This is a genomic window from Nocardia sp. 149-1B (assembly GCF_057747975.1).
This window is the reverse complement of sequence record NZ_CM173233.1, coordinates 1634885-1691182: the sequence shown is the minus strand read 5'-3', so window position 1 is coordinate 1691182 and position 56298 is coordinate 1634885. Positions and strand designations below refer to the sequence as shown.

The following is a 56298-nucleotide window of genomic DNA, read 5'->3' as shown; positions in this document are numbered from 1 at the left end:
CACCCGGCTCTCCGACCTGCGCCGCCAGCACGGCGCCGTCGAGCCGTACGACGTCCGCCTGTGGTGCCTGGGCAACGAGATGGACGGTCCGTGGCAGGTCGGCCACAAGAGCGCCGCCGAGTACGGCGCCCTCGCCGCCCGGACGGCACGCGCCATGAAGCTCACCGACCCGCGGATCGAGCTGGTCGCCTGCGGCAGCTCGCACAGCGCGATGCCGACGTTCGCGAGCTGGGAGGCGACCGTGCTCGAGCAGTGCTACGACGCGGTCGACTACGTGTCCCTGCACAGCTACTACGACCCGGTCGGCAAGTCCGTCCCCGAGTTCCTCGCCGGCGCGGTCGACCTCGACCGCTCCATCGAGGAGATCGTCGCCACCGCCGACCACGTGGGCGCCCGGCTCCGGTCGCGCAAGCGCCTGCGGGTCTCGGTCGACGAGTGGAACGTCTGGTACGTCTCGAACTGGGACTCGAACGACACCTCGGTGTCCGACCAGCCGCGCCGGCTCATCGAGGACACCTACGACGAGGTCGACGCGACGATGGTCGCGAGCCTGCTGGTGACCCTGCTGCGCCACGCGGACCGCGTCGGCGTGGGCTGCCTGGCCCAGCTCGTGAACGTGATCGCGCCGATCCGCACCGAGCCCGGCGGCGAGGCCTGGCGGCAGACGATCTTCGCGCCGTTCGCCCAGATCGCCGCGGCCGCCCGCGGCACGGTGCTCCGGGTGGAGCCGCGCGTGGCGACGTACGAGAGCGAGGTCGGGGACGTGCCGCTGGTCGACGCCACGGCGACGTACGACGAGGAGACCGGAGACCTGGCGCTGATGCTGGTCAACCGGTCCGTCGACCGGCCGGCGCGGGTGAGCGTGGACCTGCGGGCCTTCGGCGACACCTTCGGCGGCGAGCTCGAGGTCGAGCTCGACCCGGTGTCGTGGCGGGTGGTCAGGCCGCAGCGGGCTCCGCGGCCCGGTTCGTGACCTCCTGGGCGGCGTGCGGTAGCGCGCGGCCCAGCTGCACGGCCAGCAGGGAACCGACCAGCGACAGCGCGCTCAGCGCGACCCACAAGGGGGCGGTGCCGCGGTCGAGCAGCCACGCGAAGGCCACCGGGGCCACGGCGCCCGAGATCGTCCAGGCCAGCTGCATCAGCGAGAGGTAGCGCCCGCGCAGCTGCTCGGGGGCGGCCTCGGCGCCGAGCGCACCGAGCACCGGACCGCCCAGCAGCTCGCCGCCGGTGTAGACGACCGAGCCGACCAGCACGACCACGGTCCCGAGCGCGACCGACAGCTCGGAGGCGCCCAGCATCACCACGAACGACGCCGCGAACACCAGGTTCATCAGCACCAGGACCCGCCAGCGCCGGTGTCCGGTCATGCCACCCACCACGAGCCCCTGGCCGAAGCCGACCATCACCGTGTTGATCGTGAACACCGCGCCGGTGACCCAGCCGGGGAGCCCGAGCACGGTCACGGCGTAGATCGGCATCGCGAAGTTCAGCACCATCATCGCGCTGGAGTAGGTGAACTGCACCAGCCACAGCAGCCGGTAGGGCCGGTCGCGCAGCACGGTCCCCCACGCGCCCTCCGGCGGCCGGTGCCCGCTCGGCGCCGTGGGTGGCACGGCGAGCAGCAGCGTGAACGCGACGACGTACGACAGCGCGTTGACCAGCACCACCGAGAGGTACGCCGCGTGCGTGCCGATCGTGATCGCGACGCCCGAGAGCAGGCCGCCGACGGCGAACCCGACGTTGCGGAGTGCTCCGAGGAACCCGAACCACTTCTCGCGCTCCCCGGGCGCGGAGATCGCCGCCACGATGTTGCCGTAGGAGCCCCAGAACGCCGTGCGACCGACGGCCACGACGATCGTCCACAGCGTCAGGCCCACGAACGAGTCGGTGACCAGGTAGGCGAGGAAGCCCAGGCCCTGGGCGAGGTTGCCGGCGAGCAGCACCCGCTTGGCGCCGTACTTGTCGACGACCCCGCCGAGCAGCGGGCCGACCGGGATCGCGGCGGCCGAGGCGACGGAGATGGCCGCACCGATCTGCACCAGCGTCAGGTCGGTCGTGACCAGGAAGTAGAGCATCGAGACCGGCATGAACACCCCACTGCCCACCGCGTCGATGGCGATCGCGGTGACGAACCTGCGGTGGTGGCCCAGGGAGGGGAAACCGAGGGCGGTGGTGATGCGGTCGAGCATCCCCCCATCCTCCTGCGTCGGGTGCGGTGCGGAGCAACCGGATATCGCTAGTGGTTGCCGCCGTTGGTTCATCAGGGGTAGCCGTCGTCCAGGTGCGTGCATCGCAAGGCGCCGGAGCGATGCGCATACCGGGTTGTCTGTCGAGCGACGGCAACGCCGCGAGGTGCGTGCCTGGGCGGCGGGGAGTCCCGACGAACCAACGGTGGTGACCATTAGGGTCGGCGCATGACGTTCTCGATCGTGGCCCGCTCCGCCGACGGTGAGTCGTGGGGCGTGGCCGTGGCCTCGAAGTTCCTGGCCGTCGGGTCGGCCGTGCCCGCCGCGGTGGCCGGCGTCGGCGCGATCGCCACGCAGGCCGACGCCAACGTGGCCTACAAGGGCCAGGCGCTTGCGCACCTCGACGACGGCGCCACGGCAGAGGTCGCGCTCCAGCGGCTGCTCGAGGACGACGAGGGCCGCGACCACCGCCAGGTCGGCATCGTCGACGTCGACGGCAACGCCGCCAGCCACACCGGCTCCGCGTGCCTCGACTGGGCCGGCAGCCTGACCGGTCCGGGCTACGCCATCCAGGGCAACATCCTCACCGGCAGCGAGGTCGTGGAGGCGATCGAGGCAGCGTGGCTGGCCTCCCCCGAGGACGCACCGCTCGCCCACCGGTTGCTGGAGGCCCTGACCGCCGGCGACGAGGCCGGCGGCGACTCACGGGGCCGACAGGCAGCCGCGCTGCTGGTGGTCCGCGACGAGGCCGGGTACGGCGGCAACGACGACATCGCCGTCGACCTGCGGGTCGACGACCACCCGGCGCCCATCACCGAGCTGACCCGGCTGCTCGAGCTCAACGACCTCTACCTCACCGCGTCGACCGAGGACGAGAAGGTGCCTGTCACCCCCGAGCTCGCCGACGAGCTCGACCGGCTGGCCCGCGACGCCGGGGCCCGGGACTTCCCGGCCTGGGTCGGCACCGAGAACTACGAGATGCGGGTCGCGGCGGACGGGTCGTGGGTGGACGAGAAGGTGCTCGCGATCATCCGGGGCGCCCGGACCGACGAGCCGTGAGCGTCCTCGCGATCGACGCCGGCACGACCGGCGTGACGGCGGTCGTCGTCGAGCGGGACGGGTCGATCGCTGCGAAGGGCTACGAGGAGTTCGCCCAGCACTTTCCCCAGCCGGGGTGGGTGGAGCACTCCCCGGAGGAGATCTGGCAGGCGACGCTGCAGGCGGTCCGCGACGTGCTCGACGGCTACGACGCCTCCCGCCTCGAGGCGGTCGGGATCACCAACCAGCGCGAGACCATCCTGCTCTGGGACCGCGAGACCCTGGGGTCGCCCCGGCGGGCGATCGTCTGGCAGGACCGGCGTACGGCGGACCTCTGCACGCGCCTGCGCGACGCGGGCCACGAGGACCGCATCAGCGAGCTGACCGGGTTGCGGCTGGACCCCTACTTCTCCGGCACCAAGCTGATGTGGCTGCGAGAGAACGAGCCGCACACCTGGGCGCTGGTGGAGTCGGGTCGCTACGCGATCGGCACCGTCGACTCCTACCTGATCGCTCGGATGACCCGCGGCACCTGGCACGCGACCGACGTCTCCAACGCGTGCCGGACCCTCCTCCTCGACCTCGAGACCGGCGACTGGTCCGACGAGCTGTGCTCGCTGTTCGGGGTGCCACGCGACGCGCTGCCCGAGCTGGTGCCGAACTGGGGCGAGATCGCCACGACCGACCCCAAGACGTTCCTGGACCTCTCGCTGCCGATCTCGGGCCTGGCCGGTGACCAGCAGTCCGCGCTGTTCGGTCAGACCTGCTTCGACGAGGGCGACTCCAAGTGCACCTACGGCACCGGGTCGTTCATCCTCACCAACACCGGGCCGACCATCCAACGCTGCGACGCCGGCCTGCTCGCGACCGCTGCCTGGCGCTCCCCGGACGGTGTGCTGACCTACGCCTCCGAGGGCGCGATCTTCGTGACCGGCGCGGCCGTCCAGTGGCTGCGTGACGGGCTCCAGATCGTCGGCTCGGCCGCCGAGACCGAGCCGATCGCCCGCACGGTGCCCGACACCGGCGGGGTGGTGTTCGTGCCGGCGCTGACGGGACTCGGCGCCCCGCACTGGGACCCCCACGCCCGCGGCCTGATCGTCGGCCTCACCCGCGGCACCACCCGTGCCCATCTGGTGCGCGCCACGCTGGAGGCCATCGCGTTCGAGGTGCGCGACGTCCTCGACACGATGACGGCGGTCGGAGCAGGTCTCTCCTCGCTGCGCGTGGACGGCGGCGCCTCGGCCAACAACCTGCTCTGCCAGATCCAGGCCGACCAGCTCGGGGTGCCGGTCGAGCGGCCGCGGACCGTCGAGACCACCGCGTTGGGCGCCGCGTTCCTCGCCGGCCTGGGCGCCGGTGTGTGGGACTCCACCGACGACCTGCGCGAGACCTGGGCGCTGGACCGTCGGTTCGAGCCCGCCCTCGACCGGGCCGCCGCCGACGCCGCCCACACGCGCTGGACCGACGCGGTCGAACGGTCGAAGGGCTGGGCCGAGTAGGCCACTCCCCGGCAGATCGCGGTCCTCGGCCAGGTGCAGAATGGAAACCGGTCCGGCCCTCGGAACATCGGTGCCGGGTGAGAGGACGGTGAGCCCGCGGTGACGTCCACCTCCACGCCGCCGTCCCCACCGTTCTGGGCCTCCCCGCCCGAGGACCTCCTCGACCAGCTGCGCGGCGAGAGCGGTACGGCGCGAACCTGATCTCTCCCCGCGGCCGGCACGGACCGGTCTGGGAGCTGGCAGGGCAGTTCACCCAGCCGATCGTGCTGATCCTCGTTGCCGCCACCCTGCTCTCGCTGATCCTCGGTGACCGCGTCGACGCCTCGATCATCCTGGTCGCCAAGCACGCGTTCTACCGGCGGCGCCGGCCACCCTCCCAGCCGCCCTCCCAGCCGGCCTTCCGCCCGCTCGCGCCCGGGGCGACGACGCATCGGCGCCTGCACCACCTCGCGGTCGAGCACGGCCACCGCCCCCGAGTTCCCGCGGCCTGGCGGGCGAAGGCTGGACCGACTCGACGTAGCGTGGTCGCATGCGCACTCGGACCGCAGCCCTCGTCACCGCCCTCCTCACCACCCTCGCCGGGACACTGGCCGGAACAGCGGCGCCGCCCGCGGCGTCCGCCGCCGGCTCGGCCGGTCGCGACGTCACCGTCCACCGGTGGAACGACCCACGGATCGACTGGCGGGAGGAGTTGCCGGTCTCGGGGGCGACCCTGAGGAAGATGGAGCTCCACCGCGTCACGCTGCGGATCGTGCGCGACGGGCCGCGCCCCGCGGTCCGGGTGGACTACCGCATCGGGGGCTTCGTGGGGCGCACGTTGCACGACCTCCGGCAGCTCTTCATGGTCCAGCTCTGGGCGAACGACCACGACGGCGGCTACCCCCTGGACCGTTACCTCGACTTCTCGACCACCACGGACCGGGGCCGGTCCCGCGTCGAGTTCGAGGACGAGAACCGAGACATCGTGCGGGCACCGTGCGCCGACGCGCAGCAGGACCGGATCGGTGCCGACCACTTCCGGATGTCGGTCCCGTTGCGGTGCCTGACCCGCCAGGGGTTCACCTACGGGTCCTTCCGCGCCTCGACGAGCCTGATCGGCCAGCCCGAGGACGTCGACCGCGGTGGGGAGCCCGGACGGACGTACGCCTACGACCTCGCCGACGACGGTCGTCCCGGCTCCCGCGACGGCCGCACGGACGAGATCTCCTGGGCCCCCTCGGAGAGCTGACCCCGTCTAGCGCTCGAGCTTCTCCAGGGCCGCCTGGGCGGCGTCCCGGGTCTGGGTGGCCTCACGCACCGCGGCCTCCGCCTCGTCGCGGGTCTCCTCGGCCTCGGCGATCTCCTCGTCGACGTCCTCGGCCGCCGACTCGAGCTCGGCGATCCGGCCGCGCAGCTCGTCGAGCTCGGCCTGGAGCTGGAGGCTGCGGGCCTCGAGCTCGTCGTACGCCGCCGTCGCCTCCTCGTGAGCCTCGCTCGCCTTGTCGAGCTCGGACTGGGCGGCCGCCAGCGCCGCCTCGGCGGCCGCGATCGCCTTGCGGTCCGCCTCGGGGTCGGGGACGACGTGCAGCTCGGGTCGCGGGGGCGGCGCGGCCTCGCGGGGCGCCGCGGCGAACCCCAGCGCCTCGGGCACGGCGACGGCACCCGACACGTCGGCGGGATCGAGGCCGGTGGTCGTCAGCGGTGCCACCAGCAGACCGCTGCGCACTGCCAGCGCGCACTGCTCGTCGACCATCGCCGCGGTCAGGGTCGCCTCGACCTGGTCGGCCACCGCCTCGGTGACCTTGGTGCCTGCCTCGCGGGCGACCCTCCGGGCCTGGGTCGTCACCGCGGCGGTGAGCTGACGCCGCTGCCGGGTGAGCGCGCGCAGCTCGTCGGCGGACATGTTGGCCTGTGCGGCGCGCAGGGCCTCACCGACCGTGAGCACCTGCTCGACCTGCTCGGCCTCGCGCCGGACCAGGAGGTTGACGACCCACGCCGCCGTCGACGGCTTGCGCAGTGCCTTGACCTGCTTGGCGAGGTCGGTGCCCTTGAGCTCCTTGGCCCGGGCGTCCCGGGCGGGGGTGAACTCCGGCAGCGTCAGCCCGTAGAGCTCGTCGGCGATCGCCAGGAGCTCGCTCACAGGCGCACCCACCGGCCGCGCCGGTTGCCCAGCGGCTCGTCGTCCTCGCCGACGTGGATCTCCTCGACCAGGCAGGTCAGCAACGACGACCAGCCCGCGTCGGCGCTCGACTCGAGCCGGACGCCCGCCCACGTGGTCGCGTCGACCAGCCTCGGGCCCCACGCGGTGGACTCGAACTCCCCCGTGCGGAACGGCCCACCCGGCGCCGGCGCGGTGCCCGCGAACGCCTCCCCGAGGTCGCGGTGGCGCCACGAGAGCAGCTGCACCACGGCGCGGTCGCTGGAGCCGGTCAGTACGTCGTGGAGGTCGCTGTCAGGGTCGACCAGCATCACCACGCGGGCGGGTTCGCCGCCCGCGACCAGGAACGACGACACGGTCAGCCCGGCGCGGTGGGAGTCGTCACCGGCGGTGACGAGCGCGACCGCCCCGCCGATGCGGCCGCGGAACCGGCGTACCGGGTCGGGCTCCGGATCCAGGAACGGGTGGCCCGAGTGGATCGTCACGACGCGAGCTTGGGCTCGTCCGGCTCCCCGTCGTCCTTGGCGGCCTTCTCGGCGTCCTTCTCGGCCTTCCTGGCCTCCTCCTTGGCGCGGGAGGCGTACGTGTCGACGTACTCCTGGCCGGAGAGACGCATGATCTCGTACATGATCTCGTCGGTGATCGACCGCAGGATGTAGCGGTCGCTCTCCATGCCGTCGTAGCGGGAGAAGTCGAGCGGCGCGCCGAAGCGCACGACCGGGCGGGTGAACCGGCCGAACTTCTTGCCCGGCGGCGCGATCTCGTCGGTGCCGACCACCGCGACCGGGATCACCGGCACCTTCGCCTCGAGCGCGAGCCGGGCCACGCCGACCTTGCCGCGGTAGAGGCGGCCGTCGTGGGAGCGGGTGCCCTCGGGGTAGATGCCGAACAGCTCGCCCTCGGCGAGCACGCGCTTGGCCGAGATGATCGCACCCTCGGCGGCCCCGCCGCCGGAGCGGTCGATCGGGACCTGCCCGGAGCCTGCGAAGAACGTCTTCTGCAGCCAGCCCTTGACGCCCTTGCCGGTGAAGTACTCCGCCTTGGCCACGAACGTCACGCGACGCGGCAGCGTGAGCGGCATGAACAGCCAGTCTGCGTAGGAGAGGTGGTTGCTGGCCAGGATGGCCGGTCCCTCGTCGGGGACGTTCTCGGCGCCCTCCACGCGCGGCCGGAAGAACAGGCGCAGCCAGGGACCGAGGGCGATCCACTTCAGGAACCAGTAGAACACCGACGACCTCCCACCCAACCCGAGACTTCCGACGGGCGAAGCCTAGACCGTCGGCTGGGACTTGCCCCATACCCCCGCCTCTCGGGGCCCCGGGTGGTGCACAATCCGCCCATGACGATCCACCCGCTCGCCTCGCCGTACTCCCGCCCGGCACAGCCCGAGCTCACCGGCGGTCGCCGGCTCGGCGTGCTGCTCAGCCACGGTTTCACCGGGCAGCCGGCCTCGATCACCCCGTGGGGCGAGGCACTGGCGGCGCAGGGGTACGCCGTCGAGGTGCCGCGCCTGCCCGGGCACGGCACCACCTGGCAGGAGCTCAACACCCTCACCTGGGCGGACTGGTACGCCGAGATCACCCGCGTGTTCGAGAAGCTGGCTGCCGAGAACGACGCGGTGGTCGTCGGTGGGCTCTCGATGGGCGGCGCCCTGGTGCTCCGGCTCGCTGCTGACCACCCCGACCGGATCGCCGGCGTCGTCGTGGTCAACCCGGCCGTCGCCACGAGGCGCCTGGACGTGAAGCTGCTGCCGGTGCTCAAGCACGTGGTGCCGTCGTTCCCCGGCATCGCCAACGACATCAAGAAGCCGGGCATGCAGGAGCACGGCTACGACCGGACCCCGCTCAAGGCGATCCACTCGATGATGCGGGAGTGGCCGGGCCTGGTCGCCGACCTGCCGCGGATCACCGCTCCCCTGCTGTACTTCCGCTCCACCGAGGACCACGTCGTCGACGAGGCGACCGAGCCGCTGATCCTGGCCGGGGTGTCCTCCCGCGACGTCACCGTCACCCGGCTCAAGGACAGCTTCCACGTCGCCACCCTCGACAACGACGCCCCGCAGATCTTCGCGGACACGGCCGCGTTCGTCGCCCGCGTCACCGCACCGGCCAGCTGACTAGACCTCTCCGCAGCAATACCGAACGGGCGACGGCCGCCCTGGGTTACCGTCGCCGGGCCCGCTTCGGACCGTCTCGGAGATCGCCATGCCCGCTGCGACCGATCCCCGCGGAGCTCACCGGGCGGACCATCACCAGCTTCGACGTCGGCACCTACCAGGACCTCGTGATCGTCGCGGTGCCGGACCTGGTCGCCGGCGGCGCGCCCACCATCACCGGCAGCCCGGTCGTCGGCACGACCCTCACCGCGAACGCGCCGTCGTACACGCCGATCGCCGACGCGCTCGCCTACCAGTGGTACGCCGACGGCGCCCCGATCGCCGACACCTCCGACCCGACGGCGGCGGTCACCTCCGCGCACGCACCGACGATCCAGCTCACCGCCGACCAGGCCCGGATCTGCCGCGGGCAGGCCGTGACCCTCACGTGGACCACTGACCTCGTCGACAACGTGACCGCCGGGGCCGACTGGCCCTCCGACGGCACCACGTCCGCGCAGGTGAGCGTGACCGTGGTCCGCGAGGCCGCCGCACTCGACGTACGCGTGCGTCCTCAGGCCCGACGCGGGCAGCTCGTCACCATCGCGGGTTCCGGGCTCGACGCGGGTGAGCCGTGGACGATCCGGTTCGCCGGCGCCGAGGTCGCGAGCGGCGTCGCCGACAGCCTCGGCCGGGCGCGGACGCAGTTCGCCATTCCCGCCGCCGCGCGCTTGGGAAAGACATGGATTCGGGTGATCGGCTCCACCGACGACCGGTCTGGGCACGCTCTCGTCCAGGTGCTGCGCGCCCGGGGCGGGACCCAGTAGGCGGAGGCGCCTAGGCTCGTCCTGTGCAGCCGGACCGCCCAGACCAGCCGGACCGCTCGGACGGCGATGACGATGACCGCGTCTGGCGGGCGATCGTCGAGAACTACGGCGAGCGTCCCCAGCTCGACGAGCCCCCGGCGCCCGAGCCGCCGCCGGTGGCTCCCCCGGTCTCGGGGGCTCCGTTCGGCGGCCGCTTCGGCGACCTGCGCCCGCTGGGGCCCAGCGAGGACGAGAACGAGCCGTTCCTCGCCGAGGAGGAGGGCTTCGAGCCTCCCGAGCCGCCACCGATCCCGCGCGCGACACCGGACAGGCTGGTCGCCTGGATCGGGATCTTCGGCTCGCCGATCGTGCTGCTGGTCTCGTTGATCTTCTCGATCTCACTCCCGACCTGGCTGGGCTACCTCCTGGTTGCCGGCTTCGTCGGGGGTTTCCTCTACCTGGTGTTCCAGATGCCCCGCGGCCCCCGCGACCCCTGGGACGACGGCGCCCAGGTCTAGCCGTGCCGGTGGTGGAGGAGGGAGCCCTGGCAACCGTCTCGAAACCACCCCGCGGGGCACGGTGGTTGAGGTGCGAGGGCCGCTAGGCCCGCGGAGTCACGGTGGTTGAGGTGCGAGGGCCGCTAGGCCCGAGCCTCGAAACCACCCGCGGGGCACGGTGGTTGAGGTGCGAGGGCCGCTAGGCCCGAGCCTCGAAACCACCGCAGCGTCGGCAGGGCGCCGGATGCACGTCAGCCTGCGGGTGCGCCCGGGTCGTCGTTGCTGAAAGGCGAGGGACGTGGTCACCGTCCGCTGTGGTCACCCGAGGGTGGTCACCGCGGTCTCTCGGCACCAGGTCCGTGGCGGGTTGCTGTGCTGTGGTCGTCGTCGCAGACCCGGGATTCCTCCTGCCGACCCTGACCCCGACGGGTGCTCGCAGATTTTACCTTCGGATTTGCCAGAACCCTGTGGATACCCGGGTTCTGGGCCCTCGACTGTCGGCGGCCAGTGCTGGGATAGATCCATGGCAGCCCTCCCGCTCGAGCACCCGGACCTCGATGGTCCCGGCACGGTGCTGGCTGCCCTGGAGACGACACACGCGGTGCTCACCGACGCCGAGATCGACCAGTTCCGGCTCGCAGTCGACTGGGCCACCGCAAACCCCGCCGAGGATCTGGACGACGCGGCCACCGTGGAGGGCACGCAGGGTGAGCTCGCGATCGCCGGGCCCGGTGCTCCGCTGGTCGCGGAGTTCTGTGTCGCGGACTTCGCCCTCGCCCTCGGCATGACCACCGACGCCGGCCGCTCCTATCTGGGCGATGCGGTCGAGGTCCGCCACCGGCTCCCGCGTCTCTGGGCCCGGGTGATGGCCGGGCAGGTGGCGGTGTGGCGGGCCCGGCGGATCGCCACCAGCACGATGTCCCTCCCCGCCGAGGCAGCCGACCACGTCGACAAGCACCTCGCCCCGCTCGCGCACCGGCTGACCTGGGCACAGCTCGACCGGACCGTGGAAGCAGCGCGGGCGTTGTTCGACCCGATCGAGGCCGAGCACCAACGCCTGCTGGCCGCGGAGGGCCGGTTCTTCGACATCGACACCCACCGTGCCTCCTTGGAGGGCACCGCGACCGTGCGCGGCGAGCTCGACCTCGCCGACGCCCTCGACCTCGACCACGCGATCACCACCGGCGCCCAGCAGCTCGCCGACCTCGGCTGCACCGAGTCCCTGAACGTGCGCCGCGCCCTGGCCGCCGGAGCGCTGGCCCGCGGCGACCTCATGCTCGCACCCGACACCACGGCCGTGAGCGTCCAGCCGGCCAGGAAGCAGCGGGAGCTGGTCGTCTACGTGCACCTCTCCGAGTCCGCGCTCGCCGGGGTGGAGAACACCCGCACCCACGTCCTCGTCTCACAGGTCGAGGGCTGGTGCGCCACCGCCACCGGACCCGTCACCATCCGACCGGTCCTCGACCTCAACGAGCACATCGAGGTCCCCGGCTACACCCCATCCAAGACCCTGCGCGAGCAGATCATCGCCACCTACCCCACCTGCGTGTTCCCCGGCTGCAGCCGCCCCTCCCGGGGCTGCGACCTCGACCACGTCATCCCCCACGCCGACGGCGGGCCGACGTGCAGCTGCAACCTGGTGCCCGAGTGCCGGTTCCACCACCGCTTGAAGACCCACGGCGGCTGGACCCTCCACAGGGTCGGCCACCGACTCCTCGTGTGGACCAGCCCCCACGGCCGGACCTACACCCGACATACCTGACCCACCCGACCCCGCCGGCCACGGCCGACGGGGCCACTCCCATGCCCCCGCCCCGACGGGGGGTGGTTTCGAGGCTCATCAGCGCTCCTCACACCTCAACCACCGTGTTCCGGCACCGCGACGGCGGTTGAGGTGCGAGCGAAGCGAGCCTCGAAACCCCGTCACCCCGCCGGACGCCCCGACGCGGTGGAATCGGCAGGAGGAATCCCGGGTCTGCAACGACGACCACAGCACGTCGACCACAGACGACCTCGTGCTGACCGCCCTCGGTGCCCATGCTCGGGTGACCACAGCGAACGGCGACCACGTCTCCTCGTCCTTCAACCACCGCAACCGGAGCTGGCCTGCCGACGTACCTCGGTCGGTGGGGGTGCTGAGTTCGTTATGGTCCTCGGGTGAGCGCTCAGGAGTCCGTCGAGATCACCGGCCACCTGATGGACCACGGCATCCTCGCCCGCGTCCTCGACGACATCCGGGAGTACGGCGGCGACTACACGATCGACCGCTTCGACGTGGGCAGGAAGACCGACGACCCGTCCCACGCGGTCATCACGGTGATCACCGAGGACGACGACGCCCTCGAGCGCCTGCTGATGCGGCTGCAGACCCGCGGGGTCAACCAGGTCGACCTCGGCGAGGCCGGGGTCACCGAGGCCGATCGCGACGGGGTGTTCCCCGATCACTTCTACTCGACCACGAACCTCGAGACCCGGGTGCGGGTCGAGGGCGCGTGGCTGCAGGTCGCCAATCCGGAGATGGACTGTGGGCTCGTCCTCGAGCGCGACGACGACGGACGGCCGGTGCGGGTCTACACGCTGCCGATGTCCGACGTACGCCGCGGGATGCTCGTGATCACCGGCGCCTCGGGCATCCAGGTCACGGTGCCGGCTCCGGACCGCACCGCCGGTGCGTTCGGGTTCATGGAGTCCGAGGTGTCCTCGGAGAAGCCGCAGGCGGTGCTCGTCCGCCAGGTCGCTGACGGCATGCGCGAGGCGAAGGCCGCGGGCAAGCGGGTGCTGTGGGTCGGCGGCCCGGGCGTCGTGCACACCGGTGCCGCGCCGGCGATGGTCGCGCTCGTGCAGGCGGGGTACGTCGACGTGCTGTTCGCCGGCAACGCGCTGGCGACCCACGACATCGAGTCCGCGCTCTACGGCACCAGCCTCGGCATCGACCTGGCCATGGGTCGTGGCGTCGAGCACGGGCACGAGCACCACATCCGCGCGATCAACACGATCCGCAAGGAGGGGTCGATCCGGGCCGCGGTGGAGAGCGGGGTGCTGACCGGCGGCATCATGCACGCGCTGGTCACCCACGACAAGACCTTCGTGCTGGTCGGCTCGGTGCGCGACGACGGACCGCTGCCCGACGTCTACACCGACGTGATCGAGGGCCAGCGCGCGATGCGGCAGAACCTCACCGACGTGGGCTTCTGCCTGATGGTCGCGACCATGCTGCACTCGGTGGCGACCGGCAACATCCTGCCCGCGTCGGTGCCGCTGGTGTGCGTCGACATCAACCCGGCGACGGTCACCAAGCTCGCCGATCGCGGGTCCTCGCAGGCCCGCGGCATCGTCACCGACGTCGGGCTGTTCCTCGAGCAGCTCGCCGTCGAGCTCGTGCCCGGGTACCGGCGCTCCTGAAGGTCTGACGGGCGAGCTCGGCGGCGCCGATCGCGCCGGCTTCGGGCCCGAGCGCGGCGCGTACGACGGGTGGGATCGCCCGGTGCGGGGCACCGACCAACGACTCGCGCAGTGCCTCGCGGGCGGGCTCGAGCAGCAGGTCGCCCGCGGCCGAGAGCCCACCACCGATCACCACGATCTCGGGGTCGAACGCCGCGACCAGGTTGGCCACCCCGACGCCCAGCCACTCCCCGACCGAGGCGAACGCGTCGAGGGCCACGGCGTCCCCGGCCACGGCGGCCGCGGTCACCATCGGGCCGGTGAGCCGCGCGGGGTCGCCCTCGCAGGCGGCCTCGAGCGACGTCGGCCGATGCCCGATCCGCGCCCGGGCGTGGCGCACCAGCGCGTTGCCGCTGGAGTACTGCTCCCAGCACCCGGCGCCGCCGCACTCGCACTCGAGCCCACCGGGCACCACTTGCATGTGCCCGAACTCCCCCGCCATCCCGTTGTGGCCACGGTGCACCGCACCGTCGAGGACGACGGCGCCGCCGATGCCGGTGCCCATGGTGACCACGAGCGCGTCCGAGGCGTTGCCGACCGCGCCGTACGTCAGCTCCGCGCGCGCCGCGCAGTTGGCGTCGTTGTCGAGCACCACCGGGGCGCTCCACCGCTCCGCGAGCCGCGCTCGGACGCCCTCGTCGCGCCAGGGCAGGTGCGGTGCGAATCGGACCCGCTCCCCCTGCGCGTCGACGAAGCCGGCCGCGGCGATGCCGATCGCGCCGATCCTGCGGATGCCGGCGATCTCCTGGACCGCCTCGGTCAGCGCGTCCTCGACCAGGCGTGCCTCGACCCGCCGTCCCGGCGTCGTACGCCGAGCGGTGCGCAGCACCCGTCCGGACCGGGACACGGCGGTGGCGAGCACCTTCGTCCCGCCGATGTCGACCCCGATGAACAGCGGCATGGCGGCGGCCGTCTAACGGCGGGAGAGGTCGGCGGCGCCGATCAGCCCGGCGCGGTTGCCCAGCCGGGCCTTGCGGACCTCGGGGATCGGCCGGAACCCGCGGCCGACCAGCTGGCCGGCGAACGCCGCGCGCGTCGGCTCGAGCAGCAGGTCGTCGGCCTCGCTGACGCCACCGCCGACCACGACCACGCCGGGGTCGAGGATCTCGGTCAGCGACGCGATGCCCTCGCCGAGCCAGCGACCCAGCTCGGCGAGCTGCTGGCGCGCGCCCTGGTCGCCGTCGCGGGCGGCCTCGGTGATCAGCGGCCCGGTGATCTTGGCGATGTCGCCGCCGGCCCGCTCGAACATCCCGTGGGCGATCATCGCGCCGGACATGGCGGCCGCCCGGGCCTCGCGGACCAGGGCCGACCCGCTGGCGTACTGCTCGAAGCAGCCGTGCTTGCCGCAGCCGCACAGGATGCCGTTGGGCACCACGCGCATGTGACCGATCTCGGCGCCCACGCCGTTGGCGCCGCGGTAGACCTCGCCGTCGAGCACCAGCCCACCACCGACACCGGTGCCGACCGTGACCAGGAGGAGGTCCTCGGCGTCGTGGCCGGCACCGAAGGTGAACTCACCCCACGCCGCCGCGTTGGCGTCGTTCTCGATCACGACCGGCAGGTCGATCCGCTTCTCGAGCTCGCCCTTGAGGTCCTCGTTGCGCCAGGCGACGTTCGGCGCGAACAGCACGACCGCGCGCGCCTTGTCGACGTACCCCGCCGCACCCACGCCGACGGTCGCGATGTCGTGCCGCGAACGGAGGTCGACGACCAGGCCGGCGATGGCCTCCTCGATCGCCTCCGCGTCGGTCGCCGGCGACTCGACCCGCAGCTCCTCGAGGATCGTGCCCGACTCGTCGACCACCCCTCCGGCGATCTTCGTCCCACCGACGTCGATCCCACACGCCAGGCTCATCTGTCTCCATCCTCAGGTCCGCCCGGGGCATCCGGGTCATCCGGGTCCGCCGGCCAACCGCCGGGGTCGTCGTCGAGATCGATCCGCTCGACGCCACCACGCGCGCCGCGATCGTCGGGTACGGCGGTGGCCAGCATCCCAGCCGCGGCCTGCATCAGGGCGGTGGCGGCCGTGGTCAGCTGAGCGCGCACCTCGGGCGAGGTCTGCCGCAGCACGTGGACGGTGCGGCAGATGGGGCAGTAAGTGCACTCGGCCGATCCCGTCGCGAGGTGCTCGTCCACCTCGTGCGCAACACGCGTCGCGTGCCCGGCCAGCCCGCCGGCCAGGTCACCGAGGCCACCACCCTGGTCGCGGGCCCAGTCCGAGAGCGCGCCGAAGAGCTTGGCCGCCTCTTCGCCGACCGAGCCCACCTCGGGCTCGGGTCCGGAGCCTGCCTCGGGCTCGGGTCCGGAGCCTGCCGCGTCGTCCGCGGGGCCCTCTCCGTCGCTCACGTCATCTCCCAGCTTCGTCGTCGGAGGTCTCGGTGAACCGCACCTGCAGCTCGCCCTGCTCCACCCGGGCCCCGGCGATGCGGAGGCGCGCCAGACCGGATGGGAGCGTGATCAACCGACGATACGATCCCACGGTCACGACCAGATCATCGCCATTGCGGGCCAGGTCGACCTCGGCGCGGGTGACCAGCGGCAGTGAGAGCCGCACGACCGCACCGCCCTCGCTGCGCCGGACGCGGAACGGCGGCTTGCCGGACGCCCGGCTCAGCGGGTCGTCACCGGCGTACAGGTCCTGGGCCAAGGCGGTCAGCGGGGCGATGCCGACGGGCTCGCTGGGGTGGTACTCCGAGCGCCAGAGCGGCAGGCCGAAGAAGGACTCCTCGACCCGGGACAGGACCTCGTCCTGGGCGACGACCCAGCCCGCGCGCCAGTCGTCGGCCCCCTGGGCGGGGAAGATGCGGTTGGCGACGACGCCGTCGACGCGGTAGCCGAACAACGACAGCGTCGTGTAGGAGCGGCGGGCCTCGGCGAGGACGACGTTCTCGGGGGTGAGCACCAGCCGGACGCTGGCGTCGGGGCCGCTGAGCAGCCCGCGCACCTCGTCGAGCTCCCCGTGCAGCCGCTCGATCGCGTCGAACACCGAGTCGGCGGGCATCGGCACGCCGGCCGCCCGGCTCAGCACCGGACGCAGCGCCTTCACCACGCGACGCTCGACCGGGAAGACCCGGTGCATGTACCAGCCGAGCGCCTCGGGGAGGGCGAGCAGCCGGAGGGTCTCGGCCGTCGGGGCGCAGTCCACGACGATCACGTCCCACGCCCCCGAGCGCGCGTGCAGGCGCAGCTCGAGCAGCGCCAGCACCTCCTCGGCGCCGGGGATCACCGTGAGCTCCTCCGCCGCGACCGGGTCGACCCCGGCGACGTCGAGGACGGAGAGCAGGTAGCGCTGGATGTCGGCCCACGACTGCTCGAACCGCAGCTGGGCGTCGACCTGGACCACGAAGAGGCCGTCGGAGACCTCAGTCGGCTCGGACCCGATCTCACCGGGCCGACAGTCGTAGGCGTCGGCCAGGGAGTGCGCGGGGTCGGTCGACAGCACCAGCGTGCGGTGCCCCTCGGCGGCCGCGAGCGCGGCTGTCCCCGCGGCCACGGTCGACTTGCCGACCCCGCCCTTGCCGGTGAACAGGAGGATGCGCACGGTCAGCTGGTCCAGCGTCGCTCAGACCGGGCCGGGCTCACCCGAGCGACTCGACACGCTTCTTGAGCCCCTTCAGCGCGGTGTCGATGAGGATCTTCTCGCCCTTGCGCTTGAGCATCCCGATCAGCGGGATGTTGACGTCGAGCGCGAGGCGATAGGTGACCTCGGTCGAGCCGTCGGGGAGCTCGCGCAGCAGGTAGGCGCCGTCCAGGGCGCGGAGCATCTTGCCGTGCACCAGCGTCCAGGTGACCATGTGGTCGCCGTTCCAGACGTACTCCAGGGTGTACTCGTCCTTGATCGGCGAGACGTCGAGCACGAAGAAGACCTGCTCGGCACGCCCGTCGGGGAACTGCGCGACCACGTCGGAGGTGGTGACGCCCTTGGCCCACTCGGGATAGGCCGGGAAGTCGCCGATCACACCCATGATGGCGGCGGGCGCCGCGTCGATGACGATCGACGAGGTGGTCTGCTCGGCCATCGGGTCCCCTCGGTGCGGTTGTATCGGTCTGCGAGCGTACCGGATCCCGGGCACCGCCGAAGCGGCGGTAACCTCGCTCGTGAGCCCAGCGATCTCCGCGCGAACGCGCGGCGCCCGGACCCCAGGAGGCCATCGTGCGTGAGTTCTCCACCCCGTCGACGATCGAGGTCCCGGCCACCGGCAACCTCACCGACGACGTGGTGGCCAACGCCCGTGAGGCGGGCGACAGTGTCGTCTTCAGCCGTCGTACGACGGGAGCGGGCGAGGCCGGCTGGGAGGACGTCACCGCGGCGCAGTTCCTCGCCGAGGTGAGCGCGGTCGCGAAGGGCCTGATCGCCGCCGGCATCGAGGCCGGCGACCGCCTCGCGATCGTCTCCAAGACCCGCTACGAGTGGACGCTCCTCGACTACGCGACCTGGTTCGCCGGCGCGGTCGTGGTGCCGATCTACGAGACCTCCTCCTCCGAGCAGATCTCCTGGATCCTCTCCGACTCCGGTGCCAGGGCGGTCGTGGCCGAGGGCGCGGAGCACCTCGCACGGATCAGCGAGGTCCGGCCTGGTCTCGACCAGCTCAACCACGTGTGGTCGATCGCGGACAACGCCGTCGACAACCTGGTCCGGCTCGGTGCCGACATCTCCGACGAGGAGCTGGAGAAGCGGCGCGCTTCCGTGACTCCCCTGGACCTCGCGACGCTGATCTACACCTCCGGCACGACCGGCCTGCCCAAGGGCTGCATGCTGACCCACGGCAACTTCATGTTCGAGATCGGGGTGGCGGTCACCGAGCTCCCCGAGCTCTTCGAGGGCGACGACGCCTCGACGCTGCTGTTCCTGCCGCTCGCGCACGTGTTCGCCCGGATCATCCAGGTGGGGTGCGTCAAGATGCGCACCCGGCTCGGCCACAGCTCGGACATCAAGAACCTCGTCGTCGACCTCCAGGACTTCAAGCCGACGTTCGTGCTCGCGGTCCCGCGGGTCTTCGAGAAGGTCTTCAACACCGCGTCCCAGAAGGCCACTGCCGACGGCCGCGGTCGCATCTTCGACCGCGCCGCCGAGGCCGCCATCGCCTACTCCCGCGGTCTCGACAAGGGTCGCGTGCCGCTGACGGTGCGCGCCCGGCACGCGGTCTACAGCAGGCTCGTCTACGGCAAGCTGGTGGCAGCGCTCGGCGGCAGCTGTCGCTACGCAGTGTCCGGCGGGGCACCACTGGGCGACCGGCTCGGCCACTTCTACCGCGGGATCGGCCTCACGATCCTGGAGGGCTACGGCCTGACCGAGACCACCGCCGCACTGACGGTCAACCTCCCCGAGGCGATCAAGGTCGGCACCGTGGGCCGCCCGCTGCCCGGCACCGCCGTACGCATCGCCGACGACGGCGAGCTGCTCTTCCGCGGCGGCCAGGTCTTCGCCGGCTACTGGCGCAACGAGGCCGCAACCATGGAGGCTCTGGAGCCGGAGGGCTGGTTCCACACCGGCGACGTCGGCGAGGTCGACGACGAGGGCTTCGTGCGGATCACCGGACGCAAGAAGGAGATCCTGGTGACCGCCGGCGGCAAGAACGTCGCACCCGCCGTGCTCGAGGACCGCCTGCGGTCCCATCTCCTCGTCGACCAGTGCATCGTGGTCGGCGACGGGCAGCCGTTCATCGCGGCGCTCATCACCATCGACCGGGAGTCGCTGCCCGCCTGGGCGCAGGCCCACGGCAAGTCCGAGCACATCGCGACCCTGGTCGACGACCCCGACCTGCGCGCCGAGATCGAGGCGGCGGTCGAGGAGGCCAACAAGGCGGTCTCCAAGGCGGAGTCGATCCGGAAGTTCACGATCCTGCCCGACGAGTGGACCGAGGAGGGCGGGCAGCTCACACCGAGCCTGAAGATCCGCCGCAACGTCGTCATGCGCGAGTTCAAGGAAGACGTCGCGGCGCTCTACGTGTCCTGACCGGGTACAAATACCCGACGGGAAAAGTGGCTAAAGGCCCTTGCGGGGGCGCGAATCCTCCTAGAGTGCCCCCCAAGGCGACCGATCTCGGGGTGAGGATCGGTCACCGGCGGTTGCAGCGTGTCCGCTGTCGGGCCCCACCCCCGGCGCGGCCTGACTGGGGAGGGCACCACGATGGATCGACGCCGGCTGCTCATCATCGCTGCAGCACTGGTGGCTGCCCTGGGGACCGCGCTCGTCGTGGCCTACGCCCGCGGCGCGGACCAGCGAGCAGAGGACCGCTTCGGGTCCGTCGACGTCCTCGTGGCCACCGCGCCGATCGCCGCCGGCGAGACGATCGAGGCAGCGCAGGCGGCCGGCAAGGTGGGCACCGGGTCGGTGGCCGAGGCGGACCGCCTGGCCGGCGCCCAGACCTCGGTCGACGGCCTCGCCGGGCAGGTCGCGCTCGTCGCGATCCAGCCGGGTGAGCAGCTGATCGCCGCCAAGTTCGGATCCAGCGCCGACGCGGCCGCACCACTGCCGATCCCACCGGGACAGATGGCGGTCTCGGTCAACCTCACCGACGCCGCGCGGGTCTCCGGATTCCTCAGTCCCGGCTCCCAGGTCGCGGTCTTCCTCAACGGGCTCGACCAGCAGTCCGGGCAGCCGTTCACCCGCCTGCTGCTGCCCCGGGTGACCGTCCTCGGCGTCGGCTCGACAGCCCCGGTGGCCACCACGACCACCGACGACAGCGGCGCCCAGACCGTCGAACAGCTGCCGCGCACGCTGCTCACCGTCGCGGTGGACCAGAAGGACGCCCAGAAGGTGCTGTTCGCGTCCTCGAACGGCGAGCTCGCCTTCGCGTTGCTCAACGGCGACAGCGAGGTCACGTCCGGCAAGGGCGTGACCGCACAGAACCTGTTCCGGTGATCTGACGTGCCTGTCGTCGTCGACCCCGAAGCGAGCGCCATCACCGCGCTGTCGACCGCGCTCCCTCCGGGGACGCACGGCATCGAGTCCACCGAGCGGCTGCGGGCCTGGGTGGCCGAGCACACCGAGGAGTACGTCGTCGTGCTCGGGCCCGGCCTGGACCTCGAGGACGCCCTCGGCACGTGCGAGGAGCTGCGCGTCGGCCGCCCGACGATCAGCGTCGTCCTCGTGCGCGACCAGGCCGACACCCCCATCGACGCCGTGCTGCTCACCCGGGCGATCAAGGCGGGTGCGCGCGACGTCGTCCCCCACGACGACGTCGGGGCGGTGGCCGCCGCGGTCGGCCGCGCCCACCAGCTCTACGTCGCGCTGCGCGGGCCGGCCGGGGCCACGCACCTGGGTCGCGTCGTCACGGTGTTCTCGCCCAAGGGAGGGGTCGGCAAGACCACGATGGCGGTCAACCTCGCGCTCGCGCTGGCCGATCGCGGGGCGCGGCAGGTGTGCCTGGTCGACCTCGACCTGGCGTTCGGCGACGTCGCGATCACCCTGCAGCTCTTCCCCTCCCACACCGTGGAGCACGCCATCGGCGCGGAGCACACGCTCGACGCGGAGATGCTCGCCCCGTTGCTGACCCGGCACCAGGACGCGGTGATGGTGCTGGCGGCGCCCAGCCAGCCCGACGTCCGGGAGCGGGTGACGCCGGCCCTGGTGACCCGGGTGCTGCGGACGCTGCGGGAGGCGTTCGACTTCGTGGTGGTCGACACCGCGCCCGCCTTCGACGAGACCACCCTGGCCGCCCTCGACGAGACCGACGAGTGCGTGGTGGTCGCCACCCTCGACGTACCGACCCTGAAGAACGTCCGACTGGCGCTCGAGACGCTGGAGATGCTCGGCATCGCACGTGGCCATCGACACCTGCTGCTCAACCGCGCCGACGAGGCCGTCGGCATCGGGCCCGAGAAGGTGGAGGCGATCCTCGGCCTGTCGGTCGCCGCGCAGGTCGCGACGTCCATCGACATCGCCGCCTCGACGAACGCCGGCACGCCGATCGTCAGCGGCAAGCCGGACCACCCCTCCAGCGCCGCGATCCGCGGGCTCGCCGTCCGGTTGGCGGGCGTCCCCGCGGGCCCGGCCGGACCCGAGCCCGCCGAGCCCGCCCCGACGGGGCCGGCGCGCCGGTTCCGGATCCGGAGGTGACGCGGATGAGCCTCGCTGACCGCCTGGCCGCGGCCCGTGCCGCCGCGGAGGCCGGCACCGCTCCCGTCGAGGTGCCGGACGCGGCCGCTGCGGTCGTCGCCGCCACCGCCGAGCCCGGTGCCGAAGCCGCAGCCGAGCCGGCGGCCGAGGCCGCCCTGGGGCGCCGCAAGTCGCAGGCCGGACGAGGGGATCGGATCGAGGAGATCAAGGGCAGCGTGCACGCAGAGCTGCTCCAGCAGCTCGGGCCACAGCTGTACGACGCCGAGATGGACCAGGCCGAGCTCGACCAGCGGGTGCGCGCCGTCCTGGCCGATGTGCTGGCTGCGCAGGACCGGCCGCTGAGCCACAGCGACCGGGCCCGCGTGACGCAGGAGATCAGCGACGACATCCTCGGCTACGGCCCGATCGAGCCGTTCCTGCGCGACCCGTCGGTCTCGGAGGTGATGGTCAACGGTGCGCACAGCATCTGGATCGAGCGGGACGGACGCCTCGAGCCGACGGCCGCTCGGTTCGTCGACGAGGACCACCTGCGCCGGGTGATCGACAAGATCGTGTCGCGGATCGGGCGGCGGGTCGACGAGTCCAGCCCCATGGTGGACGCGCGCCTGCCGGACGGGAGCCGGGTCAACGCGGTGATCCCCCCGCTCTCGATCGACGGCTCCGCGCTCACGATCCGCAGGTTCGCCACGACCCCGCTGACCGCCGACGACCTGGTCGGGTCGGGCACGCTCACCTCGCAGGCCCGGGACTTCCTGGCGGCCTGCGTCCGGGGCCGGCTGAACGTGATCGTCTCGGGCAGCACCGGCGCCGGCAAGACGACCACGCTCAACGTGCTGTCGTCGTTCATCCCCTCCGACGAGCGGATCGTCACCATCGAGGACGCGGCCGAGCTCCAGCTCGAGCAGGACCACGTCGTCCGTCTCGAGTCCCGACCCGCCAACATCGAGGGCAAGGGCGGCGTCGACACCCGCGACCTGGTGCGAAACGCGCTGCGCATGCGCCCGGACCGCATCGTCGTCGGCGAGGTCCGCGACGCCTCGGCGCTGGACATGCTGCAGGCGATGAACACGGGCCACGACGGCTCGATCTGCACCGTGCACTCCAACGGGCCGCGCGACACCCTGGCGCGCATCGAAACCATGGTGCTGATGGCCGGCATGGACCTGCCGATGCGGGCGATCCGCGAGCAGATGGCCTCGGCCCTGGACCTGATCGTCCACCAGACCCGGTTCAAGGACGGCAGCCGCCGCATCACCCACATCACCGAGGTCGAGCGGATGGAGGGCGACGTCGTCACCCTCCAGGACATCTTCGTGTTCGACCAGAGCCCGGGCTTCGACGCCGACGGCCGCTCGCTCGGGTCGCTCGCGGCCACCGGGCTGCGGCCCAAGCTGCTCGATAAGCTCGCCGGCTCCAACGTCAGCGTCGACCCTGCCCTGTTTGTGGCGGGACGGCGATGAGCCTCCTGCTGGTGGCCGGCGCGGCCGCCATCGGCCTCGGTCTCCTCGCGCTGCTGGTGCTGCTCCTCTCCCCCGCGCCGACGCCGGAGCTCACCCCGGCCGAGCGGGTCACGGCGTACGTCGGCGGCACCGCCCCCACCTCGGCCGCGCCCCCCGACCGGCCGGATGCCCTGGCTCAGGCCACCGGCGCCGCCTCGCAGGTGCTGCGGCGCAACCGCGGGCTCGAGGACCGCATCCGGCACCGTCTCGACGGCGCCGGGAGCCGCCTCGAGCCGGCCGAGTGGCTGCTCGTGCACACCGGCGTGCTCGTCGGCGCCGGGTTGGTCGGTCTCGCCGTCGGCGCCGGCAACCTCCCCCTGTTCATGCTGTTCCTGCTCGCGGGCGGGCTCGGGCCGTGGGCCTACCTCGGTGTGCGCCGGAGCCGGCGGCACCGGGCGTTCGGCGCCGCCGTCCCCGAGACCCTCCAGCTGATGTCGGGCTCCCTCGCCGCCGGCCTCTCGCTCGCCCAGTCCGCCGACACGGTCGCTCGCGAGGGACCCGAGCCGGTGGCGGCGGCGTTCCGGCGCGCCCTCGTCGAGACCCGGCTGGGTGTGCCGCTGGAGGACGCGCTGGAGGACGTGGCCGGGCGGTTCGGCAGTCCCGACCTGGCCTGGGCGGTGATGGCCATCCGGATCCAGCGGCAGGTCGGCGGCAACCTCGCCGAGCTGCTCGACACGGTCGCGGCGACCATGCGCGAGCGCGAGTTCGTGCGCCGCCAGGTCGCGGCACTCTCAGCCGAGGGCCGGCTCTCGGCCTGGGTGCTCGGCGTGCTGCCCCCGGTGTTCATGCTCTACCTGCTGCTCACCAGCCGCGCGTACCTCATGCCGCTCTTCGACGACCCCCGCGGCATCGTGATGCTCGTGGGCGGAGTCCTCTGGCTGGCGGTCGGCGCGTTCTGGATGAGCCGCCTGGTCCGGGTGGAGGTCTGAGATGACGTTGCTCCTCGGTGCGGTCCTCCTCGCGGTGGCGGTGCTGCTGCTCGCGCTCGCGCTCGGCGACGCCGGGGACACCAGCGGGGTCGCGCGCTCCCTCGAGCTGGTGCGGGCCTCCTCGGCCGCCCCCGAGGCCGTCACCGCGGAGGTGGAGGCGCCGTTCGGCGAGCGCGTGCTCGAGCCCCTGCGCGACCGGGCCCTCGGCCTCGGACGACGGCTCGCGGGCCGCGAGGCGGCGGAGCGGGTGCGGCACCGGCTCGACCTCGCCGGGAACCCGCCCGGGTGGTCCGTGGACCGCTACCTGACCGGCACCGTGCTGGGCGCGATCGCCGGGCTCGTCGGCTCCGGCGTCGTCGCCCTGCTCCTCGAACCGGCGACCCCCGTGCTGGTGCTCCTCCTCCTGGCGGGCCTCGTCATCGGCTTCTTCACCCCGGGCCTGTACCTGTACCAGAAGGGCTACGACCGGGCCGAGCGGATCCGGCGCGAGCTGCCGGACGCGATCGACCTGCTCACGATCAGCGTCGAGGCCGGGCTCGGCTTCGATGCCGCCGTCCAGCAGGTCGCCCGCCACACCGAGGGCCCGCTCGCCGAGGAGCTCGCCCGGGTGCTGCGCGAGATGCAGCTCGGCCAGAGCCGGGCGGCGTCCCTGCGCGCCCTGGCCGCCCGCACCACGGTCGCAGAGCTGCGCACCTTCGTCGGGGCGATGGTGCAGGCCGACTCGCTCGGCATCCCGATCGCGCAGGTGCTGCGGGTGCAGTCCCGAGAGATCCGGGTCAAGCGCCGCCAGCACGCCGAGGAGCGCGCCCAGAAGGTGCCGGTGAAGATGACGGTCCCGTTGATCTTCTGCATCCTCCCCTGCCTGTTCGTGGTCGTCCTCGGTCCGGCGGTCCTCAGCATCATGGACACGTTCTGATGCCGACCCAGACGGTCCGCGCGCGCCGCGGTTGGCACCTGTTCCGGATCGCCGGGGCCGCCCGGCTGTGCGCGCTCGTCGCGCTGCTCGCGCCCGCGCTGTGGACCCAGGACACCCCGGCCCTGCTCGCGCTGCTCGCGATCGGCGGCACCTGGCTGCTCGGTGAGCTCTCCGAGCTCAACCGGTCGCTGCCGGTCTGGCTGACGACGGTGCTCGAGCCGCTCACGGTGGGCGCGGTCTGCGGCGTCGCGCTGCACACCTCGACCGCCATGCTCGGCGCCCTCGCCATCGGGCCATTGACGGCGGCGTTGCGCGCCGGAGCCGCCGGGGCGTCCCTGGCGATCATCTCCGAGCTCGGGGCGCTGCTCACGGTCGCGCTCGGCGCGGGACGACCGGTCAGCAACGACGAGGGGCTCGCGATCATGACCTGGAGCGTCGCCGCCATCGGGCTCGGCATGATCGCGACGTACCTGCACGCGGTGCTGCGTCGCGGGCCGGACCCGCTGGGCGCCTACCACGACGCCCAGGCGCTGATCCGGCAGCTGATCGAGCTGTCCGACGACTTCGGCTCCGGGCTCGACCCCGCCACGCTCGGGACCCGGCTCCTGGACTCGGTCCGCGACGACCTGCCCGCCGAGGTGCTGACGGTCTACGTCGCCCCGGTCCGAGACCTCTCCCCTCTCGTCACCTGGTCCCTGGGCCCTTCGCCCGAGCGCGACCCGGTCGAGGAGATCGCCACCACGTGCTGGTGGGCGGACCGCGCGATCATCGACGGCCAGGCGTTCGCGTTCCCCCTGCACTCGGGCGGCACGACCGTGGGCGTCGTGGCCGGGCTGCTGTCCGAGCGCCTCGACGCCGGTCAGCTGGGGCTCGAGGAGCGCATCCGCGCGCTGAGCGCGCGGCTCGCCGCGAGCGTCGTCCGTCTCGACACGGCCCTGCTGTTCGAGACCCTGCGCGACCGCGCGACGGCCCGCGAGCGCAGCCGGCTGGCCCGGGAGATGCACGACGGTCTCGCGCAGGACATCGCATCACTCGGCTACCTCGTCGACGCGCTGGCGGCCGACCCGGGCAGTCCGGCGCAGAGCGCCCGGATCGAGGCCCTGCGCCAGCGGATCACGTCGGTGGTCTCCGAGGTGCGTGGGTCGGTCCTGACGCTGCGCACCGGCGTGGGCGAGAGCGCGAGCCTGGGAGCCGCCCTCGGCAGCCTGGCCCGCCAGCTCACCGAGTCCTCCGGCATCCCCGTGCACGTCACGCTCGACGAGCGGGAGACCCGGCTGCGTCCGGAGGTCGAGGCCGAGCTGTTCCGGATCGCCCAGCAGGCGATGACCAACGCCGTGCAGCACGCCGGCGCCAGCGCCATCGACGTGCACTGCCGGGTTCGGCCGCCGCGCGCGGTGCTGATCGTGCGCGACGACGGCACCGGGCTCGGCCCGGCCCGGCGCGACTCCCAGGGACTCGAGATCATGCGGGAGCGCGCTGCCCTGATCGGCGGGCGCCTCGACGTACACCCGCAGCGGCCCCACGGCACCAGCGTGACGGTGCGCGTGCCCGCTCCGGCGGCACCCGTCGAGATCGTGGCGGCGGCCCAGGACGACGTGGTGACCGCGTGACCTCCGTGCTGCTCGTCGACGACCACGAGCTGATCCGCAGCGGCCTCGCGGCCGTCATCGAGCTCGAGGACGACCTCACGGTCGTCGGTACGGCGGCGACCATGGCCGCCGGGCTGGCCGCGGTCGCCGACCTGCGGCCCGACGTCGTGGTCGCCGACCTCCAGCTCCCCGACGGCACCGGGCTCGACATCGCCCGGGCCGTACGCCGCGAGAGCGACACGATCGGCCTCGTGGTGCTCACCATGCACTCGGGCGACGACCAGATCTTCGCGGCCATGGAGGCCGGCGCGTCCGGGTTCGTCGGCAAGGACGCGCCCGCGCAGGAGGTCGTCCGCACGATCCGGCACGCGGCGGTCTCGCCGCGCTCGTTCGTGTGCAGCGGGCTGGCCGACGCGATGGTGCGCCGGGTCGGGGCGACCACGGCCCGGCTCTCCGACCGTGAGCACGACGTGCTGCTGCTGCTCGCCGACGGCCTGGGCACCGCGGTGATCGCCGAGCGGCTGTTCATGAGCGAGTCGACGGCGAAGTCGCACATCGCGCACATCTACCAGAAGCTCGGCGCCGTCAACCGCGCCCAGGCGCTGGTCACCGCGATGCGGGTCGGGCTGCTCTCCAGCGTGCGCCCGACCGACGCCGCGCACTGAGCTCAGCCTCGCTCGTCGCGACCTAGCTTTCGGGACCTTGGTCCCGGGACCTTGGTCCCGCCCGGCCTAGCCCACCCGAGCGGTGCGAACGATGTCCGTTCGGCGCCGAGGCCTAGTCATTTCGGGCTATCCAGACGCGAGCGTTCTCCTGATCCGGGTGACTGCAGTCACAGGACACGATGACGCCCGAGGGGTTGAGGGACCCCTCCGGTCCGATCTCGGGACCAACATGGAGAGGGAGAAACACCATGCTCGAGTTCCTGCGGAACATGTTCACGATGCAGCGCAACCGCAACGAGCGCGGCGCGTCCGCCGTGGAGTACGGGTTGCTGGTGGGAGGCATCGCCGCGCTGATCGTCGTCCTCGTGTTCGCTCTGGGCAGCAACGTGACAAGCATGTTCAGGGACACCTGCACCAATGTGGCCGGAGGCAGCGCGACCGACACCGCGAACACCGCCTGCCCCTGATAGCTCGTCGAGCCATCCAGTGGCCGCGGACCGCGAGGTCCGCGGCCACTGTCATGTCCGGGCCGTGCTCAGGAGTGGTCCCCCAGCTGCCGGGCGATCGCGATCCGGGTCATCGTGGTGGGGTGCGAGCCGAACCAGAACTGCGACCACGCGGGCGGGGTCAGGTCGGCCAGCGAGTGCAGCGCGAGCTGGCGCTGCACCCCGATGAACGCCTCGGGGTCGTGGGTGGTCTCGAGGGCGTCGACGTCGGCTCGGGTCTCGATCTGCCGGCTGATGCCGTTCTGCACCGGGCTCGCGAGCAGCGTGCCGATGGCCAGCAGCGCGAGCACCAGCGGCACCACCGCGGGGTCGCCCATCTGCGGGCGGCGGCGCCCGACCAGCAGTCCCAGCAGCCCGACGCCGAACACCGCTCCGGCCGCACCGAGCAGCGAGCCGGTGAGCACGTCGTCGTGGCGGGCGTGCCCGAGCTCGTGGGCGACCACCGAGAGCGCCTGGTCGCGCGGCACGTCGTCGACGAGGTTGTCGTAGAGCACCACCCGGCGGGTGCTGCCGAAGCCGGAGACGTACGCGTTGAGCGTGGTCGTACGCCGGGAGGCGTCCGCGACCAGCACGTCGTCGACGGCCACGTGCTCACGTGCGGCGAGCTCGAGCACCTCGGTGCGCAGCGGCCCGTCGGGCAGTGAGGTGAAGGAGTTGAACAGCGGCTCGATGACGACCGGGTAGACGAACGACCCGGCCAGCACCAGCGCCCCCAGCAGACCGCCGGCCACGGCCGGCCAGGCCCGCGTCCAGCGCCGGGCACACGCCACCAGGACGATCAGCACGATCGAGGTCGCGACGATCCCCACCAGCTCGTTCTTCACCAGGTCGGCCGCGAACCCCGGCCACGACTGGTGTGTGAGCCCGTGGTCGCGGGCATGGCGGCGCAGCAGCACGGCGAACGGCAGCGTGATCACCCGCCCGACCACCGCCAGGACCGCCACGGCGAGCACGACCCGCACCCACCACCAGCCCCGCAACCGCCGCGCGAGCCGTTCGCCCCAGGGGCCGAGACCCAGCACGCAGGCGACTGCGAGCGACACCGCAAGCGAGCTCCAGCTCCACACCCGCGCCCACCGGGCGAAGTCCTCGCCACGCTCGATCTCGGCCGGGGTGAACACCGAGGCCGCGTCGGCGGGCCCGGGGGTGCCGCCGGGGACCGGGTGCCACGGCACGAGCCAGGCGGCGAGCACGACGAACGCGAGTCCGCCGAGGAGGGTCACGGCGAGCGCCACGCGGCGTTCACCTCGGACGGGCGGGGTCCTCACCCGGTCGATTGTGGCAGGGCCAGGTCTACGAGCAGGTGGCGCCACTGCTCGGTCAGGTCGCGGGTCGACATGCCGAACACCGACTCCAGGGCGGCGCCCACCGGGCGGCCGCCGTCCACCGCCCGGTAGAACCGCACCAGGCCGGCCTGGCCGCCGTCCTGCGCGAGCAGGCGGCAGGCGAGCCAGGCGCTCTCGTACGTCGCTCCCAGGTGGGTCGCGCGGGTGCCGAACTCGGCGGCCCCGGGCAGCGCCCGGGGAGCACCGTCGCGACGCACCTCGGCGATGATCTGGGCCGCCGAGCGCGAGACCGGCAGATCGACGTCGCGCAGCGCGACGTAGTCGGCGAACCCCTCTAGCAGCCACAGCGGCATCTGACTGGTCCACGCGTTCGCCGCGACATGCGTGGCCTCGTGGCTCATCACGACCTGGGCGCCGGTGGGGCGCAGGCCGGCGTAGACGTCGGGGTTCACGAACACGTGCACGGGCGCGTCGGGGGCGAGCGAGCCGTCCGTCGAGGTGGTGACCGCGGCGATCTGGTCGTAGGTGCCCGGCTCGGCGTTCAGCGCCTGGTCGAGCTCGTCGACCGAGCTCGGCACCTCGACCACGAGGCCGCGGTCCCAGTCGGGGAGCACGCGGCGTACGACGGGGACCGCGGTCGTGGCCCGCCGCGCGTAGCGGTCGGCCTCGGCGGCGGTCCCGTCCACCAGCACCAGGGTCCGCGCGGTGCGCCGCACCTGCAGCGGGCCCGTGAGCCACAGCGGCGACACCCGGTCGCCGCCGCCGAACCCGGTCAGGGCCACCGCGTCGCCCTCCTGCCGCAGGTGCACGGTCACCTCGGCGTGCGCCGAGGACCGGTCGAAGCCCGCGAACCGCCAGGTGGCGTCGACGGCGGCGGTCCAGGAGCCGTCGGCGGCCGGGGCGCCCTCGGCGTCGACGTAGCGCAACGTGAAGTCGGCGACGTCGAGCTGGTCGGCGTTGTGCACCAGCGCCGAGAGCAGCGCGGCCGCGGCGGGGTCGTCGGCCGGCGCGAGCGCCTCGGCCGCGGCGGCGTCATCGGCACCGACCGCACGCTGGAACCTCGCCAGGGTCTGGGCCGCCAGGCCGGGCGACGCGCTCTGCGACTGGGGATGCGGCGTGGAGGCGACGTAGACGTCGTCGTCGGTCAGCCACCAGGCGAACAGCCCGGTGGCCACCACCAGGCACAGCGAGAGGCCGGCCACCCACCATCGTGGACGACCGGCCTCTCTGCGTTGGTCGGTGGTGTCGCTCACCAGTCGGCCGAGGATCAGCCGGGGCGGACCGCGCCGGAGTAGGGCATCGAGAACACGCTGGACACCGTGACGCCGGTGCCGGGGTTGGCCGCGTGGACGATCAGGCCGTTGCCGATGTACATGCCGACGTGGCTGATCGGGCTGTAGTAGAACACCAGGTCACCGGGCTGCAGGTCGCTGGAGGCGATGTGCGGACCGGAGCTGAACTGGGCGCTCGAGGAGTGCGGGAGCGCCACGCCGGCCTGGGCCCAGGCCATCATCGTGAGCCCGGAGCAGTCGAACGCGCTCGGCCCGGCAGCGCCGTAGACGTAGGCGTCGCCCACCTGAGCCAGGGCGTACTGGACCGCCGCGGCCGCGCGCCCCGAGGCGGGGACGTCGGAGGGGGCCCGGACCGTGCCGCGGGACAGGATGTCCTCGCGCTCCTGGGCCTTGAGGTCGGAGAGCAGCGACTTGGCGGCGGAGAGCTTCTCGTCGATCGTGGCCTTCTCGGTGGCCAGCTTCTTCTCGAGCTCGGCGACGTCACCGGCGCGCTTGCTGGTGGCGTCGCTGCGGATGTCGAGCGACTTCAGCTCGGTGGCGTAGTCGTCGAACAGCTGCGACTGCATGTCGTTGAAGGCCGACATCGTGGAGAGCTGGGAGAGGAAGGCCTGCGGGTCGTCGGAGACGACGACCTGGCCGACCGCGGTCAGGCTCTGGCCTTCGTACTGCCGGACCACGGAGTCCTGGACCTGCTCGCGCACGACCTGGAGCCGGGCGTCCTGGCGGTCCTGGTCCGCGCGCAGCGAGCCGAGGTCGCTCTGGAGGGCGTGGAGCTGGAGCTTGGCGTCGTTGTAGCGCTCGGAAGCCTGCTCCGCCTCGTGGTAGAGCCGGTCGACCCGGGCCTGGACGTCGGTGATGTCGGGCTGCGCCTGCGCGGGCGAGGAGGGCATGAGGCCCACCGCCGCGATCATGGCGCCACCGGACAAGATGGTGATCAGTCGCTTCCGGCCGTTCAGCACGAGCGGGCGCTCTCCCTTGCACGTCGTACGCCTACCGGGTGAGCTGACGGATTCGGGCACGACATTTGCCCTACGCCTCGAGAGGCGATTCACCCCAGGTGGTCCAGGACCACCGATGGTTCCCCGGCTCCCGGACCGGCGAACCGGTCCGAGACTCAGCGCGGTGGCCGCGCGGATCCGAATGATCCACACCCACGGCCACCTGAGCCACACACGTTAATGCGCCTCTCGGGCAGCGGCCAAGTTTCCGGGGATGTCGCCGTGAGTTTCTCGTCACGCGGGACCGATCTTTACCCGGGCAACGCCTCAGGAGTCACACGGGTCACATCCGTCACGCCGACTCGACCACGGGTGGACCGTCGACGGCCTGAACGAGACGCAACGGCGGGACCAGCCCGCCCTGGGCGAGGACGTCGAGGGCGCGGCGCCCGTCGTCGTCGAAGGTGAGCTCGGGCGGGGGCCCGAGCAGCACCGTCACCACGCAGTCGTGGCAGTGCAGACCCCGCACCTCGCAGGAGTCACAGTCGATTCGCGTCGTCATGTCAAGAACGGTCGCAGGGACCACCGACACCCGGACCCGACAGCGCCACCTGCCGGCGTGTCGCCCGGACCGCCAGCCACGAGCCCAGGGCCAGCAGCAGGTCGCCGCCGGTGTGCAGCACCCGGGTCAGGAGCGCCAGCGCCGTGGCGGTCGTGACCCCCGTGACCGGTGCCAGCAGCGCGATCAGCGTGACCTCGCGGGCGCCCACACCCGCTGGCGCGAGCACGACCACCACGCCCACGGCGTACGCCGTCGTGAACGCCCCGGCCGCGACCGGGAAGAGCGCGACCGACGGCTCGGGCGCCAGCGCCAGCACCGCCGCCGCGTAGCAGCTCCACGTCACTGCCATCAGGCCCACCAGCACGCCCACCCCGGGCAGCGAGAGCCGCAGCGCGCGCCCGCCGCCGGCGACCGCCGAGCCGGCCCGGTTGACGGCGTACGGCGTCAACCCGGCCGCGCAGACCGCGATCCCGCCGGCCACCAGCCACCACGGGACGCCGGGGTCCCAGGCCCCGCTGAGCGCGAACGACCCCGCCACGAGCCCCGAGGTGGCGAGGTTGAGCCACAGGAACGTCAGCGAGGTGCCGATCGTGACCCGCGCGGGCACGTCGAACCCGCGGGCCAGGCCGGCGTGCGCGCCCATCGACCACACAGAGCCCGGGATGTACTTGCCGAGCTGGCCGACGAAGAACACCGCCCGACCCTCCCCCGGCGGCAGCCGGTGGCCGTAGCCCGCGAGGAGCCGCAGCCACGCCACGCTGGTGACGAGCAGGCCCGCCACCACGAGCGCCGCCGCCACGGCCAGGCCGAGCGGCGACGTACGCCGGAGCACGTCCCCGAGCTCCTCGTGCTTGTCGTGCAGGCCCCACCACGCGAACCCGACCACCGCGGCCAGGAAGCAGCCGCGCAGCACGTCGATCCAGCGGCGGCGGCTCACGGCGCCTGCCCCAGGGTGATCAGCGCGGTGCGGGTCGGATAGGGCAGCGCCGGGGTGCGGCCGCGGGTCCAGCGCACCTCGGCCCGGGGGCCGAGCGCGGCGATCGCCTCCCGGTAGCGCGCCCGGTCGACGTTGTCGAACACCACCAGCCCGCCGTCGGCGAGCCGGTCGACCGCACGCTCCAGGCAGGCCTCGCGGGCCCGCCCGTCGACCACCACGAGGTCGAGCTCGCCGTCGACATCGTCGATCGCGTCGGCGTACGCCGTGAAGTCCAGGCCCTCGAAGCCCCGCTTGGCCGAGCGGACTCCGCCCGGGCCACGGCGTGGTTCCACCACCCGCAGGGACACGTTGTCCGCGTCGCGAGCGGCGAGGGCCGCGGCCGTGCGAGCCGCCCATCCCGGGTCGTGCTCGACGCTCACCACCGCACCGGCCCGTCCTGCCAGCCAGGCCGTCGAGGCACCCGAGCCCCATTCGAGCACGCGGGCGCCCGGGCGCTCGCGCAGGAACTCCTCGACCGCGTCCGCCGAGGCGAGCGTCCACCAGGGCACGTCCAGGTCGAGCATGTCGTCGAGGTCGTAGATCGAGAGCCACGAGCGCACCCACAGCGCGGTCCGCGAGCGCCGGGCGGCCAGGTCGAGGGGACCGAGCAGCCCGGTGACCTGGAGCAGCCGGCGCACGGCCCGCAGCGTCGCGACGTAGATCCTCTTCACCGGTCCTCCTCGGTCGCGTCGGAGACGCGCAGCGTCAGCAGCCGCAGGTCCCCGTCGGCATCGGTCACCCTGATCACGAGCCGGCCCTCGCCGTACGCCGAAGCCACGGCGGCCGGCACGTCGGCAGCGAAGTCGTCGCCGGTGCCGCCCACCTGGACGGACGAGCCGTTGACCTCCAGGGCGATGCCGGGTCGGCCCAGCGCGCTGCCGCGCAGCACCAGGTCGTGACCGAGCGCCCAGCCGGGCAGCACGAAACCCAGCCCGGCGCTGCGCTGCGCCAGCCCGATGCCCGGGTCGTCGTGGTGCACCGACCACCCGTCGAGCATCATGTCGCCGCCGGACCAGCCGTGGTCGAGGTCGAGACCGCCCGCGGGGTAGTCCTCGAGGACGAGGTCGCAGCGGGCGACGTAGGACATCGTGACCGTCCGCCACCACAGGTGCCGGGTCACGTCGGCCAGGCGGGTGCAGTTCGACCCGATCCGGTCGACGCCGCTGACCGTCGCGAGGAACTCGGTCGGGCCGGCGCTCCACGTGCCCTGCCGCTGGTCGTCGTAGGCCGCCAACGGCCCGACCACGTAGGTCGCGCAGTTCTCGCGACCGTCGTTGGACTCGCGCACGAAGACGCCGTCCTCGGTGTGCGGCTGGCACACCACGAAGCCGCCGCGCGGGATCGACGGCGCCAGCTCACGCACGCTCGTGCGCCAGTAGTCGGTCGGTAGGTCGTAGGTCGGCCACCGCTCCCCCACGTCGGGCGCGAGCGCCGCGGCCGGGATGCTCGAGTAGGCGTAGTTGTAGGGGAACAGCTGGACCTGGACGACCACCGGCGCCACGAGCGCGAGCGCCGCGAGCGACCAGCCCCGGCGGTGCGCGGCCACGGCCGCGATGCCGAGCGTCGCGAGCACGGCGAGCGCCGGGTAGGCGAACAGCAGCTGGCGCAGGCCGTTGTAGAGGTTCGAGCCCCGCGCGATCGACAGCAGCGGCAGGGCGAACGCCTGCAGCAGCACCACGACCAGCACGATGCGCGCCGGGTCGGCGCGGAGCCGGCGTACGGCGAGGACCGCGCCGAGACCGCCGAGCAGGAGCAGCAGCGTGGGGACCTCGGTGATCAGGAACGCCGGGACGTACCACCTGCTCCCGCTGGAGCCACCGAACTTCGAGGACTCCGACACCGAACCCGTCAGCGCCTCCCACGGCGTGCCGAACGGTGCCGGGTAGACGAGCGCGATCACACCGACGCCGACACCGATCGCCGTGACGACGGCCAGCGAGCGCGCGACCCGGTCGCCCCGCCCGAGCAGCAGAGCGGCCAGCGCCGCGAGGGCCAGGCCGGGCCAGATCCCGGGGCGGGTGCCGGCGGCCAGCACCACGCCGGCGGCCGCGGTCGCGGCTCCGGCGACCACCAGGCGACGCCGCCCGGCCACGGCGACCACCGCGAAGCCCAGCGACGCCAGCGTGTAGCCCGTCGAGACCGGCACGTCCTTGACGTTGAACATCGCGTGCCCGGTCCACGCCGGCATCGCGGCCAGCGCGGCCGCGGCGACCAGGCCCCAGCTCCACGACCGCAGCGCGAGCCGCGTCAGGGCCGCGACCGCGGCCAGTGCCGGGAGCGAGAGCAGGCCGACACCCAGGTGGCGCACGGCGTACGCCGTCGCGGTCGTCGACACCTCGCCGGCGCCGTCGACGCCCGTCAGCAGCCCCAGACCGTGCAGGAGCAGCATCGTCACCGGCGCGTAGACGTAGACGGTCCCCGCCCACGGACCGGGTGCGTCGCCGTGCAGGTCCTGGTCGAGGACGTACCACCCGGAGCTGCCGAGGTAGTTCCGCATCCTCAGCACGTGGTAGGTCTCGTCCCAGGACACCCCGATCCGCCAACCGCCCGCGAAGACCATCACGGTCGCGCAGGCCAGGACGGCCGCGGCCACGACGAGCAGAGGGCGGGGTACGCCAGCGGTCACGTGCGCTGGCCCAGGCCCCGGTTGCGCGCGTGCACGACCATCTCGGCGAGCAGACCGAACAGCGTGAGCTGCAACCCGGCCATGACCATCAGCACCCCGGCGATCAGCAGCGGCCGGTCGCCGATCGGCTCCCCGAGGGTCTTGACGACCGTCAGGTAGCCCAGCGTGAGGAAGCCGAGCAGCAGGCTGGCCATCCCGACGGCCCCGAACAGGTGGGAGGGGCGGTTCTCGTAGCTGAGCAGGAACCGCACCGTCAACAGGTCGGCGAACCCGCGCCAGAAGCGGGCCAGGCCGTACTTGCTCGACCCCGACATCCGGGCGTGGTGCTGCACCGGCACCTCGGAGACCCGGTGGCCCATGCCGTGGGCGATCACCGTCAGGTAGCGGTGCATCTCGCCGTACAGCATCGGCGAGACGTCCTCGGCGACCGCGGCGCGCATCGCCTTGTAGCCGGAGTTGAAGTCGCGGCCGGGTGCGCCCGAGAGGAGCCCGGTGGTCCGGTTGTAGACCCGGGAGGTCGTGCGCTTCACGAACCGGTCCTGGCGCACCAGCCGGGCTCCGGTGACCAGGTCCGCGCCGGCGTCGATGCGCTCGAGGAGCCGCTCCAGCTCGGCGGGGTCGTCCTGACCGTCGGCGTCCATCATCACGACCACGTCGGCGCCCCCGTCGAGCGCCCGCCGGAAGCCGCGCTGCAGCGCCGCGGCCTTGCCGAGGTTGTGGCGCAGCGTCTCGAGCTCGACCGAGGGGATCTCGGCCATCAGCGCCGCCATCACCTTCCCGGTGTCGTCGGTCGAGCCGTCGTCGACGACGAGCACGCGGCCCGACGGGTCGAACGTGGAGACCTCGGCGGCGATGCGCGGCACCAGCACGCGCAGGTTCTCGGCCTCGTCCAGCGCCGGTACGACGACCCACAACATGCGGCCAGCCTCGCGACGCCGGGTGAACGTGCCACGACGACGCCGCGACGAGGTCACTACGAGCGGGCGAGCAGCTCCACCAGCGCGGCGGGCGAGACCACCCGGGCGCCGCCGCGGGCCACGTCGTCGGCGACCGCCCGGTCGTCGGTGACCACGACGACCACCCGGCCGACCGGCTCGGCCGCCACCAGGTCACGCAGGACGTCGTCGGCGATCACCCCGCGCGGGCTGAACAGCACCTTGACCCCCCGCGGTGCGTGCACCGGCGGCCGGTGGTCGGAGTCGGCGGCGTCGAACACCACCGTGGTCTCGGCCCGGGTGCGGGCCACCACCGGCGCGAGCGCGGTCACGAGGCGGTTGCGCTGGGCCTCGAGCGGCGCGCTCGGCCACGCGGTCTTGGTGAGGTTGTAGCCGTCGACGAGCAGCCGGGCGCGGGGCATCGCGAGGTACTGCTCGAGCAGCGCCGCGCTCGAGGACCCCAGGGCGCCGGCGGAGCTGGGGTCGCGGCTGCCGGCGGCGGCGACGTCCGCCTCGACCCGGTCCCCGGGCGCCCCCGAGACCGTCGGCAGCGCGAGCTCGCGGCGCAGCCCGGTCGCGGCGTCGATCACGGTCTCCAGCAGCACCCGCGCCCGCAGCGTCGCGTCGTCGCGCTCCGATCGCGCCTCGCGACGGCCCCGGGCCGCCTCGGACTCGAAGCGCTCGACGAGCCCGCGCAACCGCCGGTTGTCCTTCTCCAGGGCCGCGCAGCGCTCCGCGGCCTCGGCCTCGGCGGCCTCGCGGGCGGTCGCGGCTTCCTCCGCCAGGCCGCGCGCCTCGCGCTCGGCGACCCGGGTGTCCCCCAGCTTGCGGCGCAACGCGGCGTTCTCGGCCTTGTACTCCTCGACCTGGGCCCGGTGCGCCGCCCGCAGGTCGCGCACGGCCTGCTCGGCATCGGCGAGCCGGGCACGCAACCGCTCGACCTCGCGGTCGGCACCCGTGGCCCGCTCGGGGGTGGCCGTCTCCGCGACCCGGCGTACGGCGTCGTCGACGCCCGCCGCCCAGCCCTCGGGGCGGGTCAGCCACAGCCGCGCCGCGCCGGCCGCCGGGTCGGCCTCGGGGTCGTCCGGCACCCGCGCGGCCACCTGGGTGCCGACCCGGGCCCGGAAGTCGTCGTCCGCGAGCGCGTCGGCGATCGCGGTGCCGCCCAGCCGGGCGCGCCGGGCGGGCGCGAAGTCGGCCACCCGGCGTACGGCGGCGGGCAGGCGCGGCACATCGGGCAGCGCATCGGCGGTGAGCGCGACGACGCGGGCGCGCACCGGCTCCGGGAGCTCGCCGAGCGAGCGGAGCACTGGATCGGTCACGGCTGGCTCGTCAGCCCGACCGGCTGTCGGAGCCGGCAGGCTCGCCCGCCGGCGCCGCGAGGTGTCTCGGCACGATCTCGATCGCGTCGGACCGGCCGCACCAGCGGCAGGTCACGGTGTCGACGGCCTCGGCGCGGACCTCGATCTCCTCGACCCGGTGGTCGCCGGCGAGGTCGAAGTGCCAGAACTCCGTGGTCCGGCGGCTCCGGGTGACGTCGAAGCGGGTGAGGTTGCCGCAGCCGGAGCAGCGCCAACGGTGACCGGCGTCGGGGATCCCGGGGGTCATCGCGCTCCTCTCCTGCTGGGCTCTCGGCGGTCGGGCCTGGTCCGGGCCTGGCCGGCCCGCTGAGAACACAGCCTATGCCTCCGACCCCGCGCGGCTCCCCAGGATTGTCGGCGCCCCGATCTAGCGTCGTCGACATGTCCACCACCCCGCGCAGCAGCGTCCGCGAGGCGCTCACCCGCTGGGAGTCGCAGCGCAGCTTCGACGAGCTCGGCCGCCCGCTGCGCGACATCACCTTCTGCGTGGTCGACCTGGAGACGACCGGTGGCTCGGCCGAGGGCGGGTCGATGATCACCGAGATCGGGGCGGTCAAGGTCCGCGGCGGCGAGGTGCTCGGCGAGTTCCAGACGCTGGTCAACCCGCGCACCGAGATCCCGGCGTTCATCGCGGTCCTCACCGGCATCAGCAACTCCATGGTCGCCGACGCGCCCCCGATCGAGTCGGCCCTCCCGGCGTTCCTCGAGTTCGCCGCCGGCACCGTGCTGGTCGCCCACAACGCGCCGTTCGACGTCGGCTTCCTGCGCCACTTCGCCGAGCAGCAGGGACGCCCGTGGCCGCGGTTCGAGGTGCTCGACACCGCCAAGCTGGCCCGCCGAGTCATCACCCGCGACGACGCCCCCAACTGCAAGCTGTCCTCGCTGGCCCGGGCGTTCGGGTCGACCACGACCCCCAACCACCGCGCGCTCTCCGACGCCCGGGCGACCGTCGACGTGCTCCACGGGCTGATGGAGCGGCTCGGGGGCGTCGGGGTCCACACGCTCGAGGAGCTGCAGACGTTCTCCTCGCGGGTCAGCTCCGCCCAGCGCCGCAAGCGCCACCTCGCCGAGGCGCTACCCCACGCCCCGGGCGTCTACCTGTTCCGCGACGACCGGTCCCGGGTGCTCTACGTCGGCACCTCCCGTGACCTGCGCACCCGCGTGCGCTCCTACTTCACCGCGTCGGAGACGCGGTCGCGGATGGGTGAGATGGTCGGCCTCGCCAGCACGGTCGACGGCATCGAGTGCGCGACTGCGCTCGAGGCCGAGGTCCGTGAGCTGCGGCTGATCGCCGAGCACAAGCCGAAGTACAACCGGCGCTCCCGGTTCCCCGAGAAGGTCCACTTCCTCAAGCTCACCCGGGAGCCGTGGCCGCGGCTCTCCCTGGTGCGCCGGGTGCTCGACGACGACGCCGACTACCTCGGCCCGTTCTCCTCGAAGAAGACGGCCGAGAAGTGCCTGGCCGCGCTGCACGAGACGTTCCCGGTGCGCCAGTGCTCCGACCGGCTCCCGCGCGACCCTTCCGGTTCCGGCGGGCGGGCGCCGTGCGTGCTGGCCGAGATGGGGCGCTGCCTGGCGCCGTGCGACGGCAGCGTCGACGAGTCGGCGTACGCCGCCGTCGTGCGCCAGCTGCGCGACTCCGTGCTGCGCCGTCCCGACGAGGTGGTCGAGACCATCAACGCCAAGATGGCCGCGCTGGCGGCCGACGAGCGCTTCGAGGAGGCCGGTCTCCACCGCGACCGCCTGGCCGCGTTCGTCCGGGCCGCAGCGCGCACCCAGCGCCTCTCCGCCCTCACCCGCTGTCCCGAGGTGGTGGCGGCCCGGCGCGAGGACGACGGGCGGTGGGCCGTCCACGTGGTCCGCCACGGCCGGCTCGCCGCGGCGGGCGTGATCCCCTCCGGGGCCGACGCCCACGCCTACCTCGCGACGCTGCGGCTCTCGGCCGAGACCGTCGCCGACGCGCCCGGCCCGATCCCGGCGGCGAGCGCCGAGGAGACCGAGAAGGTCCTGCGCTGGCTGGAGTCCCCCGGCATCCGGCTCATCGACGTCGACGGCGAGTGGAGCTGCCCCGTGGCGGGCGCGACCCGCCACCTCGCGATCCACGACGCGGTCAACCAGTCCCGCCTCTCGCTGGTGCCGTTCGGTGAGCGGAGCCGCACCCTGAGCACGGTCCACCAGCCCGCGCGGTGACCTCGGGCGATACAGTCCGGAGGTGATCACCGCCATCGTCTTCGTCAAGGCCGACGTCGCCCGGATCCCCGAGGTGGCCGAGGAGATCGCCGCCCTCGACGGGGTCAGCGAGGTCTACTCGGTCACCGGCCAGGTCGACCTGATCGCCCTGGTGCGGGTGCGCAACCACGAGGACGTCGCCGCGGTGGTCGCCGACAAGCTCAACAAGGTCGCCGGGGTCACCGCGACCGAGACCCACATCGCGTTCCGCACCTACTCCCGGCACGACCTCGAGTCGGCCTTCTCGCTCGGTCTGGACTGACCGGGTCGTGGACTGGTTCGGCGACCACTGGCTCGACATCGTCGGGTGGGGCGGCAGTGCCCTGCTGGTCTTCTCGCTCCTGCAGGCGCGGGTGCTGCGCTTCCGCATCCTCAACACGCTGGCCTGCGTCGTCCTGATCTTCTTCAACGCGATGATCGACGTGTGGCCGATGGCCGCGATGAACGTCGTGCTGTCCGCGATCAACATCTGGTTCATCCTCAAGCTGCGCGGCGAGCGCCACGACGAGGCCGTGTTCGACGTCCTCGAGGTCGGCCCCGACGACGGCTACCTCCGGCACGTGCTGGCGGGGCACCGCGAGGACATCCTGCGTTACCAGCCCGACTTCGCCTGGCAGCCCGGCGAGGGCGACGACCACGCGTTCATCGTGATGAAGGGCGACGAGACCGTCGGGGTGGTCGTGCTGCGTCGCGAGGGTGACGTCGCGCAGATCCGGCTCGACTACGTCACCCCGCGCTACCGCGACTTCACCCCGGGCGAGTTCGTCTGGCGGCGCAGCGGCATGCTCACCGCCCTGGGCGTCCGCCAGGTGTCGACCCCGCCCAACATGGTCAGTGCCTACTACGACCACGTCGGCTTCCGCCGGGCCGGCGAGGCGTACGTCCTCGACGTCTGAGGTCCGGCGTCCGGCCGCCGGTCAGCCGGCGGTGGCCGCGATCCAGCGGTCGAGCGCGGCCCGGGCGGCGCCCGTGTCGATGGCCTCCGCGGCCCGCGCGATGCTGACGCTCAACGCGTCGATCGGCTCGACGTCCGGCGTGTCGTGGACCGCGAGAGCGGCGCCCGCGTTGAGCAGCACCGCGTCGCGGACCGGTCCGGTCCGCCCGTCGAGGACCCGGCGCACCACGTCGGCGTTGAAGGCAGCGTCGCCACCGCGCAGCGCCTCCGCGCTCGCCCGGGCGAGACCGAGGTCCGCCGGGTCGAGGACCGACTCGGTGACGACTCCGTCGTGCACGCGCCAGACGACCGAGGTGGTGGTCGTCGTCAGCTCGTCGAGCCCGTCGTCGCCGCGGAACACCCACGCGTCGACGCCGCGGCGCGCGAACACGCCCGCCATCGTGGCGAGCTGACCGTCGTACGCGCAGCCGATGGCCTGGGCGCTCGGCCGAGCCGGGTTGGCGAGCGGGCCCAGCAGGTTGAAGGTGGTGCCGATGCCGAGCTCTCGCCGGGGTACGGCGGCGTGGCGCAGGGCGGGATGGAACGCCGAGGCGAAGCAGAACGTGATGCCGGCCTCCTCGGCGACCGCGGCGACGCGGTCGGGCGGGAGGTCGAGCCGGACCCCGAGGGTCTCCAGCACGTCGGCCGTCCCCGCCTGCGAGGACGCCGACCGGTTGCCGTGCTTGACGACCCGGGCGCCGGCGCCGGCAGCCACGATCGCGGACATCGTGGAGATGTTGACCGACATCGAGCGGTCGCCGCCGGTGCCCACCACGTCGAGGGTCCGGCCCGGCACCGTGATCGGGGTCGCGACGGCATACATCGCCTCGACCAGGCCGAGGACCTCGTCGATCGTCTCGCCCTTGGCGCGCAACGCAACGGCGAAGCCGGCGACCTGGGCCGAGCTGGCCTCCCCGGAGAGGATCTCCCCCATCGCCCACGCGGTCTGCGCCGCGGTGAGGTCGGTCCCGGCGACGAGCGCGCCGAGGACCTCCGGCCAGGCCGTCATCGGGCGGTCACGTGCGCGCTGGCACGTGCGGGCGGAGCAGCGAGACGACGGTCTCGGCCAGCTGGATCGGGTCCAGCGGGTGGGGTACGGCGGCCTCGGCCCGCGACCAGGTCGCGAGCCAGGCGTCCTGCGGCCGGCCGGTGAGCACCACGATCGGCGGGCACTGGTAGATCTCGTCCTTGAGCTGCTTGGCGATGCCCATGCCTCCGGCGGGGACCGCCTCGCCGTCGAGGATCACCAGGTCCAGACCACCGGCGTCGAGGTTCGCGATCACGACCGGCTCGGTGGCGACCTCGACGTACTCGACCTCGGGCAGGTCGGGGTGGGGCCGGCGGCCGAGCGCCAGGATGACCTGCTGCCGGATGTTCACGTCGTCGCTGTAGACCAGCACCCGCAGGGCGGTCCGGTGGGAGGTCGAGTCGGTCACGCCCGCGATGCTACTAGGGCCCGCTCCCGGGAGTTGCGGCGTCCCCGGATGCGGCCCGCTCCCGCGCCTCCAGCAGGTCGAGACGCCGGTCCTCGCGGGCCGCCTCCTTGATCGAGGAGCGCACCCACTGGGTGAACAGCGCGGCGAAGAGCGCCAGCGCGACGAGGTCGCCCGAGCCCCACAGGATGCCGCCGGCCAGGTGCTGGTCGTCGGCCGGATCTGGCAGCCACGCGCCCATCGGGCCGGCGTGGAGGTCGGGGTAGTACGTCCCGCCGAGGAGCTCCTCCTGGCCCATGATCGTCACGCCGAGGAAGGCGTGGAACGGCAGCGTCAGCACGACCAGCAGCATCCGGAACGGGTAGGCGACCCGCCCGGGCACTGGGTCGATGCCGAGGATCGGCCAGAAGAACAGCGCTCCGACCAGCACCAGGTGGATGTGCATCATCTCGTGCAGGTACGTCGAGTGCAGCGTGGCGGGGTACCAGCCGGAGAAGTACAGCGCCCACGGCGAGACGACGTACAGCGTGAACGTCAGCGGCGGGAACGACAGCACTTTCGCGACGCGCGAGTGCAGGACCACCAGCAGCCACCGCCGGGGACGAGGCGGGAGGGTGCGCAGCGCGAGCGTGACCGGGGCGCCGAGCGCGAGCGCCATCGGCACCAGCATCGAGAGCACCATGTGCTGGACCATGTGGACGCTGAGCAGCGTGAGGTCGTACGTCGCGAGCCCCGAGGCGGTCGCGACCACGAACGAGCCCATCCCGAGCCCGACGAACGCCAGTGTCCGCCCGATCGGCCAGTGGTCGCCGCGTCGGCGCAGGACCACGGTCCCGTACACGTAGAGACCGGCGACCCAGACCGTCAGGACGAACGACACTGGCTCCAGCGACCACTGGGTGAAGATGCTGGTGGCAGTGAACCGGGGTAGGTCGCCGGCGCTCTCGAGGAGCGTCACGACCGCTGGTTGGAGCACGGTCTGCACTCTAGGACCATCCAACACGGGCCCCCCGGGGTGCCCTCCTGCCCGAGTCACGACATAATGACGCCCGTGGCGACTGCAACCGCGATTCCGGCATCCCGTCTGCACGGGCACCACGACCGTCCGAGCATGGTCAGCGTGGGGACGATCATCTGGCTCTCGAGCGAGCTGATGTTCTTCGCGGCGCTGTTCGCGTCGTACTTCACGATCCGGGCCGTCAGCCCCGATCTGTGGGCTCACAACACCGACAAGCTGAACGTCCCGTTCGCGTCGGTGAACACCACGATCCTGGTCCTCTCCTCGCTCACCTGCCAGCTCGGCGTGTTCGCAGCCGAGCGCGGCCAGGTCGGGCGCACCGGCTCCGTGCTCAACGTGCGCGGCTGGGGGCTGCGCGAGTGGTTCGTGCTGACCTACCTCATGGGCGCGGTCTTCATCGGCGGCCAGGCCACCGAGTACGCCGCACTGGTCCGCGAGGGCGTGACCATCCAGGACTCGGCGTACGGCACGATGTTCTACCTCACCACCGGCTTCCACGGCCTGCACGTGACCGGTGGCCTGATCGCCTTCCTCTTCGTCCTCGGCCGGACCTTCGTGGCGCGCAAGTTCACCCATGAGCAGGCCGTGAGCGCGATCGTCGTCTCCTACTACTGGCACTTCGTCGACGTGGTGTGGATCGGCCTGTTCGCGACCATCTACCTCGTCCAGTAGTCCCCGCCCCGCAGACCGACCGATCGCAAGGACTGAATTGTGCGTCTCCTGAACCGCTCCGCAGGTCGCCTCTCACGGCACCGCCGCGGACCGCTCGCCGGCCTCGCCGTCGTGTTGCTGGGTCTCCTCCTCACCGGCGGCCTCTACACCGTGTTCTCCCCCGCCCAGGCGGGCCCGGCTGCCTCCAGCGAGGAGCAGATCGCCCAGGGGCGTCAGCTGTTCCTGGTCAGCTGCTCGTTCTGCCACGGCCAGAACGGCGAGGGCATGCGCACCCAGGCCGGTGACGGCAACGACACCCAGTTCGGTCCGTCCCTGGTCGGTGTCGGCGCGGCCGCCGTCGACTTCCAGGTGAGCACCGGCCGGATGCCGATGGCGCGCCCGAGCGCTCAGGCGCCGCGCAAGCCGGAGACGTTCAACGAGGACGAGATCGCCGCGCTGGCGGCGTACGTCGCCTCGCTCGGCCCCGGCCCGGCCATCCCCGCGGAGAGCGACTACAGCATCGACGGCCTCTCCGACCAGGAGCGCCAGCAGGCGATCACCAACGGTGGCCAGATCTTCTTGACCAACTGCACCGCCTGCCACAACTTCGAGGGCTCCGGCGGCGCCATGCCCCGTGGCGGTGCCGCACCCCAGATCCGTGGGGTCAACCCCCGCTACATCTACGAGGCGATGCTGACCGGTCCGCAGCAGATGCCGAACTTCTCCAACGGCAACCTGTCGCCCGAGGAGAAGCGCGACGTGATCGCCTACCTCGGCTCGCTGGAGGACATGCCCGACTACGGCGGCTTCGGCCTCGGCGGCCTGGGCCCGGTCCCCGAGGGCCTCGCCGCGTGGCTGCTCGGCATCGGTTCGCTGGTGGGCGCCGCGGTCTGGATCGCCGCCCACACGACTCGCTCGACGAAGAAGAAGGTGGAGGCGTGACCGAGAGCCACGACCACGGACCCGGCAACGAGCACTCCCACGAGCTCGTGAACGTCCCCGACGAGACCGTCGTCAACGACCTCTACGCCAACCCGGGCCTGCCCGAGCACCAGTGGCGTCCCACCGACGTCGACGCGCACGCCGAGAAGCGTGCCGAGCGCCAGGTGGCCACGCTCTTCGGCCTCTCGGCGGTCTGCACGATCCTGCTGCTGGTCTCCTACTTCGCCTTCGACATCGGTGACGACCCCGACGTGGTCGGCGGGTTCGGTGCCTCCAACCTCTTCATCGGGCTCTCCCTGGCCGGCGCGCTGCTGTTCATCGGCACCGGCATCATCCAGTGGGCACGCAAGCTGATGGCCGACCACGAGATCATCGAGGACCGCCACCCGGCGGCCTCGTCGGCCGAGGACCGCGAGGCCACGATCGCCGCGCTGAACGCCGGCCTCGAGGAGTCCGGCATCGGTCGCCGCCCGCTGGTGCGCAACTCACTGCTCGGCGCCGTCGGCCTGCTCGGCCTGCCCGCCGTCGTGATGCTCCGCGACCTCGGCCCGACGCCCAACCAGGTCAAGAACGCCCAGGACTACCCCGGCGCCGGCATCGAGAACACCATCTGGAAGAAGGGCATGCGCGTCGTCCGCGACGTCGTCGGCACCCCGATCCGTCCCGGTGACCTCCAGCTCGGCGACCTCGTCAACGCCGAGCCCGAGGGGATCTTCAAGAGCCCGGTCGACGGCGAGCCCCTGGAGGGCCTGGCCCTGCAGGTCAACAAGTCCAAGGGCGCGGTCGTCGTCGTACGCATGGAGCCCGACGAGATCACCCCCGGCAAGGGCCGGGAGAACTGGTCGGTCGACGGCATCGTCTGCTACTCCAAGATCTGCACCCACGTCGGCTGCCCGATCTCGCTGTACGAGCGCACCACCCACCACCTGCTCTGCCCCTGCCACCAGTCGACGTTCGACCTGGCCGACTCGGCCAAGGTCGTCTTCGGCCCGGCGGCGCGGCCGTTGCCCCAGCTGCCGCTCGAGGTCGACTCCGAGGGCTACCTGGTGGCGAGCGACGCATTCGACGAACCTGTGGGACCGAGCTTCTGGGAGCGTGGCTGATCATGGACACCACCAAGGTCGCCAAGACCAACGCCACGACGGCGGCGACCGTGAAGAAGCCCAACCGGGCCGGCGCGGTCGCGGGCTGGGCCGACGAGCGGCTCGGCCTCGCCACCGCCATGAAGAAGAACCTGCGCAAGGTCTTCCCCGACCACTGGTCGTTCATGCTCGGCGAGATCGCGCTCTGGAGCTTCGTCGTCCTGCTGCTCACCGGCGTGTTCCTCACGCTGTGGTTCACCCCCAGCATGGGCGAGGTCCAGTACAACGGCTCCTACGACCAGCTGCGCGGCATCCACATGTCCGAGGCCTACGCCTCGAGCCTGCGGCTGTCCTTCGACGTCCGCGGCGGTCTCCTGATGCGCCAGATGCACCACTGGGCCGCGATGCTGTTCGTCGCCTCGATGATGGTGCACCTGCTGCGCGTCTGGTTCACCGGCGCCTACCGCAAGCCCCGTGAGCTCAACTGGGTGATCGGCTGCCTGCTGCTGATCCTCGGCACGCTGGAGGGCTTCACCGGATACTCCCTGCCCGATGACCTGCTCTCCGGCACCGGCATCCGCGCCGCCGACGGCTTCGTCAAGGCGACCCCGGTGGTCGGCACCTACATGTCGTTCTTCATGTTCGGCGGCGAGTTCCCGGGTGAGTCGATCATCCCGCGGCTCTACACCGTCCACGTGCTGCTCATCCCCGGCCTGCTGCTGGCGCTGATCGCGGCCCACATGCTGCTGCTCGTCTACCACAAGCACACCCAGTGGCCCGGTCCCGGCCGCACCGAGAAGAACGTCGTGGGCTTCCCGATGCTCCCGGTGTACGCCGCGAAGGCGGGCGGGTTCTTCTTCATCGTCTTCGGCGTCACCGCGCTGATGGGGGCACTGCTCTCGATCAACCCGGTGTGGAAGTACGGCCCCTACGACCCGTCCAAGGTCACCGCGGGCTCCCAGCCCGACTGGTACATGGGCTGGCCCGACGGCGCGCTGCGGATCATGCCCGGCCTCGAGTCCCACTTCTGGGGGGTCACGATCAGCTGGAACGTGATGCTGCCGATCCTGATCCTGCCGGTCGTGATGTTCACGATCCTGCTCCTGCTGCCGTTCCTGGACGCCTGGATCACCGGCGACAAGCGTGACCACCACCTGCTGGAGCGGCCGCGCAACGCCCCGACCCGGACGGCGCTGATGGTCGCGCTGATGACGATGTACGGGCTGTTCTGGATCGCCGGCGGCAACGACATCATCGCGATCCGGCTGCACGCGAGCATCAACCAGATCACCTACTTCCTGCGGGTCGCGGTGTTCGTGGGCCCGGTGATCGCGTTCGTGGTCACTCGGCGCTGGTGCATCTCGTTGCAGCGCAAGGACAACGAGACGCTGCTGCACGGCTACGAGACCGGCATCATCATGCGCTCGGCCGAGGGCGGCTACTCCGAGAAGCACCTGCCGCTGCCGGCGTCGCGTGCCTACTCGCTGGCCGCGCGTGACCGGGACCCGGAGGTCGACGTCCCCACCCACGAGGAGGTCGACGCCAACGGCATCCCGGCCCCGACCGGTGGTCGGCTCGCCGGGCTGCGCCACCGCCTGCGGACCGTCTGGTACGCCGACAACGTGCAGAAGCCCACCCCGGCCGAGCTCGAGGCCGGCCACCACCACGCGGAGCACGAGCACGAGCTCCAGGCGCCGGTGGAGGGCCACGCCGCGGACGGCCACCAGTTCGACGGCCACCACGCGGTCGACGACGAGCACCTGCGCTCGCACTGAGCACAGCGCGTCCGCGGACACGCTGGTAGCACACGAAGGCCGCCCACTCCCCCAGGGAGTCGGGCGGCCTTCGTTCATCCACCGCCCAGTCGGCGCAACTGCACACCCACCACCGCCGAGTCGGCGCAACCGCACACCCACCACCGCCGAGTCGGCGCAACTGCACGCCCACCACCGCCGAGTCGGCGCAACTGCACGCCCACAAGGTCGTACTCGCGCTTCCTCAGCGTGCAGACGCGCCGGCTCGAGCCTCCTCAGCGTGCAGACGCGCCGACTCGAGCCTCCACCAGCGTGCAGACGCGCCGACTCGGCGGCAGATCAGCTCAGGGCGGAGCCCTGGCGGTACTGCTGGAAGGACTCGTTCCAGTCGCCGTAGCCGTTGGTGAGGGTCATGGGACGGTCGGTGCCGGTGTACTCGACGACGTCACCGCGCCGGGACATGGCGTAGAGCCAGCCGGCGTTGTCGGTGCTCATGCCGGTGCAGCCGTGGGAGACGTTGGCGTAGCCCTGCGAGCCCACCGACCACGGCGCGGCGTGGATGAACTCACCGGAGTAGGTGACCCGCATGGCCCACTGGACGTTGTCGATGTCGTAGGCGTCGGCACTGCCGGCGGGGATGCCCACGGTCTCGGAGTTCATCCGCTTGCTGGCGAACTTCTCGATGATGACCTTCACTCCGGAGCGGGTCGTGAAGCCCGGCTTGCCGGTGGTGATCGGGATGGTGCGCAGCAGCTTGCCGTTGCTGAACACCTTCATCTGGTCGGTCTGGGCGTTGACCCGGTAGATGTGGGCGTCGCCGACGTGGAAGTCGAGCTTGCGGCTCTCCTGGCCGAAGATCCCGTTGCCGGCCGAGACAGAGTTGACGTCGATGTCGACGTGGACGTCGGTCCCGGCCTTCCAGTACGCCTTGGGGCGCCAGTGCGCCTCCGTGTCGCTGATCCAGTGCCACGCGCCCGGCTGGCTGGGCGTGGAGGTGACCTGCATGTGCTTCTCGAAGGACGCCTTGTCGGTGACGGGGACGTCGAAGGTGACGATCACCGGCATCCCGACGCCGACGGTCTCTCCGGCCAGCGGCGCCACCGAGGGGTAGGTCTGCTGGTCCAGGGTGAGGTCCTGGGTCGAGAACCGCGCGGTCCGGCTGACCTGGGTGCCGTCGGTCTTCTTCGCCACCGTCGTCATCGTGTACGACGTGCCGGGCTCGAGCCGCGCGGAGGCGACCCAGCGGCTGCCGTCCGACTCGATCTGGCCGGGTACGTCGCCGTTGGGCGAGGTGACCGCGACGGAGTCGATCGACCCGCCGGTCGCCTGCACCGAGAGCTCCTGGTCGACAGGGACACCCGTGGCGCCCTTGTGCACGCTCGAGACGATCTTGAGCGGCACCGCAATCTCAGACGCGGAGCTGCTCGGGTCGTCGGCACCCACGGCAGAGGCGCCCGGGACGTCGTTGGACTGGCAGGCCGAGAGTGTCAGCGCAGCAGCCAGCGCGAAGGAGGCTAGCGCGCCGGAGCGCAGACGACTCTGGAACATGCTGGAACTCCCCGTGACGAGCGTGCGTGTGGTCCTGCGACCAGCCTAACCGGCGACCCCCACCTCACCGATTCGACGCGGCCGCACGGGCCCGTCGCCAACCGTCAGTGAGCGTGCTCGCCCCGGTAGTACTCGAAGATCCAGCCGCTCAGCGCGATCGCACCCAGCGCCACCCCGATGATCAGCAGCCACCAGGCCCCCAGCGCGGTCGCGTAGACGATGACGCTGAGCGTCATCGCGCACCACAGCGGCCACCAGGAGTACGGCGGGAAGAACCCCAGCTCGCCCGCACCGTCGGCGATCTCGCCGTCCTTGCGGTCCTCGGGCCGGGGGTCCATCGTCTTCGCGTGGAACGCCAGGTAGAGCGTGACCATGCCGGCCAGCAGGAACGTCATCGTCAGCACCGAGGTGCCGGTCCAGTCAGAGGTGATGAACCAGTACGCGGGGGCGACCAGCGCGAAGAAGATCGCGGCGATCGCGAAGATCCAGGCCTCGGACTTCATCAGGCGTTGCCCTCCGGGTCGTTGTTGCGGTCGCGCAGCATCTCCTCGCGGCCCTCCATGTCGGGTGCGTCGGCCGGTCCGCCGACGCGCGCCATCTCGTTGTCCTCGAGCTCGATCGCGGCCACCTCGGGGTGGTGCAGGTCGAACGCCGGCGACTCCGAGCGGATCCGCGGGATCGTGACGAAGTTGTGGCGCGGCGGCGGGCAGCTGGTCGCCCACTCCAGCGAGCGTCCCCAGCCCCACGGGTCGTCGGTGTTGACCAGCGGCGAGCGGCGCGAGATGTAGACGTTGTAGAGGAACGGCAGCGTCGAGGCGCCGAGCAGGAACGCACCGATCGTGGAGACCTGGTTGAGCGTCTGGAACCCGTCACCGGGCAGGTAGTCGGCGTAGCGCCGCGGCATGCCCTCGACGCCGAGCCAGTGCTGCACCAGGAACGTGGTGTGGAAGCCCACGAACAGCAGCCAGAAGTGCACCTTGCCGAGCCGCTCGTCGAGCATCCGGCCGGTCATCTTGGGCCACCAGTAGTAGAAGCCGGCGAACATCGCGAACACCACGGTGCCGAACACGACGTAGTGGAAGTGCGCCACCACGAAGTAGGAGTCGGACACGTGGAAGTCCAGCGGCGGGCTGGCCAGGATGACGCCCGTCAGACCACCGAAGAGGAAGGTCGTGAGGAAGCCGATCGACCAGAGCATGGGCGTGTCGAACGAGATCGACCCGCCCCACATCGTCCCGATCCAGTTGAAGAACTTGACTCCTGTTGGTACGGCGATCAGGAACGTCATGCCGGAGAAGAAGGGCAGGTCCACGGCGCCGGTGACGAACATGTGGTGGGCCCAAACCGCGACCGAGAGGATCGCGATGCCGAGCGTCGCGCCGACCAGGCCGATGTAGCCGAAGATGGGCTTGCGGCTGAAGACCGGGAGGATCTCGGTCACGATGCCGAAGAACGGCAGCGCGATGATGTAGACCTCGGGGTGGCCGAAGAACCAGAACAGGTGCTGCCACAAGATCGCGCCGCCGTGGGCGGTGTCGAACACGTGGGCGCCGAGCAGACGGTCGGCCTCGAGCGAGAGCAGCGCGCCGGCGAGCACGGGGAACGCGATCAGCACCAGCATGCTGGTGACCAGCGTGTTCCAGACGAAGATCGGCATCCGGAACATCGTCATGCCGGGCGCGCGCATGCAGATGATCGTGGTGATGAAGTTGACCGCACCCAGGATCGTGCCGAGACCGGCCATCCACAGGCCCATGATCCACAGGTCCCCGCCGACGCCCGGCGAGCGGACCGCGTCGGAGAGCGGGGTGTAGGCGAACCAGCCGAAGTCGGCGGCGCCCGAGGGGGTCAGGAACCCCGAGGCGGCGATCAGGCCGCCGAACAGGAACAGCCAGTAGCTGAACATGTTCAGGCGCGGGAACGCCACGTCGGGCGAGCCGATCTGCAGCGGCATGATCACGTTGGCGAAGCCGAAGAACAGCGGCGTCGCGAACAGCAGCAGCATGATCGTGCCGTGCATCGTGAACAGCTGGTTGTAGACCTCGTCGTTGACGATCTGCATGCCCGGGTAGGCCAGCTCGGAGCGGATCAGCATGGCCATCAGGCCGCCGATCATGAACCACGCGAACGACGTGCCGAGGTAGAGCTTGCCGATCAGCTTGTGGTCGGTCGTCGTGAAGATCCGGGCGAGCTGCTCACCCAGCCGGGGACGTGCCACGACGGCGGTCGGGTGCGGAGCGGTGGCGGTCACTTGCCTTCTCCCTCAGGTGCCTCGTCCAGCCCCACCTGGGTGCTGGAGCTCTCCCCGCCGAGCAGCGGGGTGTCGGAGGTGGCTCCGGCGTCCTGCAGCTGCTGCAGGTAGGCCTCGTAGTCGGACTTGCTGACGACCCGGACGTGGAAGAGCATCCGCGAGTGGTAGACCCCGCAGAGCTCGAAGCATCGGCCGTCGAATGTGCCGGTGCGGGTCGGGGTGATCTCGTAGTGGTTGACCCGGCCCGGGACGACGTCCATCTTCATGAGGAACGCCGGCACGCTCAGGTCGTGGATCACGTCGGGCGAGTGCAGGTTGAACCGCGTGGTCTCGCCCACCGGCAGCACGAGCGTCGGGATGTACGACGCGGTGCCGGCCTCGTAGACGTAGGAGGAGTACGGGAACTTGTCGTCGGTCGCGTCGTCGTTGGCGGACACGTCCTGGTCGCCGATGCCGTAGTTGAACGTCCACGACCACTGCTGGCCGACGACCTCGATGGTGTTGTCGACCGGGAGGTCGTCGTTGAGGACGGCGTTCTGGGTGTCGACGGTCTTCGCGAAGAAGACGATCACCATGATGATCGGGGCGATCGTGTAGAAGATCTCCAGCGGCAGGTTGTAGCGCGTCTGGACCGGGATCTCGTCCTCGCTGCGACGGCGGAAGCGCCAGATCGAGTAGAAGATCAGGCCCCACACGATCGCACCCGTGATGAGCGCGGCGATCCAGGCGCCCTGCCACAGGTTGAGGATGTGCTCACCCTGCTCGGATGCCGGATCCGGCATCGCCAAGCGCTTCCACTCACCCTCGGTATCGGACGAGCAGCCACCCAGCACCAGCACAGCGGCACCCATCGCGGCCAGACCGGTCACCCGGCGGACGTTCCCGCGGTTGCCGGCCGTGCGCTTGGGGAGTTGCAGACTCAACGCCTGAGCCTCTCTCTCAACGAACACGGATGAGCGGAACCTTATCGGAATCCCAGGACCTAATGCCCCCTGGGGGGGCCCTGGCGCGGACACATGTCCCGGGACCTTGTGCCCGCCGACTGCTCACGGAGTACCCGCGGGTAGTCCCACCAGCCCCGGTGCGCCCGGACGGATAGGTTCGGCTACGTGACCAGCGCCGAACCTCCGGGCACGTCCCACCGCCCGGTCTACCTCGACTCGGCCTCCGCCGAGCCGCTCCATCCGGCCGCGCGCGACGTGCTGCTCGCGGCGTTCGAGCGGGGGTACGCCGACCCGCGGCGGCTGCACGGGCCGGCGCGCGACGCCCGCCTGCTGCTGGACAACGCCCGTGCGGTCGTCGCCGAGTGCCTCGAGGTGCGTCCCGACGAGGTCACGTTCACGTCCTCGGGCACCGAGGCGGTCCACCGGGGCCTGCTCGGGCTGCGCCGCGGCCCCGGAGCCCGGATCGGGTACGCCGACGTCGAGCACTCCGCGGTCGTGCACGCGGTTCGCTGGGCCGGCACCGATCCGGTCGCGGCTCCGGTCGACCGGCTCGGCCGGGTCGACCCGGCGGGCTTCGCCGGCGCTGACGTGGTCGCGCTGCAGAGTGCCAACCACGAGGTCGGCACCCTCCAGCCGGTCGACGAACTCCGGCTGGACGCCGGCGTACCGCTCTTCGTCGACGCCTGCGCGTCGATGGGCCGCGTGCCGCTGCCCACCGGGTGGGACGTCCTGGCGGGTTCGGCCCACAAGTGGGGCGGCCCGGCCGGTGTCGGCGTGCTGGTGGTCCGCAAGGGCGCTCGGTGGGTCAACCCGTTCCCGGCCGACGACCGGGTCGACGAGCGCGCGAGCGGCTTCGAGAACGTCCCCGCGGCCCTGGCTGCCGCGGCCGCCCTCCAGGCCGTGGTGGCCGAGCGCGACACCGTGAGCGCGCGCCAGCGCGCCCTCGTCGACCGGATCCGGGCCGCGGCGGCGGCGATCCCCGACGTCGAGGTCGTCGGCGAACCGGTCGACCGGCTCCCCCACCTGGTCACGTTCTCCTGCCTGTACGTCGACGGCGAGGCCCTGGTCACCGAGCTCGACCGTCGTGGCTACGGCGTGGCCAGCGGCTCGGCGTGCACCGCCTCGACCCTGACGCCCAGCCGGGTGCTGCAGGCGATGGGCGTGCTCACCCACGGCAACCTGCGGGTCTCGCTGACCCGTGACACGACCGAGGCGGACGTCGACGGGTTCCTCGAGGTCCTCCCGGGCGTGGTGCGCGACATCCGTGCGGAGGCGGGGCTGTGACGCCGGCCGAGCTCGAGCTCGACTGCCGGGGGATGCTCTGCCCGTTGCCGGTCATCGAGCTGGGCAAGCGGATCGGCGAGGTGGCCGTCGGGGGCCTGGTGGCCGTGGCCACCGAGGACGTCGCGGCCCGCACCGACGTGCCCGCGTGGTGCCGGATGCGCGGTCAGGAGTACGTCGGCGAGGAGCCCGCCCTCGACGGGACGCCGCGCTACCTGGTCCGCAGGGTCAGCCCCTGACGACCGCGCCGGCGGTCAGGCGAGCGCCTTGAGGAACGGGGCCACGTCGTCGGCCGCCTCGGCCCCGTAGGAGTGCTCGAGACGCTCCAGGAACTGGGTCGGCGTGAAGCCGTACTCCTGGGTGCCGACGGTCTCCACGACGTACGCCGCGAGCACGCACCCCACCTGCGCGGACCGCTCGAGCCCGACGTCCCACGCCATCCCGGCGAGGAACCCGGCCCGGAAGGCGTCGCCGACCCCGGTCGGCTCGACCCGCGGGACGTCCTTGGCGGCCGGGAGCTCGATCGGCTCCTCGCCCTCACGGGTGATCCGGACGCCGTCCTTGCCGAGCGTGGTGACCTGGATGCCGACCCGGGAGAGGATCTCGGCCGACGTCCAGCCGGTCTTCTGCTCGATCATGTGGGACTCGTACTCGTTGGAGAACAAGATCGCGGCCCCGTCGATGAGCGGCCGGATCAGGTCGCCCTCGCCGAACGCCAGCTGCTGGCTGGGGTCGGCGATGAACGGGTAGCCGCGCTGGCGGCACTCCTCGGTGTGGCGCAGCATCCCGTCGGGGTCGTCGGCGCCGATCAGGACGTACTCGGGCGCGCCCTCGCGGTTCGCGATGGGGGCCAGCTCGATCAGCCGGGCCTCGCTCATCGCGCCGGGGTAGAACGACGCGAACTGGGCCATCGTGACGTCGGTGGTGCACACGAAGCGCGCGGTGTGCCGGGTCTCGGAGATCCGCACGTGCGAGCAGTTCACGCCGTGCCGCTCCAGCCACGAGCGGTAGTCGCCGAAGTCCTCGCCGGCGGCCCCGACCAGCACCGGCCGCAGGCCGAGCTGGCCCAGGCCGAAGCACATGTTGGCCGCCACTCCCCCGCGCCGGATCTCCAGGTCCTCGACCAGGAAGGAGACCGAGAGCTTGTCCAGCTGCTCGACCACGAGCGAGTCGGCGAACTTGCCCTGGAAGCTCATCAGGTGGTCGGTGGCGATGGAGCCCGCGATCAGCAGAGACATGACGCGAACACTACTAACTGGTACTCCTGCTGGTACCCGGCAGTAGCCCCTACCGTCGAGAACATGACCCCTGAGCAGACCCCTGGACGCCTGGCCTACGACGAGCTCGCGACCCCGGCCGAGATGAGCCGCGACTGCCAGGCGGTGCGCGCCGCGCTGCGGCCGGCTCCGTCGATCCACTACGCCGACTTCCCCCGCGAGGTCCCCAAGCGCGGCGAGATCGAGTTCTCCGCGGCCGCCGCCCGGCTGGCCGGTGCCCTCAACCTCCAGCTCGACGGCGACTCCTGACCGCTGGCCGAGCTGCCCGCCGGTGGTCGAACTGCCCGCCGGTGGTCGAGCTTGTCGAGACCCCCGCAGCCCACGTAGGGCCTCCAGACGCACATCAGCCCCGGACCTGATCGGTCCGGGGCTGATCTGTCAGTTCAGGTTGCTTCTCGGCTCACCGGGTCTCGACACGCCGGTCGCGGCTTCGTTCCTCAGCCGCGCGGCTTGCTCGACCACCATCAGCAAGTCCGCTGACGCGTCCTTGCTCAGTGGAAGCTGTCGCCGCAGGCGCAGGATCCCGTGGCGTTGGGGTTGTCGATCGTGAAGCCCTGCTTCTCGATCGAGTCCACGAAGTCGATCATCGCGCCGTTGAGGTAGGGCACGCTCATCCGGTCGACGACGACGGACACGCCGTCGAAGTCGGTGACGACGTCGCCGTCGAGGCTGCGCTCGTCGAAGAACAGCTGGTAGCGGAGTCCGGAGCAGCCGCCGGGCTGCACGGAGATGCGCAGCGCGAGGTCGTCGCGGCCCTCCTGCTCGAGGAGGCTCTTCACCTTCGTGGCCGCCACGGGGCTCAGGTTGATCTGGTCCGTGCGGCGCTCGGTGGTGGTCTCGACCTGCTCGGTCATGTGGGGTTCTCCCAAGGTCGGTGGAAGGGGCGTTGCTGGATCAACTACTTCTTCAATGGTCGCACACGGCCGGTTATTCCGGACATCAACGTGACCAGGTCCTCGCGACCCGTTCCGCGAGGTCGGCGAGCGCTCCCGCGGGGTCTCCGAAGGCACGCTCCTCCCCCATCAGCTCCACCAGGGAGTACGCCGACTCGATGCCCAGCGCCCGCATCTCCCGGGACCCCACCAGCACCTGCCCGGCCAGCGCCACGCACGG

57 protein-coding genes and 1 riboswitch (2 of these 58 only partly in view) are annotated in these 56298 nt (G+C 72.1%); of the genes, 28 read left to right on the top strand and 29 right to left on the bottom strand.

What is annotated here, in order from left to right:
- Positions 1 to 973: the 3' portion of an arabinosylfuranosidase ArfA gene (gene arfA / locus AC3ANS_RS08090; protein ID WP_488295643.1), read on the top strand. Its footprint begins 458 nt before the window's first position; only the last 973 of its 1431 coding nucleotides appear in the window; its start codon lies beyond the left edge, outside the window; its stop codon occupies positions 971 to 973.
- Here the strand turns inward: arfA and AC3ANS_RS08085 are convergent.
- Positions 939 to 2189 carry an MFS transporter gene (locus AC3ANS_RS08085; protein WP_488295642.1) on the bottom strand — a complete coding sequence of 417 codons (1251 nt, stop codon included), beginning with the start codon at positions 2187 to 2189 and terminating at the stop codon, positions 939 to 941. The two genes, arfA and AC3ANS_RS08085, sit on opposite strands and share 35 nt — an antisense overlap.
- Before the next feature lie 225 nt (positions 2190 to 2414).
- On the opposite strand from AC3ANS_RS08085, the gene AC3ANS_RS08080 reads away from it, so the two are divergent.
- From AC3ANS_RS08080 to AC3ANS_RS08070, 3 genes are all read left to right on the top strand, one after another.
- Positions 2415 to 3245, top strand: a complete 831-nt coding sequence (locus AC3ANS_RS08080) for a DUF1028 domain-containing protein (protein WP_488295641.1) — start codon at positions 2415 to 2417, stop codon at positions 3243 to 3245.
- On the top strand, positions 3242 to 4723 hold the full coding sequence (glpK, locus tag AC3ANS_RS08075) for a glycerol kinase GlpK (RefSeq protein WP_488295640.1): 1482 nt from the start codon (positions 3242 to 3244) through the stop codon (positions 4721 to 4723). The genes AC3ANS_RS08080 and glpK overlap by 4 nt, the downstream gene beginning before the upstream one ends.
- Positions 4724 to 5252: 529 nt before the next feature.
- Positions 5253 to 5951: a hypothetical protein gene (locus tag AC3ANS_RS08070; protein ID WP_488295639.1), complete on the top strand. Its 699-nt coding sequence runs from the start codon at positions 5253 to 5255 to the stop codon at positions 5949 to 5951.
- A 6-nt stretch (positions 5952 to 5957) separates the two neighbouring features.
- Here the strand turns inward: AC3ANS_RS08070 and AC3ANS_RS08065 are convergent, their stop codons facing one another.
- The 3 genes from AC3ANS_RS08065 to AC3ANS_RS08055 are packed head-to-tail and all read right to left on the bottom strand — an operon-like array spanning position 5958 to position 8088.
- Positions 5958 to 6842, bottom strand: a complete 885-nt coding sequence (locus AC3ANS_RS08065) for a hypothetical protein (RefSeq protein ID WP_488295638.1) — start codon at positions 6840 to 6842, stop codon at positions 5958 to 5960.
- A complete protein-coding gene (locus tag AC3ANS_RS08060; protein ID WP_488295637.1) occupies positions 6839 to 7345 on the bottom strand; it encodes a flavin reductase family protein in 507 nt (168 codons plus the stop codon). The genes AC3ANS_RS08065 and AC3ANS_RS08060 overlap by 4 nt, the downstream gene beginning before the upstream one ends.
- On the bottom strand, positions 7342 to 8088 hold the full coding sequence (locus tag AC3ANS_RS08055; RefSeq protein WP_488295636.1) for a lysophospholipid acyltransferase family protein: 747 nt from the start codon (positions 8086 to 8088) through the stop codon (positions 7342 to 7344). The genes AC3ANS_RS08060 and AC3ANS_RS08055 overlap by 4 nt, the downstream gene beginning before the upstream one ends.
- 111 nt (positions 8089 to 8199) lie before the next feature.
- Here AC3ANS_RS08055 and AC3ANS_RS08050 point away from each other — a divergent pair, with 111 nt between their 5' ends.
- The 5 genes from AC3ANS_RS08050 to AC3ANS_RS08030 all read left to right on the top strand — a co-directional run bounded on the left by AC3ANS_RS08050 (position 8200) and on the right by AC3ANS_RS08030 (position 13660).
- Entirely contained in the window at positions 8200 to 8976 is a 777-nt protein-coding gene (locus AC3ANS_RS08050) for an alpha/beta hydrolase (protein WP_488295635.1), read from the top strand.
- A 167-nt stretch (positions 8977 to 9143) separates the two neighbouring features.
- On the top strand, positions 9144 to 9782 hold the full coding sequence (locus tag AC3ANS_RS08045; protein WP_488295634.1) for a hypothetical protein: 639 nt from the start codon (positions 9144 to 9146) through the stop codon (positions 9780 to 9782).
- 23 nt (positions 9783 to 9805) lie between these two features.
- Positions 9806 to 10279, top strand: coding sequence for a hypothetical protein (locus AC3ANS_RS08040; RefSeq protein ID WP_488295633.1), 474 nt, complete (start codon positions 9806 to 9808; stop codon positions 10277 to 10279).
- 502 nt (positions 10280 to 10781) lie between these two features.
- Positions 10782 to 12020: an HNH endonuclease signature motif containing protein gene (locus AC3ANS_RS08035; protein ID WP_488295632.1), complete on the top strand. Its 1239-nt coding sequence runs from the start codon at positions 10782 to 10784 to the stop codon at positions 12018 to 12020.
- A 395-nt stretch (positions 12021 to 12415) separates the two neighbouring features.
- Positions 12416 to 13660 (top strand): ornithine cyclodeaminase, nickel-pincer nucleotide-dependent, encoded by a 1245-nt coding sequence (locus tag AC3ANS_RS08030; RefSeq protein ID WP_488295631.1) that lies wholly within the window; start codon positions 12416 to 12418, stop codon positions 13658 to 13660.
- Here the strand turns inward: AC3ANS_RS08030 and AC3ANS_RS08025 are convergent.
- From AC3ANS_RS08025 to AC3ANS_RS08005, 5 genes are read right to left on the bottom strand one after another with little or no spacing between them, the layout of a single operon-like run.
- A complete protein-coding gene (locus AC3ANS_RS08025) occupies positions 13593 to 14600 on the bottom strand; it encodes an ROK family protein (RefSeq protein ID WP_488295630.1) in 1008 nt (335 codons plus the stop codon). The two genes, AC3ANS_RS08030 and AC3ANS_RS08025, sit on opposite strands and share 68 nt — an antisense overlap.
- A 12-nt stretch (positions 14601 to 14612) precedes the next feature.
- A complete protein-coding gene (locus tag AC3ANS_RS08020) occupies positions 14613 to 15554 on the bottom strand; it encodes an ROK family glucokinase (protein WP_488295629.1) in 942 nt (313 codons plus the stop codon).
- A complete protein-coding gene (locus AC3ANS_RS08015; RefSeq protein ID WP_488295628.1) occupies positions 15551 to 16045 on the bottom strand; it encodes a hypothetical protein in 495 nt (164 codons plus the stop codon). The genes AC3ANS_RS08020 and AC3ANS_RS08015 overlap by 4 nt, the downstream gene beginning before the upstream one ends.
- A gap of 1 nt (position 16046) precedes the next feature.
- The gene (locus tag AC3ANS_RS08010) at positions 16047 to 17240 is read right to left on the bottom strand and encodes an ArsA family ATPase (RefSeq protein ID WP_488295627.1); all 1194 of its coding nucleotides are present in this window, start codon (positions 17238 to 17240) and stop codon (positions 16047 to 16049) included.
- A gap of 37 nt (positions 17241 to 17277) precedes the next feature.
- A complete protein-coding gene (locus AC3ANS_RS08005; protein ID WP_488295626.1) occupies positions 17278 to 17718 on the bottom strand; it encodes an SRPBCC family protein in 441 nt (146 codons plus the stop codon).
- A gap of 134 nt (positions 17719 to 17852) precedes the next feature.
- On the opposite strand from AC3ANS_RS08005, the gene AC3ANS_RS08000 reads away from it, so the two are divergent.
- The 9 genes from AC3ANS_RS08000 (at position 17853) to AC3ANS_RS07960 (ending at position 27826) form a co-directional block, all read left to right on the top strand.
- The gene (locus tag AC3ANS_RS08000; protein WP_488295625.1) at positions 17853 to 19655 is read left to right on the top strand and encodes an AMP-dependent synthetase/ligase; all 1803 of its coding nucleotides are present in this window, start codon (positions 17853 to 17855) and stop codon (positions 19653 to 19655) included.
- Positions 19656 to 19829: 174 nt separating this feature from the next.
- Positions 19830 to 20564, top strand: coding sequence for a Flp pilus assembly protein CpaB (gene cpaB / locus AC3ANS_RS07995; RefSeq protein WP_488295624.1), 735 nt, complete (start codon positions 19830 to 19832; stop codon positions 20562 to 20564).
- A gap of 6 nt (positions 20565 to 20570) precedes the next feature.
- Complete coding sequence (locus AC3ANS_RS07990) at positions 20571 to 21761, top strand: CpaE/TadZ family protein (RefSeq protein WP_488295623.1); 1191 nt, start codon at positions 20571 to 20573, stop codon at positions 21759 to 21761.
- A gap of 5 nt (positions 21762 to 21766) precedes the next feature.
- Positions 21767 to 23221 (top strand): TadA family conjugal transfer-associated ATPase, encoded by a 1455-nt coding sequence (locus AC3ANS_RS07985; RefSeq protein ID WP_488295622.1) that lies wholly within the window; start codon positions 21767 to 21769, stop codon positions 23219 to 23221.
- Complete coding sequence (locus AC3ANS_RS07980) at positions 23218 to 24189, top strand: type II secretion system F family protein (protein ID WP_488295621.1); 972 nt, start codon at positions 23218 to 23220, stop codon at positions 24187 to 24189. Before AC3ANS_RS07985 ends, AC3ANS_RS07980 begins: the two co-directional genes overlap by 4 nt.
- 1 nt (position 24190) lies before the next feature.
- Positions 24191 to 25105: a type II secretion system F family protein gene (locus AC3ANS_RS07975; protein ID WP_488295620.1), complete on the top strand. Its 915-nt coding sequence runs from the start codon at positions 24191 to 24193 to the stop codon at positions 25103 to 25105.
- Positions 25105 to 26715, top strand: a complete 1611-nt coding sequence (locus tag AC3ANS_RS07970) for a sensor histidine kinase (RefSeq protein WP_488295619.1) — start codon at positions 25105 to 25107, stop codon at positions 26713 to 26715. The genes AC3ANS_RS07975 and AC3ANS_RS07970 overlap by 1 nt, the downstream gene beginning before the upstream one ends.
- Positions 26712 to 27359, top strand: a complete 648-nt coding sequence (locus AC3ANS_RS07965) for a response regulator (RefSeq protein ID WP_488295618.1) — start codon at positions 26712 to 26714, stop codon at positions 27357 to 27359. Before AC3ANS_RS07970 ends, AC3ANS_RS07965 begins: the two co-directional genes overlap by 4 nt.
- Before the next feature lie 248 nt (positions 27360 to 27607).
- Positions 27608 to 27826, top strand: coding sequence for a Flp family type IVb pilin (locus AC3ANS_RS07960; protein WP_488295617.1), 219 nt, complete (start codon positions 27608 to 27610; stop codon positions 27824 to 27826).
- Between the two features lie 68 nt (positions 27827 to 27894).
- On the opposite strand, the gene AC3ANS_RS07955 is transcribed toward AC3ANS_RS07960, so the two are convergent.
- From AC3ANS_RS07955 to AC3ANS_RS07910, 10 genes are all read right to left on the bottom strand, one after another.
- A complete protein-coding gene (locus AC3ANS_RS07955) occupies positions 27895 to 29133 on the bottom strand; it encodes a M48 family metallopeptidase (RefSeq protein WP_488295616.1) in 1239 nt (412 codons plus the stop codon).
- On the bottom strand, positions 29130 to 30353 hold the full coding sequence (locus tag AC3ANS_RS07950) for a hypothetical protein (protein WP_488295615.1): 1224 nt from the start codon (positions 30351 to 30353) through the stop codon (positions 29130 to 29132). The genes AC3ANS_RS07955 and AC3ANS_RS07950 overlap by 4 nt, the downstream gene beginning before the upstream one ends.
- 65 nt (positions 30354 to 30418) lie before the next feature.
- Positions 30419 to 31354: a C40 family peptidase gene (locus tag AC3ANS_RS07945; RefSeq protein ID WP_488295614.1), complete on the bottom strand. Its 936-nt coding sequence runs from the start codon at positions 31352 to 31354 to the stop codon at positions 30419 to 30421.
- A 60-nt stretch (positions 31355 to 31414) separates the two neighbouring features.
- Positions 31415 to 31573, bottom strand: a riboswitch (cyclic di-AMP (ydaO/yuaA leader).
- 160 nt (positions 31574 to 31733) lie between these two features.
- Entirely contained in the window at positions 31734 to 31943 is a 210-nt protein-coding gene (locus AC3ANS_RS07940; protein ID WP_488295613.1) for a hypothetical protein, read from the bottom strand.
- Position 31944: 1 nt separating this feature from the next.
- Positions 31945 to 32880, bottom strand: a complete 936-nt coding sequence (locus AC3ANS_RS07935) for a hypothetical protein (RefSeq protein ID WP_488295612.1) — start codon at positions 32878 to 32880, stop codon at positions 31945 to 31947.
- Positions 32877 to 33590 carry a class I SAM-dependent methyltransferase gene (locus AC3ANS_RS07930; RefSeq protein WP_488295611.1) on the bottom strand — a complete coding sequence of 238 codons (714 nt, stop codon included), beginning with the start codon at positions 33588 to 33590 and terminating at the stop codon, positions 32877 to 32879. Before AC3ANS_RS07930 ends, AC3ANS_RS07935 begins: the two co-directional genes overlap by 4 nt.
- Positions 33587 to 35545: a hypothetical protein gene (locus AC3ANS_RS07925; RefSeq protein ID WP_488295610.1), complete on the bottom strand. Its 1959-nt coding sequence runs from the start codon at positions 35543 to 35545 to the stop codon at positions 33587 to 33589. The genes AC3ANS_RS07930 and AC3ANS_RS07925 overlap by 4 nt, the downstream gene beginning before the upstream one ends.
- Positions 35542 to 36462, bottom strand: coding sequence for a glycosyltransferase family 2 protein (locus tag AC3ANS_RS07920; RefSeq protein ID WP_488295609.1), 921 nt, complete (start codon positions 36460 to 36462; stop codon positions 35542 to 35544). Before AC3ANS_RS07920 ends, AC3ANS_RS07925 begins: the two co-directional genes overlap by 4 nt.
- A 56-nt stretch (positions 36463 to 36518) precedes the next feature.
- The gene (locus AC3ANS_RS07915) at positions 36519 to 37802 is read right to left on the bottom strand and encodes an NYN domain-containing protein (protein ID WP_488295608.1); all 1284 of its coding nucleotides are present in this window, start codon (positions 37800 to 37802) and stop codon (positions 36519 to 36521) included.
- 10 nt (positions 37803 to 37812) lie between these two features.
- Positions 37813 to 38088 (bottom strand): hypothetical protein, encoded by a 276-nt coding sequence (locus AC3ANS_RS07910; RefSeq protein WP_488295607.1) that lies wholly within the window; start codon positions 38086 to 38088, stop codon positions 37813 to 37815.
- Positions 38089 to 38222: 134 nt separating this feature from the next.
- Here AC3ANS_RS07910 and AC3ANS_RS07905 point away from each other — a divergent pair, with 134 nt between their 5' ends.
- Genes AC3ANS_RS07905 through AC3ANS_RS07895 form a run of 3 tightly spaced genes read left to right on the top strand, consistent with a single transcriptional unit; the run spans position 38223 to position 40966 of the window.
- Positions 38223 to 40031 (top strand): DEDD exonuclease domain-containing protein, encoded by a 1809-nt coding sequence (locus AC3ANS_RS07905; RefSeq protein WP_488295606.1) that lies wholly within the window; start codon positions 38223 to 38225, stop codon positions 40029 to 40031.
- 22 nt (positions 40032 to 40053) lie between these two features.
- A complete protein-coding gene (locus AC3ANS_RS07900) occupies positions 40054 to 40332 on the top strand; it encodes an Lrp/AsnC family transcriptional regulator (protein ID WP_488295605.1) in 279 nt (92 codons plus the stop codon).
- Between the two features lie 7 nt (positions 40333 to 40339).
- Entirely contained in the window at positions 40340 to 40966 is a 627-nt protein-coding gene (locus tag AC3ANS_RS07895; protein ID WP_488295604.1) for a hypothetical protein, read from the top strand.
- Between the two features lie 21 nt (positions 40967 to 40987).
- Here AC3ANS_RS07895 and trpD read toward each other — a convergent pair whose 3' ends face one another.
- Genes trpD through AC3ANS_RS07880 form a run of 3 tightly spaced genes read right to left on the bottom strand, consistent with a single transcriptional unit; the run spans position 40988 to position 43413 of the window.
- Positions 40988 to 42013, bottom strand: coding sequence for an anthranilate phosphoribosyltransferase (trpD, locus tag AC3ANS_RS07890; RefSeq protein ID WP_488295603.1), 1026 nt, complete (start codon positions 42011 to 42013; stop codon positions 40988 to 40990).
- A gap of 7 nt (positions 42014 to 42020) precedes the next feature.
- Complete coding sequence (locus AC3ANS_RS07885; RefSeq protein ID WP_488296457.1) at positions 42021 to 42449, bottom strand: Rv3143 family two-component system response regulator; 429 nt, start codon at positions 42447 to 42449, stop codon at positions 42021 to 42023.
- Positions 42450 to 42453: 4 nt separating this feature from the next.
- Entirely contained in the window at positions 42454 to 43413 is a 960-nt protein-coding gene (locus tag AC3ANS_RS07880) for a cytochrome c oxidase assembly protein (RefSeq protein ID WP_488295602.1), read from the bottom strand.
- Between the two features lie 63 nt (positions 43414 to 43476).
- Between AC3ANS_RS07880 and ctaE the strand changes: the two genes are divergently transcribed.
- Genes ctaE through qcrB form a run of 4 tightly spaced genes read left to right on the top strand, consistent with a single transcriptional unit; the run spans position 43477 to position 47905 of the window.
- Positions 43477 to 44127: an aa3-type cytochrome oxidase subunit III gene (gene ctaE / locus AC3ANS_RS07875; protein ID WP_488296456.1), complete on the top strand. Its 651-nt coding sequence runs from the start codon at positions 43477 to 43479 to the stop codon at positions 44125 to 44127.
- Between the two features lie 39 nt (positions 44128 to 44166).
- On the top strand, positions 44167 to 45048 hold the full coding sequence (gene qcrC / locus AC3ANS_RS07870; protein WP_488295601.1) for a cytochrome bc1 complex diheme cytochrome c subunit: 882 nt from the start codon (positions 44167 to 44169) through the stop codon (positions 45046 to 45048).
- Complete coding sequence (gene qcrA, locus AC3ANS_RS07865; RefSeq protein ID WP_488295600.1) at positions 45045 to 46151, top strand: cytochrome bc1 complex Rieske iron-sulfur subunit; 1107 nt, start codon at positions 45045 to 45047, stop codon at positions 46149 to 46151. Before qcrC ends, qcrA begins: the two co-directional genes overlap by 4 nt.
- 2 nt (positions 46152 to 46153) lie before the next feature.
- The gene (qcrB, locus tag AC3ANS_RS07860) at positions 46154 to 47905 is read left to right on the top strand and encodes a cytochrome bc1 complex cytochrome b subunit (protein ID WP_488295599.1); all 1752 of its coding nucleotides are present in this window, start codon (positions 46154 to 46156) and stop codon (positions 47903 to 47905) included.
- Between the two features lie 318 nt (positions 47906 to 48223).
- Here the strand turns inward: qcrB and AC3ANS_RS07855 are convergent, their stop codons facing one another.
- From AC3ANS_RS07855 to ctaC, 4 genes are all read right to left on the bottom strand, one after another.
- Positions 48224 to 49432, bottom strand: coding sequence for a L,D-transpeptidase (locus tag AC3ANS_RS07855; protein ID WP_488295598.1), 1209 nt, complete (start codon positions 49430 to 49432; stop codon positions 48224 to 48226).
- A gap of 104 nt (positions 49433 to 49536) precedes the next feature.
- Complete coding sequence (locus tag AC3ANS_RS07850) at positions 49537 to 49935, bottom strand: cytochrome c oxidase subunit 4 (RefSeq protein WP_488295597.1); 399 nt, start codon at positions 49933 to 49935, stop codon at positions 49537 to 49539.
- Complete coding sequence (gene ctaD / locus AC3ANS_RS07845; protein WP_488295596.1) at positions 49935 to 51683, bottom strand: aa3-type cytochrome oxidase subunit I; 1749 nt, start codon at positions 51681 to 51683, stop codon at positions 49935 to 49937. The genes AC3ANS_RS07850 and ctaD overlap by 1 nt, the downstream gene beginning before the upstream one ends.
- A complete protein-coding gene (gene ctaC / locus AC3ANS_RS07840) occupies positions 51680 to 52606 on the bottom strand; it encodes an aa3-type cytochrome oxidase subunit II (RefSeq protein ID WP_488295595.1) in 927 nt (308 codons plus the stop codon). The genes ctaD and ctaC overlap by 4 nt, the downstream gene beginning before the upstream one ends.
- Positions 52607 to 52792: 186 nt before the next feature.
- Between ctaC and AC3ANS_RS07835 the strand changes: the two genes are divergently transcribed.
- Together AC3ANS_RS07835 and AC3ANS_RS07830 are read left to right on the top strand one after the other, a co-directional pair.
- Positions 52793 to 53911: a cysteine desulfurase family protein gene (locus AC3ANS_RS07835; protein WP_488295594.1), complete on the top strand. Its 1119-nt coding sequence runs from the start codon at positions 52793 to 52795 to the stop codon at positions 53909 to 53911.
- Positions 53908 to 54147, top strand: a complete 240-nt coding sequence (locus tag AC3ANS_RS07830; protein WP_488295593.1) for a sulfurtransferase TusA family protein — start codon at positions 53908 to 53910, stop codon at positions 54145 to 54147. The genes AC3ANS_RS07835 and AC3ANS_RS07830 overlap by 4 nt, the downstream gene beginning before the upstream one ends.
- 15 nt (positions 54148 to 54162) lie before the next feature.
- On the opposite strand, the gene AC3ANS_RS07825 is transcribed toward AC3ANS_RS07830, so the two are convergent.
- A complete protein-coding gene (locus AC3ANS_RS07825; RefSeq protein WP_488295592.1) occupies positions 54163 to 55146 on the bottom strand; it encodes a carbohydrate kinase family protein in 984 nt (327 codons plus the stop codon).
- A 63-nt stretch (positions 55147 to 55209) separates the two neighbouring features.
- On the opposite strand from AC3ANS_RS07825, the gene AC3ANS_RS07820 reads away from it, so the two are divergent.
- The gene (locus tag AC3ANS_RS07820) at positions 55210 to 55434 is read left to right on the top strand and encodes a hypothetical protein (protein ID WP_488295591.1); all 225 of its coding nucleotides are present in this window, start codon (positions 55210 to 55212) and stop codon (positions 55432 to 55434) included.
- A 242-nt stretch (positions 55435 to 55676) separates the two neighbouring features.
- Here AC3ANS_RS07820 and erpA read toward each other — a convergent pair whose 3' ends face one another.
- Complete coding sequence (erpA, locus tag AC3ANS_RS07815; protein WP_284537063.1) at positions 55677 to 56039, bottom strand: iron-sulfur cluster insertion protein ErpA; 363 nt, start codon at positions 56037 to 56039, stop codon at positions 55677 to 55679.
- 85 nt (positions 56040 to 56124) lie between these two features.
- Positions 56125 to 56298: the final stretch of a glycerate kinase family protein gene (locus AC3ANS_RS07810; protein WP_488295590.1), read on the bottom strand. Its footprint extends 897 nt past the window's final position; 174 of the gene's 1071 nt are visible here — the last part of the coding sequence; its start codon lies beyond the right edge, outside the window; it ends in the stop codon at positions 56125 to 56127.

Coding starts and splice junctions, on each gene's coding strand:
- cpaB (WP_488295624.1), top strand. CDS start 19,830: ATGGATCGACGCCGGCTGCTCATCATCGCTGCAGCACTGGTGGCTGCC.
- AC3ANS_RS08020 (WP_488295629.1), bottom strand. CDS start 15,554: ATGAGCCTGGCGTGTGGGATCGACGTCGGTGGGACGAAGATCGCCGGA.
- AC3ANS_RS08050 (WP_488295635.1), top strand. CDS start 8,200: ATGACGATCCACCCGCTCGCCTCGCCGTACTCCCGCCCGGCACAGCCC.
- AC3ANS_RS07940 (WP_488295613.1), bottom strand. CDS start 31,943: ATGACGACGCGAATCGACTGTGACTCCTGCGAGGTGCGGGGTCTGCAC.
- AC3ANS_RS07855 (WP_488295598.1), bottom strand. CDS start 49,432: ATGTTCCAGAGTCGTCTGCGCTCCGGCGCGCTAGCCTCCTTCGCGCTG.
- qcrB (WP_488295599.1), top strand. CDS start 46,154: ATGGACACCACCAAGGTCGCCAAGACCAACGCCACGACGGCGGCGACC.
- AC3ANS_RS07960 (WP_488295617.1), top strand. CDS start 27,608: ATGCTCGAGTTCCTGCGGAACATGTTCACGATGCAGCGCAACCGCAAC.
- AC3ANS_RS07920 (WP_488295609.1), bottom strand. CDS start 36,462: ATGTTGTGGGTCGTCGTACCGGCGCTGGACGAGGCCGAGAACCTGCGC.
- AC3ANS_RS07970 (WP_488295619.1), top strand. CDS start 25,105: ATGCCGACCCAGACGGTCCGCGCGCGCCGCGGTTGGCACCTGTTCCGG.
- erpA (WP_284537063.1), bottom strand. CDS start 56,039: ATGACCGAGCAGGTCGAGACCACCACCGAGCGCCGCACGGACCAGATC.
- AC3ANS_RS07850 (WP_488295597.1), bottom strand. CDS start 49,935: ATGAAGTCCGAGGCCTGGATCTTCGCGATCGCCGCGATCTTCTTCGCG.
- AC3ANS_RS07820 (WP_488295591.1), top strand. CDS start 55,210: ATGACCCCTGAGCAGACCCCTGGACGCCTGGCCTACGACGAGCTCGCG.
- AC3ANS_RS08070 (WP_488295639.1), top strand. CDS start 5,253: ATGCGCACTCGGACCGCAGCCCTCGTCACCGCCCTCCTCACCACCCTC.
- AC3ANS_RS07975 (WP_488295620.1), top strand. CDS start 24,191: ATGACGTTGCTCCTCGGTGCGGTCCTCCTCGCGGTGGCGGTGCTGCTG.
- AC3ANS_RS08035 (WP_488295632.1), top strand. CDS start 10,782: ATGGCAGCCCTCCCGCTCGAGCACCCGGACCTCGATGGTCCCGGCACG.
- AC3ANS_RS07945 (WP_488295614.1), bottom strand. CDS start 31,354: ATGATCGCGGCGGTGGGCCTCATGCCCTCCTCGCCCGCGCAGGCGCAG.
- AC3ANS_RS07910 (WP_488295607.1), bottom strand. CDS start 38,088: ATGACCCCCGGGATCCCCGACGCCGGTCACCGTTGGCGCTGCTCCGGC.
- AC3ANS_RS08080 (WP_488295641.1), top strand. CDS start 2,415: ATGACGTTCTCGATCGTGGCCCGCTCCGCCGACGGTGAGTCGTGGGGC.
- AC3ANS_RS07905 (WP_488295606.1), top strand. CDS start 38,223: ATGTCCACCACCCCGCGCAGCAGCGTCCGCGAGGCGCTCACCCGCTGG.
- AC3ANS_RS07980 (WP_488295621.1), top strand. CDS start 23,218: ATGAGCCTCCTGCTGGTGGCCGGCGCGGCCGCCATCGGCCTCGGTCTC.
- AC3ANS_RS08025 (WP_488295630.1), bottom strand. CDS start 14,600: ATGCCGCTGTTCATCGGGGTCGACATCGGCGGGACGAAGGTGCTCGCC.
- AC3ANS_RS08085 (WP_488295642.1), bottom strand. CDS start 2,189: ATGCTCGACCGCATCACCACCGCCCTCGGTTTCCCCTCCCTGGGCCAC.
- trpD (WP_488295603.1), bottom strand. CDS start 42,013: ATGACGGCCTGGCCGGAGGTCCTCGGCGCGCTCGTCGCCGGGACCGAC.
- AC3ANS_RS07985 (WP_488295622.1), top strand. CDS start 21,767: ATGAGCCTCGCTGACCGCCTGGCCGCGGCCCGTGCCGCCGCGGAGGCC.
- AC3ANS_RS08005 (WP_488295626.1), bottom strand. CDS start 17,718: ATGGCCGAGCAGACCACCTCGTCGATCGTCATCGACGCGGCGCCCGCC.
- AC3ANS_RS07825 (WP_488295592.1), bottom strand. CDS start 55,146: ATGTCTCTGCTGATCGCGGGCTCCATCGCCACCGACCACCTGATGAGC.